Consider the following 56,152-nt stretch of genomic DNA (forward strand, 5'->3'; position numbering starts at 1 on the left):
ATCGGGACGAAGAGATCGGACAGCATGTCGCCGGCCACGAGTACGCCGCGGTCCTCGACGTACAGCGCCGCATGGCCGGGAGAGTGCGCCGGATGCTCGATGATCCGGACCTCGGGGCCGTCCCAGGGGAGGTGTGTGGTCCCCGCGGGCAGACCGGTGATCAGGCCGAACGGGTCGAGCGGTACGTCGTCGGCGATCTCCGGCGGTAGTCCCTCGGCGACGCGGGCCTTCCAGTCCGCGTCCGACCGCAGCTCCTCCATGAACTCCGCGCACCGGGCGGTGCCGTACCGCGGCACGTCGCCGAAGTCGGGGTGCCAGAGCACGTGATCCCAGTCAGGATGCGTCGCGAAGCCTGCCACGACGGGCAGGCCCAGCTCGCGAAGGTCGTTCGCGAGGCAGGTCATCTCGGCGTTCGTCAACCCGGGGTCGACGAGCAGCACCCCGTCCCGGCCCTGGACGACACCGGCGTTGTTCTGGAGTACTTCGCTCTGGTGGAACAGCACACCCTCTGCGACCTGCGTGAGCACGGACCCTCCCCGGTGGTCTGCCATCGTTGGTCGAGACGGTAGGACCTGCGGTGACGGGTGGCAAGCAGTCTGTGCTGTCCACGAGCGGCCAAAGGCCGGAATTGACATGTTCGAACAGGTGTTCGAACATGGATTCATGACGGGGACGACAGCAGCAGACCGAGCAGAACCAGGTGCCACCGCCCTGGACCAGGCCCGCATGCTCCTGGCCCGGGCCAAAGCCCAGAAGGCCTCTCGGCTGCCCGCCTCTGCCCACCCTCTTGTCCCGTCTCGTTCCACCGACGGTGCGGTGGTGCCGCCTCATCTCACCCTCGCCGGGTCGGAGGAGGGTGGGGTCGGGATGCGGCGGGTGGTGCCGGCGCCGCGGACGACCGAGGCCCGGGTGCAGCAGGCGTTGGACACCGCCGGCGTGGACCGGATGCTGCCGACCCACCCGGCGATCTCCGAGCTGCTGGCCGGCGCCGGTCTGCGCAGCGGCTCGGCGTACTCCGTGCGCGGTTCGTCGGCGTTGGTGATGGCCATGATGGCCGGCCCGTCCGCCGAGGGCGCGTGGTGCGGAGTGGTCGGCCTGCCGTCCTTCGGCGCGGAGGCCGCCCGCGGGCTCGGCGTGGATCTCGACCGCCTGGTCCTCGTGCCGGAGCCGGACCACGACTGGCTCAACGTCGTCGCCGCCCTGGTCGACGCCCTGACCGTGGTGGTCGTCCGCCCGCCGGGCGAGGTGACACCCGGTGAGGCGTCCCGACTCGCGGCCCGGTTACGCACCCGAGGTGCAGTCCTGATCGCGGTCGGCTCCTGGCCGGGCAGCGAGGCGCGCCTGGAGGTGGAAAGCAGCAGCTGGACAGGCCTGGGGTCCGGCGAAGGCCTCCTCACCGCCAGACAGGCAACGGTCACGGTCACCGGCCGCCGAGCCGCGGTACACCAACGCCGCCACCACCTCTGGCTCCCCGGCCCCGACGGCAGTATCCGCTCGGTCGACCCCACCTCGACCAGCAATCTCACTCACTGGCAGGAAGAGGCGGTGGGGTGATGGGCGAGCGTGGGTTGACCCGGACGATGGTGGTCTGGGTGCCGGATTGGCCGGTGACGGCCGCTGCGGGAGCGGCCGGGTTGTCGGCGGACGAGCCGATCGCCGTGCTGGAGAAGGGCAAGGTGCTCGCCACCTCTGCGGCCGCCCGCGCCGGCGGAGTGCGCCGGGGATTGCGGGCCCGGGACGCGCAGTCGCGGTGTCCGGAGCTCGTCGTGCTCAAGTACGACCCGGTGATCGACGCCCGCGCGTTCGACCCGGTGATCGGCTGCCTGGAGGCGCTCATCCCGGGCGTCCAGGTGATCCGGCCGGGGATGTGTGCGTTGAAGGCGCGCGGCCCGACCAGGTTCTACGGCAGCGAGTCCGCGGCGGCGGAGAAGCTGCTCGACCGGCTCGAGACGTTCGACGTCCCCGGTGGCCGGGTCGGGATCGCCGACGGGCCGTTCGCGGCCGAGCAGGCGGCCCGGTCCAGCGCGGCGGAGACCCGGGTCCTGATGGTTCCGCCGGGGGAGTCCGCGGAGTTCCTGGCGCCGTTCAGCGTCGACACGCTCGAGCAGCCGGCGCTCACCGACCTGCTCCGCCGGCTCGGGCTGCGGTCGCTGGGTGCGTTCGCGCGGTTGTCTCCCACCGAGGTGCTGACCCGGTTCGGTCCGGACGGCGCCTTCGCCCACCGGTTGGCCCGCGGGTACGACGATCGCCCGGTGGTCGGCCGCGACGTACCGCCGGAGCTCGTCCGCGTCCTCGACTTCGAGCCGGCGGTGGACCGGGTCGACCAGGTCGCGTTCGCGGTCCGGTCGGTCGCCGACGAACTGATCGCCCGGCTGACCGAGCTCGGCCTGGTGTGTACGACGCTGCGGGTCGAAGCCGGCACCGAGTCCGGCCGGATTCACGAGCGCGAGTGGTTGCATCCCCGCTGGTTCACCGCGGCGGACGTGGTGGACCGGGTCCGCTGGCAGTTGCAGGGGAGCGGTACGGCGACGAGCGAGCTGACGTCACCCGTCGTACGGCTCCGGCTCGTGCCCGAGCAGGTCGACCCGGTCGGTGCCCACGTCGACGGGCTGTGGGGCGGCGGGCCGGACGAGCGGATCCACCGGGCGCTGTCGCGGGTCCAGAGCATGCTCGGTCACGGGGCGGTCGCGTCGGTGGTGATCGGTGGCGGGCGCGGGTTCGCCGAGCGGCAGACCCTGGTCCCGTGGGGCGACCGTCAGGTGCCGAAACATCCGGCCGATCAGCCGTGGCCGGGCGCGATCGCCGCCGCCGGTCCCGGGCGGTGGCCGACGCTCGCGCCGACCACGCTCTTCCCGCAGCCGATCCCCGCCCACGTCCTCGCCGAGGACGGCACCGAGGTGTCCGTCAGCGCCCGCGGCGCCCTCTCCGGCACGCCCACCGCCTTCCGTCTCGACCCCGGTCCACGAGTTGCCGACAGCAACAAGCTGCACCCGATCACCGCCTGGGCCGGCCCCTGGCTGGTCGACGAGCGCTGGTGGGACCCCAGGAACGAGTCCCGCCAGGCCCGGTTCCAGTTCACCACCGCGGACACCCGCGCCTGGCTCTTCACCCTCCACCAGGCCACCTGGCAAGCCGAAGCCACCTACGACTGAGGAAAATGTCGGTGGGTGGGATGAGAATGGGCGCCGTGGACGAACCGGCGCAGTACGGACCGCACCGATGGTCGGCGGGATATCACGGTGCGGACGAGAGATTTCGTGGGGCAACGTTCACGGTCGCGGATCTGCGGGACACGCGGTTCGTCGACTGTGATCTGACCGGGGCGAGGATCGTGGACGGCTGCCTGGTCGACGTCGACATCTCCGGCTGGGTCAGCAACCTGGTCGTGAACGGCGTCGACGTCACCGAGTACGTCGAGTCCGAGCTCGACCGCCGGCATCCCGAGCGGGTGCAGTTGCGCACCATCCGGAACGCCGACGACTTCCGCGCGATGTGGACGACGATCGAGCGGCTCTGGTCCGAGCTGACCGAGCGCGCCGAGCGGTTGCCCGAGCCCGTCCGGCACGAGCGGGTCGCGGACGAGTGGTCGTACGTCGAGACGCTGCGCCACCTCGTCTTCATCACCGACTCGTGGGTGAGCCGCACGATCCTCGACCAGGAGCGCCCGTTCCACCCGCTCGCGCTACCGCAGACCGCCTACAACCCGGCCGACGCGGCCGCGCTGGGCATGAAGCTCGACGCCACCCCGACGTACGCCGAGGTCCTCGAGGCCCGCGCGGACCGGATGGCCGTGGTGCGCCGCGTCCTCGAAGACCTCACCGACGCCGACCTCGGCCGCCCCTGCTCCCGTCCACCCGCCCCCGGCTACCCCGAGGAGGACCGAGCCGTCGCCGACTGCCTAGGCGTCCTCATGGAAGAAGAATGCAACCACCACCGCTTCGCCGCCCGCGACCTCACCGTCCTGGAGTCCAGAAGTAGCTAGCTCAGGGAGCGGCGACGGTCAGCGTGACTGTCGCGCCCGGTGCGAGCATCGTGCCGGGCGCGGGGGAGACGCCCATCAGATCACCTGGGATGTACTGCGGTGCCTTCCTGGTCTGGATCTTCGGGGACAGCCCGAGCTCGGTGAGCTTGTCGGCATACAACTGGCCGGCACGGCCGGGGTCGGTTCCCGTGATCACCCGCAGGCTCGGCACACCGATGCGGTCGGACACGATCCGGATCCGCTCGAGGATGCGGTCGACCTCCGCGGCGCCTGTGGACGACTCCGCCCAGAACCACGTGTCCAGTGACGGAATCATGACCACGCCGGAGCACGTCATGACTTTGCCCTCGGTTTCGTCGGTGCACGTCGTGTGTTGACGTTCGGCGCTGACCCCGTCGATCTCGATCGTCTCGTCGGCGGTGAACTCGAACATCGTCGGACGGCCGAGCCCCAGTTCCACGCTCTCGACCCGCCATGGCCGAGGGATCGAACACAGTAGTCCGTCCCGAGAGAGGATGACGGTGTCCTCCTGCGCAGTCAGGCAGCGCGTCCGGTTCGTGCCCCATGTCTTGGGTACTGCGATCGCCGCACGGCCGACGCCAACCAGGCGCATGTCCGAAGGTACGGCCACGCCGGGACTGGTGGATGCGACCGGCGGAGGAACGTCCACAGCACCCGGGCCTGGTCGCAACGCCAGTGCTGTCCCGCCGGCCGCGGCCAGCACGGCGACGGCGGCGGCCAGGGACACGACCATCGTGCGGCGGCGCCGGATGCGGGCGACGCGTGCCTGCATCGTCTCGATCGGCGGGGGGTGGACGTCGGTGCGTTGGGCGGCGCGGTCCAGGAGAGTGGTCAGGTCGGTGTCGGTCATCGGGTTCCTCGCAGTTCGGCCAGAGTGGGGTCTTGGGCGAGGGCCTTGACGGCTCTGGAGAGGCGGCTCTTCACGGTGCCGGTGGCGACGTCGAGCACGGTGGCCATTTGCTGTTCGCTCAGGTGGACGTAGTACCGCAGGACGACCGCGGTGCGTTGGTCGCTGGGCAGTCGATCGAGGGCTCGCATGATCGCGTCCGTGTCGTCGACCCCGGCGGTCTGGTCGGTGCCGGCGTACTCGGGGAGGACTCCTGTCGGCTTCTCGCCGGTCCAGCGGCGGCGTCGTCCGGAGAGGAAGGTGTTGATCAGCACGCGGTGCACGTACGCGTCCCGGTCGTCGGCCGCGCGGACCTTGTTCCACTTCAGCAGGCAACGCTCCAGCGCGGTCTGGACGAGGTCCTCGGCCTCGGCGTGCGTGCACCCCAGCAGTACGGCGGACCGCACCAGCCGCGGCCAGCGCGCCGCGACGTACTCGCTGAAGTCGTCCATCCTCACCCCTAGGAGACAACCCAGGCCCCGCCCGAGGTTCCCTCGGTCAGAAGTCGATACGCATGACGGTACGACGCACGGTCGGCCGGGTGATCTCCCGGAAGCCGGCCTCCTCGAACGCCTGGCGGGGACCGACGTGGAGCTCGCCCCAGGTGATCTGCTTGCCGGGCTGCGTGACCATCGGATAAGCCTCGAGCGCACGGGCGCCCCGGGTCCGGGCGTGGTCGATGGTGGCACGCGCGAGCAGGTAGGTGAGGCCGCGACCGCGGTAGCCCTTCCGCACGACCATGCAGGTGACCGCCCAGACGCCCTCGTCGTCCTTGTCCTCGTTCCGGTCGGTCCACGGGACGCGGGAGGTGCGCAGCTTCGGGTACGCCGTCCGCGGCTCGACCGCGACCCAGCCGGCCGGTGTGCCGTCGACGTACCCGACCAGGCCGCTCGTCGACGGCGCGGTCGGGTCGCCGCAGGCGGTCTGGTCCTGGAGCATCGCGGTGCGTTCGTCCTGAGTGGAGTCGCGCCAGATCCAGCCGCGGATCTTGAACCGCTGGCACTGGCAGTGGCCCGCGTCCGCGGTCCCGAAGACGGCCTGCAGGTCGTCCCAGGACGCCTCGTTCGCGGGGACGACGGTCAATTGCTCCGCCTCGATCGGAGTCACCATGCCGGGAGGCTAGCCCTCGTTCCGGACGTTCTGCGTCCGGAAGAGCTGGGCCAGCCGATCGGCGAAGTCCGCCGGGACCTCGTGCCCCACGCCCGGCAGCCACTCGATCCGCACGCCGAACCCGGCCAGCTGCTCACGCGCCTCCTCGACCACCTCACGGAGGTCGTCGTCCGACCCCATCAGTACGACGGCCGGTTCGAGTGCGCCGTACGCCTCGGTGGGCAGTCGCCGGAGTGCCGGCGCGAGTACGATGACGCCGTCCACCGGCCGGGGTTGGCCGGTCAGCGCCCAGTCGAGGGCGACCCGGCCGCCGGCGGAGAAGCCGGCTGCGATCAACGGTAGGGACTGCAGCTTCTCAGGAAGCTGTGTGAGCCCCTGGGCAACATCGTCGAGGGAACGCGCCGGGTCGGGCCAGGTGCGGTACATCGGCGACATCAGCTGGGACGACTCGACCGAGAGCAACGCGTACCCGAGCGGGATCACGCTCGCCCAGTCGCGAGCCGCATGCGTGGCCCGCTGGCCGGCGCCGTGCAGGGCGACCACGATGCCTCGCACCTCGCCCGTCGGCAGCTCGAGGACCGGCGTCGCCGTCTCCGGGTTGGCCTCGGCACGGTTCGCCTCCGACAGCTCGAGAAGAGCTGTCAGACCGGGCAGCGTCTGCAGGCTTGCGAGATCGTCGTCCTCGGTCAGCAGCGACTGATCCCACCAGAACCCTGCGCTTGCCGCTGACTGGAGCGCGGCCAGCGCGGCCTCCGGCTCACCGAGTACGCCGAGGAAGCAAGCCCGCAGGTGGGTCAGCTCGGCCAGCCACGGGCGGAGGGAGTCATCCGCCCGATCCAGCAGCTCGAGAGCCGCCTGGTAGTCACCTTGCTCATAGAGAGCAGCCACACGGTCGGTCAGCTGGTCGTACGTGGTCTCGGGAGTCTGCACCGGATGATTCTGCCTGGTCAGCCGGTCACAACGCCTCGGCACGGGACAGGAGGTAGCGCTGCTCGGGCAACGACTCGGTACGGCGGGCGGCCTCCTGGTAGGCCTCGCGGGCCGCGGTGACGTCGCCGGACAGCTCGAGGAGATGCGCGCGTACGGCGGCCAGCCGGTGATGGTCCGTGAGCGCGGGATCGACGTCGTCGAGGAGCGCGAGACCGCGAGCCGGGCCGTGGACCATGGCGACGGCGACGATGCGGTTCAGGGTGAGCATCGGTCCCGGCGCGGCCGTCTCGAGGAGCTCGTACAGCATCAGGATCTGCCGCCAGTCGGTGTCCTCGGCCCGGGCAGCCTCGGCGTGGACAGCGGCGATCGCGGCCTGCAACTGGTACGGCCCGACCGGTGCCGTCCGCAACGTCGAGGCGATCAGCTCGGTGCCCTCGGCAATCGCCGACGCGTCCCACAACGACCGGTCCTGCTCCGGCAGCGGCACGAGTGCACCGTCGGCCGTGGTCCGCGCCGGCCGGCGTGCGTCCGTCAGCAGCATCAGCGCCAGCAAGCCCGCGACCTCGCCGTCGGCCGGCAGCTCCGCGCGCAGTTGCCGGGTCAACCGGATCGCCTCCGCACTCAGCTCGACCCGGTGCAGCGACGTACCGGACGACGCGGTGTAGCCCTCGTTGAAGATCAGGTAGAGCACGTGCAGTACGGCGGCCAGTCGCGAAGGCTGCTCGTGGACCGGCGGCAAGGCGAACCGGGCGCCGTGCAGCTTCGCCTTCGCGCGGCTGATCCGCTGCCCGATCGTTGCCTCCGGCACCAGGAACGCCCGGGCGATCTCGCCGGTGGTCAGCCCGCCGACCGCGCGCAGCGTCAGCGCGACCTGCGACTGCGGCGTCAGCGCCGGATGGCAGCACAGCATCAGCAACGTCAGCGAGTCGTCGACCGACGGCGCCGGCTCCGGCAGCGGCTCCGCGGCCACCGACTCCTCCCGTCGTACCCGGGCCGCCTCACTACGCAGTACCTCGATCCGCCGCCGGGAAGCGACCGTGATCAGCCAGCTCCGCGGGTTGCCGGGTACGCCGTCCACCGGCCACTGCTGGGACGCGGCCAGCAACGCCTCCTGGACGGCGTCCTCGCACGCGTCGAAGTCGCCGTACCGCCGGACCAGCGGCCCGAGCACCTGCGGAGCGAGCTCACGCAGCAACTCCTCGACGATCACATCAGTGCGCCGAGGTCCCGCACCGGGCGGATCTCGACGATGCTGAACGGCGCCTCGGGGATCTGCGGGACGATCTCGACCGCGCGCTCCATGCTCTCGCAGTCGAGCAGGTAGAACCCGGCCAACTGCTCCTTCACCTCGGCGAACGGGCCGTCGGTCGTCAGCACCCGGCTCTCCGAGATCCGCACCTGCTTGGTGGCGTCGGGGTCGTCCAGCGACTCAGACGCGAGCAGCTCGCCGCGGGCCGAGAGGGCCTCGTGCAACGCGGTGTAGCCGGCCATCCCCTCCCGCTTCTGCTCGTCGGTCAGCGAGTCCCAGACCTTGCGGGACTCGGGATTGCCGTAGATCAGCACCAGGAACTTCACCTGCACTCCTCCCGTTCAGCACAGCGTAGGCAAGGCAAGCATCACCCTTGGGTATCGATCGGGTCACCGGTTCGTCGCAGGCGTAGCGGGAACCGGGCAGGGGCGTTCTGGTATCAGGGGAGAGCCAGGGCATGCCCCGGTGTGGCCGGGCGTAAACCTGTCGACGTGCCCAAGTACAGTTACGACGGGTGTCCAGGGTGGAGAGAGGGAGGGGTCGCGTGCCGGACTTGGAAGTGTCCGACCGGGTGCTCACGATCCCGAACGCGCTCAGCTTCCTCCGGTTGCTGGGGGTGCCGCTGTTCCTGTGGCTGATCCTCGGCCCCGAGGAGGACGGCTGGGCCCTGCTCGTCCTCGCCGTCTCCGGCTTCACCGACTGGGCCGACGGCCAGATCGCCCGGCGGATGAACCAGACCACCCGGCTCGGCCAGATGCTCGACCCGGTCGCGGACCGGCTGTACATCTTCGCCACCGTGCTCGGGCTCGCGCTGCGCGACATCATCCCGTGGTGGCTGGCGATCGCGCTGCCGCTGCGCGACCTGCTGCTGACCCTCACCCTGCCCGCCCTGCACCGTCGCGGCTTCAACGCGCTGCCGGTGCACTTCCTCGGCAAGTCCGCGACCTTCTGCCTGCTGTACGCGTTCCCGCTGCTCCTGCTCGGCGACGGCGACAGCACCCTCAACCTGCTCGCACGGGTGTTCGGCTGGGCGTTCGCGATCTGGGGGACCGGGCTCTACTACTGGGCCGGTGCCCTGTACTTCGCTCAGCTGCGCCACCTCGTCCAGACGGTGAAACCGATCAACGACCCGGCTGGGTAGTCCCGTGAACCAGTCTGCGCCACCGAAGGAAGGTCCACCCAAGCCGCGACGTGTCGACGCGTCGATGTCGCTGCTCAACAACCTGATGGACCACCCCCTCGACGAGGGGTACGCCGTCGCCGCCCGCTCCCGCCCGAAGCAGAACGGCAAACCGGCCCGCACCCGGCACCGGGTGATGCTGGTCGCGGCGGCCGTGGTCCTCGGCTTCCTGCTCGCGGTCGCGGCCTCGCAGAACTACCGCAGCGCACCTGAGGCGGAGAAGCAGCGCAAGGAGCTGATCACCCGGATCGACCAGGCCGACAGCCAGCTGACCACGATGCGCACGCGGCAGACGCAGCTCGCCGACGAGGTACGCCGCCTGCAGGCCGCCGGACTGAGCAACACCAGCGCGGGCACCGCCCTGCAGCAGCAGCTCGACGCCCTCGAGCTGCAGACCGGCGCGATCGCGGTCACCGGCCCCGGGATCAAGGCCGTGGTCGACGACGCGAAGGACGCCGACAAGGAAGGGCGCCTGCTGGACGTCGACCTGCAGCAGCTGGTCAACGGCCTGTGGACGGCGGGTGCGGAGGCGATCTCGGTGAACGGTCACCGGCTCACCTCGATGACCGCGATCCGCGGCGCCGGCAGTGCGATCACCGTCGACTACAGTTCGCTGACCCCGCCGTACACGGTGCTCGCGATCGGGGACACCGCGACCATGCCGGCCCGGTTCGCGCAGAGCTCGGGCGGTCAGTGGGTGCAGTACCTGGTCAGCAACTTCGATGTCCGGATGACGATCACGACGGAGGAATCCTTGCTGGTGCCGGCCGATGCGACCATCGCGTTGCGCTACGCGAAGGTGAGTGGACCGAGATGATCGCCGTCCTCGGACTCGTGATCGGCGTCGTGATCGGCCTGCTGGTCGCGCCCGACGTCCCGGAGTGGGCGCAGCCGTACCTGCCGATCGCGGTGGTGGCCGCGCTCGACGCCGTCTTCGGCGCGCTGCGGGCGTTCCTGGACGGGATCTTCGACGACAAGGTGTTCGTCGTCTCGTTCGTCTCCAACGTGCTGATCGCCGCGCTGATCGTCTACCTGGGCGACCAGCTCGGGGTCGGCTCGCAGCTGTCCACCGGCGTGGTCGTCGTCCTGGGCATCCGGATCTTCACCAACATGGCCGCCATCCGGCGGCACATCTTCAGGGCCTGACATGACCGACGAACCGGACCAGAACGCCCGCCCGCCCGAGCCGGGCAACCAGCCCGAGCCGGGCAAGGCCCCCGAGTCGAACAAGCCCGCCGACGCAAGCAAGCCGGCCGACGCGAGCAGGCCCACCGAAGCCAGCACGCCGGCCGAGGCGAGCAAGGCCGACGTGAGCAAGCCGGGTGGTGGGGAGGCGCCGTTGCCGGCGGAGCCGACGCCGATGCCGACGCCGAAGAAGCCCCGCACGCCGAACCTGGCGCTCCGCCGGCTCCAGGCCGGCTTCAAACCGTCCCGCGGCCAGGCGATCGTGGCGGTCGTCCTCGCGCTGGTCGCCTGCATGGCGGTCGTCCAGGTCCGGGTGAACCGGGCCGACGACGGCTATCAGAACGCCCGCCGCGAGGACCTGATCGCGATCCTGGACGGCCTCGGCCAGAACACCCGCCGGCTGGAGAGCGAGATCGCCGAGCTCGAGGAGCGGAAGAACTCGCTGTCGTCCAGCGCCGACAAGGCGCAGACCGCGCGCGAGCAGGCCGAGGCGCAGGTCCGGGTGCTCGGCATCCTGGCCGGCACGCTGCCGGCCCAGGGCCCGGGCGTCCGGATCACGCTGAACGACCCCGACGGCAAGATGACGTCGAGCAACCTGCTGGACGCGATCGAGGAGCTGCGCGACGCCGGCGCCGAGGCGATCCAGATCAACGGCTCGGCCCGCGTGGTCGCGAGTACGGACTTCGTCGACGAGTCGCCGGGGATCCGGATCGACGGTCAGAAGGTCAACTCGCCGTACGTGATCGAGGCGATCGGGGAGTCGCACAACCTGGCCGAGGCGGCCAACTTCCCCGGCGGCCTGGTCAGCGAGGTGACCGGTCCGCAGGTCGGCGGGACGGCCGAGGTGACCGAGCTCCCGCAGGTCCAGATCACCGCCTTGCACGCGCCGGAGGAGCATCGTTACGCTCGCCCGGCGCCCAGCCCGACCAAGTAGCTGTCACGCGGCTGCCCAGTAGCTGTCCTTGAGTGAAAGAGGAACGAAGGTGTACCCCGAAGACCTGAAGTACACGGCCGAGCACGAGTGGGTGAAGGCCGACGGCGACGGCCCCGTCCGGGTCGGCATCACCGACTTCGCGCAGGACGCCCTCGGCGACATCGTCTACGTGCAGCTGCCCGAGGTGGGGAGCAAGGTGCGGGCCGGAGACGCCTGCGGCGAGCTCGAGTCGACCAAGAGCGTCAGCGACCTGTTCGCCCCGGTGAACGGCACCGTGACCGCGGTCAACGAGGCGCTCGCGGACCAGCCGGATCTGGTCAACACCGACCCGTACGGCGAGGGCTGGCTGCTCGACATCGAGGTCGAGGACGCCGAGGAGGTCGCGGCGTTGATGGACGCCGACGCCTACCAGGGCCAGCTCGACCAGAGCTGATCCGGCCGGCCGATCCGGGGCCGGTGGCACCGGTCGGCACCGACCGTCACCGGCTCGGCCGCAACTGATAGGTTGGCCGGACCTCAACCGCTGGTAGAGGGTTGAGGTCCGGCTTTCCGGGTCCACACTTGTTCATACGGGGTCTATCGAAAACGTCGCCGGACCGCCGGCGATCGGGAGGATCACAGCATGCCGTTCTGCAACCAGTGCGGGCACGAGAACTCCGAGGGCAGCCGCTTCTGCTCGCAGTGCGGAGCGATGCTCCCTGGCGCGGACCGACCGGCGGCGACCCCGGCAGCCTCCGGTGTCACGCCCGGTGTCACCGACACCGCGATGCTCACCCCGATCGGCGCCGAGCCGGAGCCGGAGCGCACCGGTGAGCCGTTGTCGCCCGACGACGAGGCCGCGGTCGGCGCGCTGCCGGCCGGTTCTGCCCTGCTGATCGTCCAGCGCGGGCCGAACGCGGGCAGCCGGTTCCTGCTCGACGTCGACGTGGTCACCGCCGGCCGGCACCCGGACAGCGACATCTTCCTCGACGACGTGACCGTGTCCCGCCGGCACGCGGAGTTCCGCCGGGACGCGTACGGCGTGAAGGTGCGCGACGTCGGCAGCCTGAACGGCACCTACGTGAACCGCGACCGGATCGACGAGGTCCAGCTGAGCAACGGCGACGAGGTGCAGATCGGCAAGTACCGGCTCGTGTACTACGCCAGTGGCCAGGCCTGAGCCGTCCGCCGTCGAAGGCCCCGCCGCAGGGCGGGGCATCGGTGAGGTGCTGCAGGTCCTGCAGGCCGAGTTCGCCGACGTCACCATCTCCAAGATCCGCTTCCTCGAGGCCGAGGGGCTGGTGACGCCGGCCCGGACCGCCTCCGGCTACCGCAAGTTCAGTCCCGCCGACGTGGATCGGCTGCGGTACGTGCTGACCGCGCAGCGTGACCGGTACCTGCCGCTGAAGGTCATCAAGGAACACCTGGCCGCGATCGACCGCGGCCTCCGCCCGGCGCCGGCCGGCCCGCCGGTCGCGCCGGACTCGTTGCCCGAGCCACCCGGACTGCCTGTCGCCGAGGACTTCAGTGCCGACGGCACCGAGTTGAGACTCACCCGGGAGGAGCTGCGGGCGGCTGCGGACGTCCCGGCCGAGTTGCTCGACCAGGTGGAGGGCCACGGGCTGGTGGTGGCCCGCGGCAACCACTACGACGGCGAGGCGCTGCTGGTGGCGAAGCTGGTCGGCGAGTTCGCCCGCTACGGCATCGAGCCGCGGCACCTGCGTCCGTTCCGTACGGCGGCCGACCGCGAGGCCGGCCTGATCGAGCAGGTCACCGGCCCCCGTCGTACCGAACAGACCGAGGAGCTGGCCGCCCTCGCGGTCCGCTTGCACGCGGCCCTCGTCCGCTCCCGCCTCCCTCGCTGAGCCGGGCGGTTGCAGCTGGTTGTCCACCGGGGCACCCGTGGGCCTGCCCGGGGCTGGCCTGCGGAGTAGGCTGAAGGTGTGCGCGAAGTCGACGTAATCGGAGTCCGGGTCGAGATGCCCTCGAGTCAGCCGATCGTGCTGCTCCGGGAGGTCGGCGGAGAGCGGTACCTGCCGATCTGGATCGGCGCAGCCGAGGCGAGTGCGATCGCGTTCGCCCAGCAGGGCATGGAGCCACCCCGGCCGCTGACGCACGACCTGTTCGCCGAGACGATCCGGGTGCTCGGGCACACCCTCAACCAGGTCCGGATCGTGAACCTGACCGACGGTGTGTTCGAGGCGATCCTGGTCTTCGACGACAAGACCGAGATCTCCGCGCGGCCGTCGGACTCGATCGCCCTGGCGCTGCGCACCGGGACGCCGGTGTTCTGCACCGAGGAGATCCTGGCCGAGGCCGGGATCCCGGTTCCGGAGAGTGAGGCGACCGGCGCGGACGAGGTGGAGGAGGAAGAGGAGGTCGAGCGGTTCCGGGAGTTCCTCGACCAGGTGACCCCGGAAGACTTCGACAAGAGCTAGCCGGGACTGTGAGCCCGGGACAGAGTTGAGCGGTCTGGTACAAGGCACGGCAGGTAACGATTGAGGTCATGGTTGCGACACGCTCCCGACCAGGGGCGATGATCGTTGACCCTCCCTGATCGGCGGCTTACCTTGAAGGAGTTGTGGGGTGGCGTCACTCCACGAATGTGACCCGTTCCAGTCGGTACCCAGGGAGGCTCAGGCGTGACACGCACCGGCGACACGGATCTGACGGCGCAGTCGACGTCCGAAGCACACGCCCAGGCGGCCGCGACCGCCGGCGTGCAGGGTCTGCTCTTCGACGACGACCTGCGGCCGATGCCGGAGGACGTCGGGTTCCGCGGGCCGACGGCCTGCGCCGCGGCCGGGATCACGTACCGCCAGCTCGACTACTGGGCCCGCACCGGCCTGGTTTCGCCGTCCGTGCGTCCGGCGACGGGTTCCGGCACGCAGCGGCTGTACGGCTTCCGTGACGTCCTGTTGCTGAAAGTGATCAAGCGGCTGCTGGACGCCGGGATCTCGCTGCAGCAGATCCGGACCGCGATCGCCCACCTGAGCAAGCGCGGCATCGACGACCTGACCCAGATCACGCTGATGAGCGACGGCGCGTCGGTCTACATGTGTACGTCGCCCGACGAGGTGATCGACCTGCTGGCCGGCGGCCAGGGCGTGTTCGGTATCGCCCTCGGTGGCGTCTGGCGCGAGGTCGAGGGCTCCCTGTCCGAGCTGCCGACCGAGCGTGCCGACGGTCACGGCGAGGACGGCGATTCGCACGCGAACGACGAGCTCGCCGCCCGCCGCCGCGCCCGCATGACCGGCTGACCTCCACTTCTTCTCCTGTGCGCCCACTCACCGCTGGATCGCTGCGCGGTGTGTGGGCGACTTTGTTGCTGCCGCTGAACGCGGACGACTCGATCGACTTCCGGCGGCTGGAGACGCAGGCGGCGACACTCGCCGCGACCGAGCTGGACGGCCTCTATGCCCACGGCACGGCGGGGGAGTTCCAGACCCTGACCGAGGACGAGTTCGACCGGATCAACGACCTGCTGGCGGCGACCGGGAAACCGTTTCAGCTGGGCGCCAGCCATCCGTCCGCCCAGGTCCAACTCGAGCGGGTACGGCGCGCCGCGGCGCTCGAGCCCGGTGCGATCCAGGTGATCGTGCCCGACTGGTTGCCCTTGAACGACCGCGAGGTGCTCGCCTTCCTCCGGCGTACGGCGGACGTGGCCGGTGAGGTCCCGCTCGTCCTGTACAACCCGCCGCACGCGAAGACCCGCGTCGATCCTCAGCTGCTCCGGAGCCTGGCCGACGCGGTGCCGACGCTGATCGGGTTGAAGACCGCGGGCGGCGACAAGGCGTGGTTCGACCAGGCAACGAAGTCCGGCTTGTCGATCTTCGTGCCCGGTCACTTCCTGGCGAGCATGTCGCTACTCGGTGCGCACGGCAGCTACTCCAACGTCGCCGCGCTCTCGCCCAACGGAGCGGTGCGGCAGGCCGGGTCGCTGGATGTGGAGCGCCGGATCGCGGAGTTCTTCGCGCAGCACGTCGTACCCCTGCAGAAGGCAGGGTTGTCGAACCCGGCGCTGGACAAGTTCCTGGCCGCGGTCGGTGACTGGGCCGACGTCGGCACCCGGGTGCGCTGGCCGATGGCGTCGGCCACCCGCGAGCAGGTCGAGGCCGCCCGGCCGGCCGCGCGAAGCCTGCTGCCCGAACTGTTCGCGGATTCCTGGTAGCCTCGGACACGCCGTACACAGCATTCGGGAGAGACCCGTTGACCCGGGCGCCGAAGGGGCAATTCCTCCCCGGAACCTCTCAGGCCCATGGACCGAGTGCCACAGGCGACTCTGGAGCGCGCAGCGCGTGACAGAGGGGGAGGCGACCGGAAGCACGTCAGCAACGGAGCCTCTAGATGAACAACTCACCCCAGATCTCGGCCGCGTTCGCCGACCGGCACATCGGGCCCCGGCCGGACGAGGTCTCGCGGATGGTCCAGCTGCTCGGGTACGACGACGTCGACGCGCTCGTGGACGCCGCCGTCCCGGCGTCGATCCGGTCCGCCGAGGCGCTCCGGCTGCCCGACCCGGCCTCCGAGGTGGACGCGCTGCACGAGCTCCGGCAGCTCGCGGCGCGCAACACGGTCGCCACCTCGATGATCGGCCAGGGGTACTACAGCACCTTCACCCCGTCCGTGATCGTCCGCCGCCTGGTCGAGAACCCGGCCTGGTACACGGCCTACACGCCGTACCAGCCGGAGATCTCCCAGGGCCGGCTCGAGGCGCTGCTGAACTTCCAGACCGTGGTCTCCGACCTCACCGGCCTGCCGACGGCGAACGCGTCGCTGCTCGACGAGGGCACCGCGGCCGCCGAGGCGATGACGCTGGCGCACCGGTCGAACAAGAAGAGCAAGTCCGACCGCTTCCTGGTCGACGCCGACTGCTTCGCCCAGACCATCGCGGTCGTCCGGACCCGGGCCGAGGCGCTCGGGATCGAGGTCGTCGTCGCGGACACCACCGAGGGCCTGCCCGACGGCGACTTCTTCGGCTTCCTGGTGCAGTATCCGGGCTCCGGCGGCGTCGTCCGCGACCTGAAGCCGCTGATCGCCGCCGCGCACGAGCGGGACACGCTAGTCGCGGTCGCGTCCGACCTGCTCGCACTGACGTTGCTCGAGGCACCGGGTGAGGCCGGCGCCGACATCGTGATCGGGTCCTCGCAGCGCTTCGGCGTACCGCTGTTCTACGGCGGTCCGCACGCCGGCTTCATGTCGGTGCGGACCGGTCTGGAGCGGTCGTTGCCGGGTCGCCTCGTCGGGGTCTCGGTGGACGCCGACGGCGCCCCGGCGTACCGGCTGGCGCTGCAGACCCGCGAGCAGCACATCCGCCGCGAGAAGGCGACCTCCAACATCTGTACGGCGCAGGTCCTGCTGGCCGTGGTCGCGTCGATGTACGCCGTCTACCACGGTCCCGACGGCCTGAAGGCGATCGCCGAGCGCGTGCACGACCACGCCGCCAAGCTGGCCGGCTCGCTGCGCGCCGGTGGGGTGGAGGTTGTCCACGACACCTTCTTTGACACGGTGCTCGCCCGGGTCCCCGGTCGCGCCGCGGACGTGGTGGACGCCGCCCGGCAGAACGGGGTCTGGCTCCGGCTGGTCGACGCCGACCACGTCGGCATCTCCTGTGACGAGAAGACCGACGCGCATGCGCTCCGCTCGGTCTGCGACGCCTTCGACCTGCGGTACGACGGTTCGCTCGGCACGACCGCGTTGCCCGAGGCGGTGCGTCGTACGACGGACTACCTGACCCACCCGGTGTTCAACACGCACCGGTCCGAGACCGCCATGCTGCGGTACCTGCGGAAGCTGTCCGACTACGACTACGCGCTGGACCGCGGGATGATCCCGCTCGGCTCCTGCACGATGAAGCTGAACGCGACCACCGAGATGGAGCCGGTCACCTGGCCGGAGTTCGCGGACCTGCATCCGTTCGCGCCGATCGAGGACGCGGCCGGGTACGTGAAGCTGATCGGGCAACTGGAGCGCTGGCTGGCCGAGGTGACCGGCTACGCGAAGGTGTCCATCCAGCCGAACGCGGGCTCCCAGGGTGAGCTGGCCGGCCTGCTCGCGATCCGCGGCTACCACCACGCGCGCGGCGACCTCGAGCGGAACGTCTGCCTGATCCCGGCCAGCGCGCACGGCACGAACGCCGCCTCAGCGGTGATGGCCGGCATGAAGGTGGTCGTTGTCAAGGGCAACGACGACGGCACGATCGACCTTGACGACCTGCGGGCGAAGGCCGCCGAGCACGCCGACAAGCTGGCCGCGATCATGATCACCTACCCGTCCACGCACGGCGTGTACGAGGAGAGCGTCACCGAGGTCTGCCGGATCGTCCACGACCACGGCGGCCAGGTGTACGTCGACGGCGCGAACCTGAACGCCCTGCTCGGGCTGGCCAGGCCCGGTGAGTTCGGCGGCGACGTCAGCCACCTGAACCTGCACAAGACGTTCTGCATCCCGCATGGGGGCGGTGGCCCGGGCGTCGGTCCGGTGGCGGTCGCGGCGCACCTGGCGCCGTACCTGCCGAACCACCCGCTGCTGGACCAGGCCGGTCCGGACTCCGGGGTCGGCCCGATCAGCGCGGCGCCGTTCGGGTCGGCCGGCGTGCTGGCGATCTCGTGGGCGTACATCCGGATGATGGGCGCGTCCGGCCTGACCGCGGCGACCAAGGCCGCCGTCCTGACGGCGAACTACGTGGCGAAGCGGCTGGAGGGCGTCTTCCCGGTGCTGTACACCGGTGAGAACGGCCTGGTCGCGCACGAGTGCATCCTCGACCTGCGGCCGATGACGAAGGAGACCGGCATCAGCGTCGACGACGTCGCGAAGCGGCTGATCGACTACGGCTTCCACGCGCCGACGATGTCGTTCCCGGTGGCCGGCACGCTGATGGTCGAGCCGACGGAATCCGAAGATCTAGGCGAACTCGACCGCTTCTGCGACGCGATGATCGCGATCCGGCACGAGATCGACCGGGTCGCGGCGGGGGAGTGGCCGGCCGCCGACAACCCGTTGGTGAACGCGCCGCACACCGCCGCGTCGGTGATCAACGACAAGTGGGAGCACGCGTACACCCGCGAGGAGGCCGCGTTCCCGCGCTCGGTCGACCGCACGTCGAAGTACTGGCCGCCGGTCCGCCGCATCGACGGCGCCTACGGCGACCGCAACCTCATCTGCTCCTGCCCGTCCCCGGAGGCCTTCGAGTAATGACCCTGCGCCCTGACACCGCCGCTGCTCTGTTCGCCGAGATTGCGGCGGCGCAGAGCGAGTGGAAGTTGCCGACGGTCAACGCCGGGGTGGTCCGCGACGGGTCGCTGGTGTGGACCGGGTCGCGGGGGCGGTTCGCGACCGCGGACCGCGGTGCGCCCGGTCCGGACGTGCAGTACCGGATCGGGTCGATCACCAAGACGATGACGGCGATCCTGGTGATGCAGTGCCGCGACGACGGGCTGCTCGCGCTGAACGATGCCGTCGGCAAGCACCTGCCCGGGATCGCGTTCGGGGACAGGACGATCCGGCAGTTGCTCGCGCACTCCGGCGGGATGAACGCCGAGCCCGAGGGCGACTGGTGGGAACGCAACCCCGGGGTCTCGTTCGAGCAGCTGACCGCGGCGATGGACGAGTCGCAGGCCGCGGGTCCGGCCGACCGGCGGCACCACTACTCGAACCTGGGGTACGGGTTGCTCGGTGAGATCGTCGCCCGGTTGCGCGGCTCGTCCTGGCTCGAGTTGGTGCGGGAGCGCATTCTCGATCCGCTGGAGATGCGGCGTACGTCGTATTTCCCGTCGGAGCCGGCCGCGCAGGGGTTCTCCGTGCATCCGTTCAGCGGTCGGTTGCTGGAGGAGCCGGCGTACGACGCCGGTGCGATGGCGCCGGCCGGGCAGTTGTGGAGCACGATCGAGGACCTGGCCCGCTACGCGATGTTCTGGATCGATCCGGTCTACGAGGTGCTCAGCCGCGATTCGGTGGAGGAGATGGCGGCGCCGGCGGCCGCCGATCCACGGGAAGGGCTGACCGCGTCGTACGGGCTGGGGCTGCGACTGATCGCCGACGACCCGTACCTGCTGATCGGTCACACCGGCTCGATGCCCGGCTTCCTCGCCGGCCTGTTCGTCGACCGCGTCCGCCGGATCGGCGCGGTGACGCTCGGCAACGCGACGTACGGCCGGGTCGCGTCCCTCCCGCCCGATCTGCTGGAGATCCTGGTCGCGCACGAGCCGGTGCTGCCGCAGGAGTGGGTCCCCGAACCACCTCTCGACCAGGGCACCGACCTGCTCGGCCACTGGTACTGGGGCAATTCCCCGGTCACCATGTCCGTCAGCGGCGGCATCCTCCAGCTCACCGGCGCCCTCACCTCCCGCTTCTCGCCCCTCGGCCCCGACCTCTACCGAGGCCGCGACGGTTACCTCGCCGGCGAGAAACTCCGCGTCGTCCGCCACGGCGACCGCACCCACCTGAACGTCGCGACGTTCGTCCTCACCCGCACCCCGTACGACGCCTGACCTCCCTGGGGAGTCGTCGGCCACGTGAAGCTCGACACATCGTGTCGTGGTTTCGCTTGGTGCGTGGCGTTTCAGGGGGTGGGCCGACACGGACCGGAGTTGACACGGTACTGCGCGGGCGGACTAAGTTAGGTGCGCCTTACTAAGGTTTACCTAACAACTTCTTCGGGAGATCTGGATGCCGCAACCCGCGCGTCTGACTGCGCTGCCCGCCCCGGTACGCAGCCCGTTCACCTCGTGGCCGCTGGCCACGACCGTCTCCGATCCGGGCCGTGGGCCGCTGCCGGCCGGATCGCCTGCCGAGGTACTGCGGCGGACCGCCGACGTGCTGGGGGAGCCGCGCGTCCCCTCGACCGGTGTCGGCGAATCGGCGGCACTCGACCTGATCGCGGGTCTGCTGTCCGACCACGGGATCGACCTGAGCCACCCGCACGCCGCCGCCCACCTGCAGCCGCCGGTGTTGCAGGTCGCGGTCGACGCGGACGCGCTGGCGTCCGCGAGCAACGCCTCGATGGACACCTACGACTCCGGTCCGGCCACGCTGGCGATCGAGAAGTGGGTGGTCAAGGCGCTGGCCGGCCTGGCCGGATTCGGTCCGGACGCGGACGGCGTACTCACTCCCGGCGGCTCGATCTCGAACCTGCTGGCCGTCCTGATCGCGCGCGACAGCGCCGCCGCGGCTCTCGGCGTCGACGTCCGGCGCAACGGGCTGCAGGGGCTCGACCATCCGGTCGTGTTCTGCTCCGAGTTGGCGCACTTCTCGGTGCAGCGGGCCTGCGCCGCGCTCGGGCTCGGGGAGGACGCCGCGATCACGATCGCCGCCGACGAGAACTTCCGGATGCGCACCGACGTGCTGGCCGACGAGCTCGCCAAGCCGGGCCGGACGCCGGTCGCGGTGGTCGCCACGGCGGGTACGACGGACTACGGGACGGTCGACCCGATCGCGCCGATCGCCGCGCTGGCCCGGCAGTACGGCGCCTGGGTGCACGTCGACGCGGCGTACGGGTTCGGGGCGTTGTTCTCCGACCAGCTCGCGCCGCTGCTGGCCGACCTGGCGCACGCCGACTCGGTGACGCTGGACCTGCACAAGATCGGCTGGCAGCCGGCCGCGACCAGCGTGCTGCTGGTGGCCGACAGGAACCGGTTCGCGTCGTTCGGCCGGTCGGTCGACTACCTGAACCCGGCCGACGACATCGACTCCGGGCTGGACGGGCTCCTCGGCCGGAGCCTGCAGACCACCCGGCGCCCGGACGCGGTCAAAGTCGCCACCACCTTGACGGCATACGGCCGGGCCGGACTGGGCAGGATGCTCGACACCTGTCACGAGCTCGCGCACGCCGCCGCGGCCCGGGTCGTTGCCGACAGCAACCTCGAGTTGCTGGCGCCGGTGACCCTGACCACGGTGTTGTTCCGGGTCGCCGGGCAGGGGCTGGAGGCGGCCGCCGTGGACGCTCTCCAGGGTGAGGTCCGGCGCCGGTTGCTGACGTCGGGGCGGGTGCTGATCGGCCGGACGAAGCTGCCGGCCCGGGGCGGCCGTCCGGCGGCGGTCGCGTTGAAGCTGACGCTGCTGAACCCGAACGCCACCGCGTCGGACATCGAGGACCTGCTCGACCAGGTCGTGGCCACCGGCCTCGACGTCCGGGCAGGAAGTGGCGAAGGAGCGGCGTGACCTTACCGGCTGACACAGCAGTAGCTGCCCACCTGAACGCGATCCTGCGGTGCTACACCCGCGAGTCGGCCGTGCCGGTCGCGGTAGGACCGCTGACGTTCGAGGCCGGCGGGTCGACCGTGACCGCCCGGGTCGAGCACGCGTCCAGGACCGGCTTGCACCAGTTCACCGACGTACTCGTGGACGGGGTGCCGCCGGCGCCCGAGGAACTGGTCCGGGTGCTGTCCGCGGGCGCGGACGCGGGTGAGATCGAGGATCTCGCGGCCCGGACGGCGGAGTCGGTCCGCAACGTCGAGCTGTTCGTCGCGAAGGCGGACGGTGAACGCGGACCGGGTCGCTTCCTGGAGCTCGAGCAGGCACTGCTGTTCGGTCATCTGAACCACCCGGCACCGAAGAGCCGGGACGGGCTGAGCGGTGACGAGCTGGCGGCGTACTCGCCCGAGCTCGGCGGCCGCTTCGCGGTGCACTGGTTCGAAGCCGACGCCGAGCTGGTGTCGTCGGACCAGGTGGCCGGCGCGCCCTCGCTGCAGGGACTGGACGCCTTGCAGTTGATGGGCGCGCTGGCCGGCATTACGCCGTCCGCCGGCCGGGTGCTGATCCCGGCGCACCCCTGGCAGGCCGCAGCGGTCGCGCAGCGCCCGCGCGTGGCCGAGCTGATCTCCGCGGGACGCGTGAAGGCGCTCGGCCCGCAGGGTGCGCAGTGGTATCCGACCTCGAGCCTGCGGACCGTCTACCACCCCGACCTGCCGGTGATGCTCAAGCTCTCGCTCGGCCTGCGAATCACGAACTCCCGGCGCGAGTCCACGCCGACCGAGCTGCGCCGCGGCCTGGAGATCAACCGGTTGCTGGACGCGGCGTACAACGCCGGTACGGCGACCGCGCACCCGCGGTTCACCATCGTCCGGGATCCGGCGTGGGTGGCCCTCGACGAGGGCGGCCCGACGCTGACCGGGCTGGACGTCGCCGTCCGCGAGGTGCCCGCCGACGTCGACAGCTACGCGTGCCTGGCCGGTCTGGTCGCGCCGCGGCCGGGTGGGATCAGCCGCTTGAGCGAGTACGCCGCGGACGACCCGGCCGGCTGGGTCGCGACGTACATCGGCAGTGTGCTGATCCCGATGCTGCACCTGTACGCCGAGACCGGCATCGGACTCGAGGCACACCAGCAGAACACGCTGGTCCGGCTGGACGGGGCCGGCCGGATCAAGGGCGGGGCGTACCGCGACAACCAGGGGTACTACCTGGCGTCGTCGTACCTGCGGGGTCTGCTCGCGGTGACCGGCTTGCGGGACTCGACGCTCGCAGTTGTCGATGATCCGATTGTCGACGATCGACTGACGTACTACCTGCTGCACAACCAGGCGCTCGCGGTGGTCGGCTGTCTCGCGTACGACGGCGTCGGTGACGAGTCCGAGTTGCTGAGCGTGGTGCGGGATCGGCTGACCCTGGCCCTGCCGCTGTTGAAGTCCGCCGGACCTGATGGCGATCGGCTGGCGCGGCGGTGGCTGGAGTCGGAGACGCTGCCCTGCAAGGCGAACATGCTGACGCGGCTGCGCGGCATCGACGAGGTGGTCGCGCCGCTCGACGCCCAGTCGGTCTATCTCGACATCCCGAACCCGCTGCGATGAGGTGCGACGTCGGCCCGATGCTGCACCTGGACAACGGCTTCGACCTCCGGCCCGCGGGCGCTGAGGACGCTGCCAGAATCGCGTTCTGGATGGCGCAGCCCCACATTCGCCGCTGGTGGCACCAGGACTGGTCGGTCGAGCGATGGGCGGAGGAGCTCAGCGAGCAGTCGGCGGGGGAGCACTCGACTCCGTGCGTGGTCTCGGTCGACTCCGTGGAAGTCGGGTACGTCGAGCTCTACCGGGTCAGGCACGACCGGCTGGCCGACTACTACGCCTGCGACGACCACGACTGGGGAGTCCACGTCGCCATCGGTGACGTGACCCGGGTCGGCCGTGGGCTGGGGCGTCAACTGCTGAGCGCACTCGCCGACGCCCTGCTCGCGTCCGACCCGGACTGCCGTCGGGTCGTCGCCGAGCCCGACATCGACAACACGCCGTCCGTCCGCGCGTTCGCCGCGGCCGGGTTCGTCAGGCAGGGAGAGCTACAGCTCCCCGAGAAGACCGCACTACTGATGGTCCGCACCCGGACCGTGGAGGCATGACATGAGCACCGCCCCTTACGACGTGATCGCGATCGGCTGCGGGCCGTTCAACCTCGGACTGGCCGCGCTGGCCGACGGCGTGGACGACGTACGCCTCGCGGTGCTGGACAGCCGCCCGGAGTTCACCTGGCACCGCGGGCTGATGTTCGACGACGCGATGCTGCAGGTCTCGTTCCTGGCCGACCTGGTCAGCCTGGTCGAGCCGGCGCATCCGCTGTCGTTCCTGTCGTACCTGCGCGACAACGACCGGTTGTACCAGTTCTACGTGCGGGAGAAGTTCCACCCGACCCGGCGTGAGTACGAGGCCTACCTGCGCTGGTGCGCCGCGCAGTTGGACTCGTTGCACTTCGGTCACCACGTCGCCGAGGTCTCCTGGGACGGTTCGCTGTTCCAGCTGACCGTGGAGCGCGGTGACTCGACGGAGACGTTCACGGCTCGGCACCTGGTCGTCGGGGTGGGCACCGAGCCCGCCGTACCGGCTGCACTCGCCGGACTGCCGGAGGAGCGCTTCCTGCACTCCGCGGACTACCTGTTCCGTCGCGACGACCTCCTGCGTGCCGGTCGGGTCACCGTCGTCGGGTCGGGTCAGTCGGGTGCTGAGTGCGCGCTCGACCTGCTGCGCGCGAACGCCGCCGGTGGCCCTGCCGTCTCCTGGCTGACTCGTACGCCGTCCTTCGCACCGCTGGACTACTCGAAGCTGGTGCTGGAGATGACGACGCCGTCGTACGTCGACTACTTCCACGCACTGGAGGAGCCGACGCGCGACAAGCTGGTCAAGGAGCAGTGGCGGCACTACAAGGGCATCTCGTCGGACACCCTGGACGACATCCACGACGTGCTCTACCGGCGCGACCTCGGCGCCGAACCGGTCGCACCGGTCGAGCTGCAATGCGGTGTGGCCGTCACGTCCGCCGTGGCTCGCGCGGACGGGATCGAGATGACCTTGCTGCACACGGACAGCGGCAAGACCTTCCAGCACCTGACCGACGCCGTGGTCGCCGCCACCGGGTACCGCAACCGCCCGCTGCCCTTCCTGGCATCACTCGACGACCAGATCCGACGTGACGCGTCCGGGCGCTGGCTGATCAGTCGCAACCACAGCGTCGAGACCACCGACGAGCTGACCGGGCGCTTGTTCGTCTCCAACGCAGACCTGCACAGCCACGGTGTCGCCGCACCGGACCTCGGGATCGGGGCCATCCGCAACGCCACCATCCTGAACGCGGTCGCCGGCCGCGAGGTGTTCCGGCTGCCGAAGTCCACCGCCTTCACGAGCTTCAGCATCCCCGGATGAGTGTCTGGACCCAGTGTTCGTCGGAGCTGCTGGCGAAGCTGATCTCCCAGTTCTGCACGGAGAACCTGCTGCAGCCGGTCGACAATCGACTGGATCTCGGTGCGGTGTCCTACACGTTCACCGCGACCCGGGGCGCCTTCGGGAGCTGGCGGGTCGTCCCCGGCACCGTACGACGTACCACGGCCGGGATCCTGGGCAACGACGAGAGCGAGGTCGCTGTCGACCCGGTGCAGTTCCTCGTCGACGCGTCCGACGTACTGGGGTTGGACGGGTCGACGGTCGCTGGGTACGTCGCCGAACTGGCGAGCACGTTGGCGGCCGACGTACGGATGGCGTCCACGGCCGTGGACCGCGCTGAGCTGCTTGGGATGCATCACAGTCGGCTGGAAGGGCATCTGATCGGGCATCCGTTGCTGGTGGCCAACAAGGGGCGGCTCGGGTTCTCCGCTTCGGACAGCGAGCGCTACGCACCTGAGGCCCGGACCCCGGTCCGGCTGGTGTGGCTCGCCGTACGGCGTGGGCTCGCGGAGTTCCGTGGAACGCCTGATCTCTCCGAGCATTCGGTCATCCACCGCTCGCTTGATCCTGCTGACGTGGAGGCCTTTCGCGCCCGTCTGGACGACCCGGACACGTACGTCTGGCTCCCGTGCCACCCCTGGCAACTGGACCACGTCATCCGCACGCAGTGGGCCCGCGAACTCGCGACCGGCGAGATCGTCGTCCTCGGCGAAGGCTCGGACGACTACCTTCCAACCCAATCGATCCGGACCATGGTGAACGTCACCCGCTCCGATCGTTACCAGGTGAAGTTGCCGCTCAAGATCCTGAACACCTCGGTCTACCGCGGCATCCCGGAACACTGCACGCTGGCCGCCCCGATGATCACCCAGTGGCTGCGCGGCCTGTGGGACCGCGACGAGGTGCTCGGCCGGCTCGGCGCCGAACTCCTCGGCGAGGTCGCGTCCGTCACCGTGCGGCATCCGCAACTGTCGAGCGCGCCCGGCATCCCGTACCAGTGGACCGAGACGCTCGGCTGCATCTGGCGCGACCCACTCGACCCACGGCTGCACCCGAACGAGTCCGCTTGGGCGCTGGCCGCCGTACTGCACACCACGCCTGAAGGTCCGCTCGTCCAGGCGTTCATCGAGAAGTCCGGCGCGTCACCTCGCGAGTGGGTGTCGCACCTCCTGTCCGCGGTGTTGCGCCCGCTTCTCCACCTCATGCACCACTACGGCATCACCGTGAACCCGCACGGCGAGAACCTGGCCGTTATCTGCGGCCCGGAAGGCCTCCCCGCCCGCGTCGTCGTCAAAGACCTCGTGGACGACATCAACGTCTCCACCGATCCTGTCGATGCCCGGGGCATCGAACCCGACTCCCACACCCGGGTCCTGCCCCGGAAGCCCTGGCACATCCTCCGCCAGTACCTCGTCGACGCCCTCCTCCTCGGCGTCCTCAACCCCCTCGCCAACCTCCTCGAAGAAGCCGACCTCCTCCAGCCCACCGACTTCTGGGGCCTGGTCCGCGGCGAGATCGAGCTCTACACCGAGACCTTCCCCCAGCACGCCGCCCGCCTCGAAGCCACCGCCCTCCTCGCCGAAACCTTCGCCCGCTACCCCCTCAACGGCTACCGCCTAACCCTCGGCTACGCGGACCTGGATACCAGACCACCCATCCCGAGTACTGGCAAACTTTCCAATCCGATATCAACCGTGACCCCGTTGATGCCAGCGCGTTCTTGGTAGCAATAGTGTTCGCCTACCGAGCAGTCGGCTCGGGGCGGGGGACTCCAGGCACGAGATCGGCATGCGAGGTAGCCCATGCTCGCCATGCGAGATGGAGCGGGGAATGGCTCATGGCCAGGGCGTGTTGTCGGCGCCTCAAACGTTCGTTGCGGCTCAGATCGACGCCTGCGTTGCCGCCATCAAACAACAGGTCATCAAAGAAGCTGACAAAATAGGCATCTCCGCAAAGGAACTGGAGCGACAGTTACGCCTACACCTCCCCGCGGTCGAACCTGCGCTTCTCCATCCGTCGCGCCACCAGGATGCCTACGACAAGGTCCTTCCGATCGCCTTGGCCCGCGCGATGGCAATCCAGCGCGAGCAAGGGTTGATCGCAGACTCCGCGCAACTGCGACTGCTTCAAGGTGCCGACTACTGGTGCCGACGGGGTTTTTGGCTGGAGGCTGCAGATGCCCCACCGTTGCTGCTGAGATTCGAGCGGCTCAAGCCAAGTATCGGATTTCATTACCAGGCAGAGATGCACTACCTCAGAGCTCTGCGGGGCGATACGCACCTCCATTTTGGCCTCTTTCTGCCTGGTGCGGAGTCACCGATCGCGTACATCGCTCTCTCGCGATGTGACCGGCCGTACATGATCGACGGACTCCCGTTGAGCGGCTATGAAGCCGACGAGGTCGTCGTTCTGACTCGCATGTACGGGCTGCCTGGTCTGCCTGCCAACGTGATGAGTTTGATGACCAAGCATGTGATTCGTGCGGTGCGCGAGGCCAGTCGTGCTCGTGTCATGCTCACGGCATACAACCCGTTGCTCGGATTCACCGGCAGTGTCTATCGTGCGTCCGGGTTTCGCGAGTTCGCCGCCGCGCCCGTCTGCTACGGGTACGACGACCGCGGTCACTACACAACCCGTCGGCTGGCTACAAGCACGCGACTCTCCGATGTCGAGACACCGCCGAACATGTTGATGGCACGGGGTTTGGACCGGGTGACACAGGCAGAGTTGACCGCAGGGAGCGCCGTCGTTCGGATCTCCGACCATGACTACTGGTGCAACGTCCTCGTCGCCGGCCGAACAGACCATTTGGAGGCAACGCTCGAGCGGCTCATACGTTCGCTGAAGTCCGCATGGTCAGACGAACGCAATGAATGCTGGTCGGAGCGGTGCAACGGACAGTGTGACGTGAGTTCGGTGTGGATCGTGCGTGAACTCAAACGTCTGCATCAGATCCAGGCGATGTTTTGTTATGGCACTGTGTTCTGGTCCGAACCGGAGGTGGAGTATCAGCACTGTCATTCCTGGGTAGAAATCATGACAGGTGAAGACACCCGACTGGTGATCGACGTAGCTCGCCAGTTTCACCATGCGTCCGGAGGTCAGCCTGGCATGTGCAAGGACCATCGGTTGCTGGCGAACTGGGGAATCCAGTACGAGGCGGTCGAGCGACTGACGATCGACCAACTGCCTACGCACCAAAAGGTTTGGTCCCGATTTGAGGTCCTGGATGATGCGCTGCACCGACGGCAAGGAGTGACCCACGATTCTGTGAGCTGAGGCTGCGGCCGACCTCGGCGCACCGGGGAGGGGGACCAGTGAAAAGTCTCATGCTGCTCTCATCTGATGACCGTCAGCGCTACGCCGAGGATATCCAGACCGTACTGGCTGCGCCGGAAGGAACGATCGTTCAATTCCGGTATCGCGAGCGGTGGGTGGAACCGGCGCTCCAGCGTGCCGTGCCTAGCCGCAAGGCCGAGCGTCTGCCGGCTGTACTGGGCTTCGTGGCCAGCGGGAGCGACCCTTTCATCCTGCCGGTCCGGTACGCGACGGTCGCGAGGGCCGAGTGCATCGCCGATATGTTCATTTTCAAACTGCGCCTCGGCGGCTATGTGAATCTTCAACACGAATATCCGCTGTCGTTGCAGGACATCGTCGCCAAGAGCAGGACAACCGTCAGCCAGCTGATGATGAACGAGAACTCGCGGTTCTACCCCGCCACCTCGTCCTTTCCGCAGATGCCGGAAGAGGTCACTGACGATGGTCCTGAGCGGTGGCTCGCCACCGCGCGGCGGCTCGCTCTCCATCCGACGTTCGAGAACTCGTACTTTCTCAGGGTCGCACCGTTCGAGACCAAGCAGAACAAGAAGCTGCGGTTCGACGACGAGGGCCGGATCAGGACGGTCGATGGTCAGTCCCTGCGGATCGATACGAACATCTTCGGGGAGAAGTACGCGCCGAAGGCCGAATTCAAGCTGACCTGCACGACAGGCGGCACCAACATTCGGGTGGCCTCCGACGACGTCTACCGGGTCGCGCTCAGGTACGACTCGGTCGAGTTCTGGCTGCATCCAGCCGCGCAGAACTTCGACACGCTCTCGGGGGTCAAGATCAGTCTGGCGAGCGAAAGGAACGGCGCCACCACGATCCCGGCGCACGTTCGCCTTCCACTCGTCGTGAACCGGTCGAAGTCGCGCACCCTGCGGCGGTGGTCCGCGGCCAGCGCGGGCGCAGTTCTGGTGGCGTTGCCGGCGATCCTTGGGGAGGACTCTCCGCTGTCGCTCCGGATCGCGGCAGCTCTCGTTGGGGCTGGGTTGTTGGCTTTGAGTGGGGCTGTGCTCAGTTCACCGAGGTAGTTGTCGGGGGACCGTGGCGCCATAGTTGGAGGTCTTCGTCTATGCGGATGGCGAGGCTGAGGAGGTTGGTTTCGCGTTCGGGGAGGGTGGCGAGGGAGAGGCCTACGGGGAGGGAGCGGGCGTCGAGGCCGGCGGGGACGCTGAGGGCGGGGAAGTCGGCGATGGACCAGGGGACCGAGAGGCGGATGCGGGGGCCTTTGGGCGGGCGGGAGTGGTCGATCAGCGGGGGAGCGGCGTCGATGGTGGGATGGGCGAGCGCGTCGAGGCGGTGGGACTCCATCAGCCGGCGCCAGTCGCGGGTCCACTGGGCGCGGAGGCGGAGGGCTTCGTCGTAGCGCTGGCGGCTGATGCGTTCGCCTTTGCGGACGCGTTCGCGGACCTGCGGGGTGTAGAGGTGGCTGTGGGGGACCAGCGCGTCGTGGATCTGGTGGGCCTCGGACTCGTTGATGGTGTCGAACACGCCGGTGGACTTTTCCAGCACGCGCTTGGCATTCGGCGGGTTCTCGATCTCGACGAGTTCGGCGCCCAGGGCGACCAGTAGGTCGAGGGCTTCTCGGCAGACGACCGCGATCCGCTCGTCGACGTTCTCCCAGGACATCTCGATCGGCAGACCGATGCGGGTGCCGGTGAGGTCGCGGGGTGGTTCCAGCGGGTACGGCGGCGCCGACTCATCCAGCGTGGCCGGGTCGCGGGGGTCGTGGCCGGCCAGGACGCGCATCAGGATCGAGATGTCGAGCATCCGGCGAGCCATCGGGCCGGCGACGTCGAACGACGGGCTCAACGGGATCACGCCGTACCGGGAGATGCGGCCGCGGGCGCTGCGGAGAGTGGAGACGCCGCACGCGGCGGCCGGGATGCGCAGTGAGCCGCCGGTGTCGGTGCCGGTCGCGATCGGGACCATCCGGCCTGCGAGCGCGGCCGCGGATCCGCCGGACGATCCACCCGGGGTACGACGGATGTCCCACGGGTTGGCCGTCGGAGTGGACGCCGTACCGTAGGCGAACTCGTGTGTGGTGGTCTTCCCGAGAAGGCCCGCACCGGCGGCCGCGAGACGTTCCCAGACGGCCGCGTCCTCGGCAGGCACGTAACTCGCGAACACCTGGCTGCCGGCCGTGGTGAGCACTCCCTTGGTGAGGAAGACGTCCTTCACCGCGACGGGTACGCCGGCCAGTGCGCCGACCGGCTCGCCCGCCGCACGAGCCTCGTCGGCGCGGTCCGCGGCCTCGAGAGCGAGGTCGGGGGTCCGGGTGACGAAGGCGCGGACCGCGGGCTCGGCCAGGTCGATCCGGCGCAGGCAGTCCTCGACGAGTTCGCGCGCGGAGAGGGTGCGTTGCTCCAGCAAAGGGAGCACCTCGGTCAGGCTGAGATCCGCGGCGGAGTCACTCACATCCGCGAGCCTACGAAAAAACACCCGCCCGGGGAGTCCCGGGCGGGTGTCGAGTAGTACGGGTGATGCGGTGGTGTTCAGCGTCCCATCGCGGTGGCGACGTTGTAGAGGCCGAAGCAGAAGACCATGACCACTCCGAAGAGCAGAATGAACAGAATCTGTTTCCAGAAGGAGATCAGGAGTATCGCACTGGCCAGCACGACGATGGTCGCGACGAATTCGTTGGGAGGCATGGCGTTTCCTCTTTTCCTTCGGTTCACTTCCCTTGGGTGCTTGTCTTTCGCCGCTCCTGGGTTAGAGTGAGTCGGCGGTCCGGCGTTACTGGTTACGCTTTCAGTGAACGTCACGACAATCGGTTGTCAATCCAGAAAAATTGGCATCGCCCTCTTTGTCCGGACATGATTTTGGCAGCGCGGTCCGGAGCCCTGGCAGCCGCTTTGGCGGCCGTGGCGATACGCTGGCAGGCGTCGGCGTACCCTTTTCTGCCAGTTGGCAGTTCCGGCGTGCCAACTGGCAGCAGTTGGCAGTTCCGGACGCAACACGCCGCCAAAACACGTCATGCCGGGAAGTTGCGAGGACTCGGCAACCGTCCGCTAGCATTCTTCGCGTGGTGATCAGCGCCGTCGAGCCGACGGTTCCAGCGGTCGTCCCGCCGCTCCCAGTCCCCGTAGAACCAGCAGTTCCCGTGACGCCCGTGGTGGCCCGACTTTCGCTGGATGATTGCCGAAGGCACGCACCGGACTTCGCCGGCCTGCTGGCCGGAGCCGCGGGCCGGTACGACGTTCCCGGCCGCGCCCTGAGTGTCCGGACGCTGCTTCACCTGCCGCGGACGACCCGGCCGAACGGGACCGTCAGCCGGAATGCCGTCATCGGCGAGCTGAAACGCAATGCGATCCGGTTGCGCGCCGACCAGAAGGCGATCGACAGCCTGATTCCGAAAGACGAGTTCCCGCTGTCCGACCTGCGTTTCGTGCGCCTGGGGAACAGTCAGGCCGATCAGATCTTCAGCCGGCTGCATTACCTGCGAAGTGCGCGCGAAGGCTCGGTGAACTTCGCGCTGGTGGACCCGGTGAACAGGCTTCCGGTGACGTTGTGCAGTGTCACCCCGCTGGAATGGATGCGGGTCGGACGGCAGTTGCAGTCGCAGTTCGGCGTACCACTCGGAGCGGCCTGGGACGTATCCCGGGTCTATTCCTTCGACGTGGCGCCGCCGAATGCGATCTCCTTTCTGCTGGCAAAGGTGCGGCAGGTGATCCGGCGCGAGATTCCGTCGGTCCAGTTGCTCACCACCGCGGTCGACCCGAACCTGGGCTTCGTCGGGGCGAGCTACCGGGCGGCCAACTGGCAGCAATGGATGTCGATCGAGGCGCGGCCCTACCTGTACGTCGACGGAATCTACGCGAGCCCGCGGCAGTTGCGGACCCGCTTCGGCGGGGCGAACCTGGTCGAGCTGCGGGCGGCCAATCCGCGCGGGCGCTTCGAGCAGAGCCGGGCGAAGCTGCTCGACTCGGTGATCTACTGCTGCCGCCTGCGCGGCGAGACCGAGGTCGTCCCCGAGGAGAACCAGCGCCGCCTCCGCCGCTGACCCTGTGGGAGGTTGGCAGACGCCGGCGCGAGGCTCAGACCAGGCCCCCGCCGTTCACCGTGAACGGCGAGCGGGCGAGCAGTGCGTCGATGCGCTGGCGGTCGGGCATCGAGTTGGACAGCGGGAAGTCGGCCGTCGCGCAGGACATCGCCGCGGCGGCCCACAGCGCCACCTGCCCGGAGAACTTGCGGTCGTTGTCGATCAGCTTCGCCGCGAGCGCCGCGCAGAACGCGTCCCGGGCAGCCGACGCCTCCTTGTAGATCGACGGGATCGTCGGCACGCTGATGACGTCGTGCGCCGGGCCGGAGTACACGGTGCAGCCGCCGTTGACCAGCAGGCAGAGCGTCTCGACGCCGAAGGCGAGCAGGTTCCGCGCGACTGGGTCGGGGTCGAACGGGCCGTACCCCTGGGACGCGAAGCTTCCCAGCTCCCAGGGATGCGCGACCAGGTAGTCGATTAGTCCGAACGTGTCCCGGGAGATGCGCTCGTCGACGTACGGCTGACCTGGCGTCACGATGCTGAGCGGCCTTTTCGACGGATCGCGATGGGCGACCGCGAGGGTCCGTTGCATGGCCTCCCGCGGGACCTCGAAGGTGAGCAGCAGCGCGTCGCAGCCGGCCAACTGCTCGGCTCGTTCGTCGATGTCCTCGGGCGCGAGGTACACCTCGTTCTGGTTCCGCCAGTTGACCGCGATGCTGTCGCCGAGCTCCTTCTCGAACACTCCGGTGAACGGCGTACGGCGCCCGCGCACCCGCTTCACCAGGGACGTGTCGACGCCCTCGTCGCGCAGGTGCTGGAGGATCTCCTCGCCGAAGCGGTCGTCGGTGATCGCGGCGACGAGTGACGTGTGGAAGCCGAGGCGCGCCGCCGCGACCGCCTGGTTCAGCCCCTTGCCACCGGGGGAGAGGTCGAAGCTGTAGGCCTCGCTCGACGTCTCCGGGGCGGGCAGCGTCTTGGTCCGGAAGGTCGCGTCCATGACTGCTCCGCCGACCACGATCACCCGGCCGGCCGGGGTCACGTCGGGCGGCGGAACCGCGTCGAGCATCACCACCGTCTTCGAGCCGACGGAATAGATGTCGCGGCGGATGAGCTGGTTGGCGAGCTCCCGCAGTACGGCGGGCTCCGTCGTACCCCGGAGGGCGCGGTCGCTCGGCGCCTCGGGCGGCTGGTGCCCGATGACCTCGTGCAGCCGGTGCCAGTGGTTGAGCAGAGTCTCGCGCCGGCGGCCGAGCGAGGTGCTGTAGAGCGAACGGGTGATGCGCTCGTCGAGCCCGGCGTGCGTGTGCGTATCGGTGTGCAGGCCGAGCGCCAGGATCGCGTCCGCGACGATCTGCTGGGTGCCGTGCAGATCGTCGCGGACGCAGTTGGCGACCAGGTCGAACGCGGCCGAGGCGACGTCGAGCTCGTGCACGGTGGCGAACCGGCGGGTCGCGGCCAGCTCCATCAGCGGCGCCGCGATCCCGGTCCGGTTCGCGTGCAGCCGGGCGACGGTCAGGCCGTCATGGGTCCGCAGCTTCTCGAGCACACTGGCGAGCAGCAGCACGTCCGCCGTCTGCTTGTCGCTGCGGTTGGTCATCCGGCCCCCGGGTCGCGTTTCTCCTCGAACCAAGTATGCGGATCGTAGGGCCACGGAGGAAACCGGCTGCGCGCGTCATCGCAGTGCCGACAACCAGCGCGCCGCTTGTTTGGCCTGGGCCAGCCGGCGTTCGTACGTCGCTCCGACGGCGAGCAGCACCGCGCCCGCGGCACCGAGGGTGATCCACCGCGGGATCAGCGGGGCCACCTCGAGGAACTGCCAGACGCCGACCTTGGCGAGGACGGCGGCGCCGACGACGAACGGCGCCTGGAGACCGAGCTGGGCGCCGAGCACGATCACGGCCACGGCCACGACCACCACGCAGGTGACCCGGATCCAGCCATCGTTGCCGTTGGCAATCAATGCCGACGGCACCAGGCCGATCAGCAGGCCCGGCCCGAGATAGATCCAGCTCGGCTGGTCGCGCCAGGCCAGCACGCCGATCGCGAGCATGACGACGGCCGGCGGCACGGTGAACCACTCGATCGTCGTTCCGCCGGCCGCCAGCACGAACGCGGTGTTCGCGACGATCAGCAGCAGCCCCGCGACCAGCAGGGCGACCCGGCGGGCCGGATTCATCCCGTAGGCGATCAGCGGCGCGGCGGCGATGGTCAGCACGGTTCCGGTGCCGGCGTCCGCGGACACCAGCACGGCGATGGTCTCGGCGATCAGGACGGCGACCGCCGACGAGCCGATCAGCACCCGCTCCAGCGGCCGCCCGACGTACCGGGTGGCCAGGCCGATGCCGCAGGCGCCGATCACGGCGAGGCTGATCGCGCCGGCCCACAGGCCGATGAACCCGTCGATGGTGAACAGGACGACGGCGAACTGCGCGCTCAGACTCGCGACCCCCGCGGCCGGTACTGCGTCGACCACCGCGCGGACGGCGGCGAGGACAGCCAGTACGGCGACGATCCCGGCGATGAACCCGAGCTGCCGGACGTCGGCGAGCCACAGGCAGAAGAACAGGTTGACCGAGGCAACGGTCGTGGTCGCGGCGAGCAGCACCAACGAGACCATGCCGGTACGGCGGCCGCGCAGGATCACCGCGATCGCGAGGGCGGTGGCCACGCCGGTCGTCAACCACCGGCCCGGTCCGGGCACCTGCGGGAGGCACGTCGCGACCGCGAAGCCGGCCGCCACCGCGCAGGCCGCCTCGCCGATGCCCGGCGGGTCCAGCAGCGGTCGCTTGCGGAGAATCAGGATGCCGGTGATCGCGGCGACGCAGACGACGGCGGTGGTGGCGATCACTGTGGTGAGCTCCGTCGACGTGAACGACGTACCGGCGAAGTCGCGGTAGTCGGCGGAGTACTTGGTCAACAGGCCGAGCAACGTGCGCACCATGCCGGTGACGAGGATGCCGGTGAACACGACGGTCGAGGTGAGGGCGCCGGTACGACGGACGAGCGCCGTACCTCGCGCGGACAGGACGAGCGTGGCGACGACCTGGGCGAGCAGGGCCGCGAGCAGCCACGGGAGGCTGACGCGGTCGATCAGGATCAGTGGCAAGGGCAACTGTCCCGCGACCACGGTGGTGACGCCGTACGTGACCACCTTAGGCGCCAGGCGCGTCATCAGGAGGTTGACCAGGGCAACGGCACCGAACACGATCGCGCTGTAGGTGAGGCCGTCGACGGAGTCCGCCGGGATCAGTCCGAGAGCGCGGGCGCCGTACAGGTCGACGGTGAGCAGGCCGCAGCCGAGGATGGCGAGTGCTTCGGCCGAGGCGGCGAGGGAGTGCCGGGTCGCCGGGACGGAGCCGGCGAAGGCCAAGGCGGCGAGGGTGCCGATGATGCCGGCCTGCAAGGCGACGGGGAGGCTGTCCCAGTTGACCGCGAGGAAGGTGACACCCGCCGCGAGCAGCAGGAGTACGCCGAGGCTGAGCAGGGTGGCCTGTGGGCTGAGCCGCCGGCGCGGTGGGGCTGGACGGCGCTCGGGCTCGGGCGGTGCGGGCATCGGCTGGAAGGTCGCAGCCGGCTGGCGAACTGGCCGCGGTCGCGGCGCGGGCGGCGGTGACGGAGGTGGGGCGATGCCTCGTGCGGGCGGAGCCGGGTAGACCGGCGCAGGAGGCAACAGCGGCGGCGGCGCCGGGCGGGACTGCGGCGGCCGGGATGCCGGGTGGGACTGTGGAGGCGGGGCTGCCCGGTGGGGCTGTGGAGGCGGGGGTGCCGGGTAGGACTGTGGTGGCGTCGGGTAGGGCTGGGGCGGCGGCGCCGGTCTGGGGGCGGGTTCGACGGTGAGGTGTAGCAGCGTGTGACAGGACGGGCACGGGAACGGGGCGGCAACAGGTGCGTTCATGACATTCCTCCTGAGTCTCACCTCACTCTCGCGTCGAGGAACGGGCGCCCGCGTGAGTACGTCTACTCAATTCGTGACGTAGGCTGCTGCGGTCTGCCGGTCGTCCAGACCGGCGTGACGAACACGGGGAGCACCATGAACACTGGACATGTCGAGCTCGCGAGGGCTCAGCAGGAACGTTGGCAGACGGCGTACGCACGGCATCCGCACCTGCACGGGACCGAGCCGTCGGCGGCGGCGCGGTGGGCGGCCGGGGCGTTCGGTGCCGCAGGCATCGATGACGTCCTCGAGCTGGGCGCCGGCCAGGGCCGCGACGCGTTCTTCCTGGCCCAGCAGGGTTTCAGCGTGCACGCCACCGACTTCAGCGAGTCCGCGCTGGACCAGCTACGGCGGGACGCGCAACGGGAAGGGCTCGACGATCGGGTCACCGCCGCGTTGCACGACGTCCGCGATCCGCTGCCGCCGGCCGACGCGACCGTGAACGCGGTGTTCGCGAACATCCTGCTGAACATGGCCTTCTCCCGCGCCGAGCTCCGGTCGCTGGTCGCCGAGATCCACCGCGTACTGCGCCCCGGCGGGTTGTTCGTGTACGCCGTGTGGTCGGCGGAGGATCCGTGCGCCGGGCACTGGCGGGAGCTCGAGGACGGGCTGTCCGAGCACGACGGTTTCGCCGGCCGGTTCTTCGACGACGCCCTGGTCGAGGAGCTCGCCGACCGCTGGCGGCTCGACGACACCACGTCGTACGCCGAAGGACGGCGCCGGATGCGCCGGGTCGCGCTCGCGAAACCCAACCCTGCAAGCTGAAACACCGGCGACCTGGAGCCGGGTCTAGCACCGGCCCGGTTCCGAAAAGGTGAAGTTGGCTCTAGCTGCGGCGCGGCAGATTGCGGTGTGGTCACCAAAGCGAAAAGTTGCATTGACGAACCCGACCGGTTCCGACAGGCTCAGTCCGCGTCTCACCTTCGACCATCGGAGAAACAGCAATGCAGTGGTACATCGACGTCCTCAAGAAGTACGCCGTGTTCTCAGGGCGGGCCCGGCGCAAAGAGTACTGGATGTTCGTACTCTTCAACGTGATCGTGTCGATCATCCTGAGCATCCTGGACCGGGCCCTCGGCCTGACCTACGGCTCGGGCGCCAGCCAGTCCGGCTGGCTGTCGACGATCTACAGCCTGGCCGTGCTGATTCCGTCGATCGCGGTCGGCGTCCGGCGTATGCACGACACGAACCGTTCCGGCTGGTGGATCCTGATCAACCTGATCCCGTGTGTCGGTTTCATCTGGTTCATCGTGCTGGCCGCCCAGGAGGGCACCGCCGGTGACAACCAGTACGGTCCGGACCCGAAGGCCGCCGAGCGCTTCGGCCAGCCGGGTGCGGGTCCCGCCGAGCCGGGCTACCCGACGGTCTGAGCTACCGAACGCCCCGCGCCCCCGGCGAGAAATCGCCGGGGCGCGGGGCGTTTCGCTGTCCTGTGGAAATTCCCGGAACTGTGGATTTCCCTGTGGACGAAGGTCAGCTGGCCTGGCTGACGCTCGACATGTTGAAGTCCGGGACGAGCAACGGCGGGGTCGCCGTCCGGGAGAAGCCGTCCCCCCATTCCCGCGAGAACGACGGCACCGTCGCGCCCGCCGCGGTGAAGCGGGCGAGCAGGTCGACCGGGCTCTCGTTGAACCGGAAGTTGTTCACGGCACCGGTCACCTCGCCGTTCTCGACCAGGTAGACGCCGTCCCGGGTGAGACCGGTGAGCAGCAGCGTCTGCGGGTCGACCATCCGGATGTACCACAGGCACGTCAGCAGCAGACCGTGCTCCAGCCCGGCGACCAGGTCGTCGGTGCTGCCGCTCGCGCCGTCGACGGTCAGGACGTAGTTGTCGATGTCCGGCGTGGCCGCGGGTGCGCCGATGAGCTCGGCGGTGTGCCGGCTCGTCGTCAGCGACTCGAGCCGGCCGCCGCGGATCCAGTCGGTCGCCGCCAGCGTGAGACCGTTGTCGAACACGCTGGACGAACCGCCCGACGACCGGGCGACCGCGAACGGAAACGTCTCCAAGCCGGGCAGCAGGGGGTCCGACCGCAGGTTGACCGGCTGCGAGGACAGCACGTCGCCCACCCGCGTTCCACCTGACGGCTTGGCGAAGACGCTGCGGCCCTCGAACGCCTCCCGGCCGTCGAGACACCAGTACAGGTACGTCGTCAGGTCGGCGACCGCGGCCGGGGGCAGCACCGTGGCGTGCCGGCCCGCGTCGACGGACACCGTCCGGGCCGCCCAGCCGAGCCGGCGGGTGAGCTCGGCGTCGATCGCGTGCGCGTCGATGTCGCTGAAGTCGCGGGTGGCGGCGCCGACCCACGCGGACTGGCTCAGGTCACCCGACTTGCCGGTCGCGGTGACCAGACCGCGGGGGAGGGCGTGCCGCACCCGCAGTCCGGTCGAGGAGCCGACGTACAGGGTGACGACCTCGTGCTCGGCGAAGCCGTAGAGCCAGCGGTTCTCGCTTCCGGCCCGCTGGAACGTCTCGCCGAGGGCCGGCGCGAACTTCTCGTAGACGCTGACCGTGGTCTCCTCGGGCTCCTCGTCCCAGCCGGCGCCGGCGTCGCCCGCGACCAGCGGACGCGCGTCCTCGGCCGGGCTCGACGCCTTCGCGGTCGCCACGGCGGCGGAGACGATCTCGCGCAACGACGCGTCGGTGACCGACGACCGGCCGACGACGCCGGCCGCCGTACCCTCGCCGGCTCCGACGGTCGCGATCACGGTCACGCTTGAGCCACGCATCGCGCCGTTCGTGGTCAGGGTGTTGTTCGCCCAGCGCAGGTTGGTGCTGGAGGTCTCGGCGACGATGACGACACAGCCGTCGGCGCCCTCGGCCGCGGCCAGCGCCAGACCCTGCTCGACGGTGTCCTGCGGGATGAGCTGAATGGCGGTCGTCACCGGCCGGCCTCCTGCGTGGTGTTGAGAATGCGGACGCCGCGGAACAGCGCGGACGGGCAGCCGTGGCTGACGGCTCCGGACTGCGCCGGCTGGGCCTTGCCGCAGTTGAGCGCGCCGCCGAGAACGTACGTCTGCGGGCCGCCGACCGCCTCCATCGAGCCCCAGAAGTCGGTGGTGGTCGCCTGGTAGGCGACGTCGCGGACCTGGCCGTCCAGCCGGCCGTCGGTGATCTTGTAGAACCGCTGGCCGGTGAACTGGAAGTTGTACCGCTGCATGTCGATCGACCACGACTTGTCGCCGACGATGTAGATGCCGTTCTTCACCCGGGCGATCAGCTCGTCCGTGGACGGGCCGTCGGGGGCGGGCTGGAGCGACACGTTCGCCATCCGCTGGATCGGGATGTGGCCGGACGAGTCGGCGTACGCGCAGCCGTTCGAGCGCGGCGTACCGAGCACGTCCTCGTTGACCTTGGCCATCCGGCGGTCGACCTGGTAGCCGACCAGGATGCCGTCCTTGACCAGGTCCCACTGCTGGCCGGCCACGCCCTCGTCGTCGTACCCGACGGTGGACAGGCCGTGCTCGGCGGTCCGGTCGCCGGTCACGTGCATGATCGGCGAGCCGTACTGCAGCGTGCCGTGCTGGTCGAGGGTCGCGAAGCTGGTGCCGGCGTAGTTGGCCTCGTAGCCGAGGGCGCGGTCGAGCTCGGTCGCGTGGCCGATCGACTCGTGGATCGTCAGCCACAGGTTCGTCGGGTCGACGACGACGTCGTACGTGCCGGCCTCGACGCTCGGGGCGGCCATCTTCTCGGCCAGCCAACCGGGGATGTTCGCCAGCTCGTCGTCCCAGTCCCAGCCGGTGCCGGTCAGGTACTCCCAGCCGCGGCCGGCCGGCGGTGCGCAGGTGCTCATCGAGTCGAAACGGCCGGACTCGGGGTCGACGGCGAACGCGGTCAGCTTCGGGCCGATGCGGACCCGTTGCTGCGTGTACGACGTACCCGCGGAGTTCGCGTAGAACTTGCACTCGTGCACCGAGGCGACGTGGACGCTGACGTGGGCGACACCGTCGGCGGTGAGCAGGCGGTCGCTGTAGTCGGTCAGCAGCGCGAGCTTCTCCGCCCGGGGCAGGCGGAACGGGTCGATCTCGTACGCCGACACCCAGGTGACGTCGGCGTACACCGGCTCGTCCGCGAGCTCGATCGTCTCCGCGTTGATCGGGCGGGACACCTGCGCCATGTTCACCGCCTGCTCGGCGACCTGCACGGCCTCGTCCTTCGTCAGCGCGACCCCGGCGGCGAACCCCCAGGTGCCGTCGTGGATCACGCGGACGGCGAGACCGAGGTCCTCGTCGTCCTTGGCGTTCTCCAGCCGGCTGTCACGCAGGGCGATCGACTCCGAGCGGATCCGCTCGAGGCGGAACTCGGCGAAGGTGGCACCGAGGTCCTTGGCCCGCTGCAGGGCGGCCTCGGCAAGCTCATGACGGGGAAGGGCGAGAAAACTCGCGTCGACTTCAGGCACGCCACGACCTTATACAGGGAACCCGGGGAGACCCGGCGGTGTAGACACAATGACAAGAAACCGCCTCGCTGCGCTCGGCGGGCTGTTGTTCGGGGCCGCCTCGCCGGGCTGGGTGGGGCGGGCGGCGCGAACGAGCGGCCGGCGCGGGCGGCGGGTGGGCTGCTCGGGCGGGCGGTCGGTGATGGGTGATGGGAGGCGTGATCGGCGGGGTTGACGAGGCGGAGGTTCTGGCTCGGGTGCGGGGTGGGGAGTCGGCCGCGTACGGCGAGCTGGTGGTGCTGCACGCCCAGGTGGCGAAGCGTACGGCGGTGTTCCTCGGCGCCGGCGCGGACGCGGACGACGTCGTCCAGGAGTCGTTCGTCAAGGCGTACCGGGCACTCGACAGCTTCCGCACCGGCGCGGCCTTCCGCCCCTGGCTGCTGCGGATCGTCGCCAACGAGACGCGCAACCTCCTCCGGTCCCGCAGCCGCCGCTTCCACCGCGAGGAGCTGGCCGCACCGCTCGACGTCGTACTGGACCCCGCCGAGGAGGCCGTCACGCTCGAGCGGCGCCAGGAGCTGCTGGCGGCAGTCAGGTCGCTGCCGGAGCCGTTCCGGCTCGTGGTGACCTGCCGCTACCTGCTGGACCTGGACGAGCAGGAGACCGCGGTGGTGCTCGGCTGGCCGCGCGGGACGGTCAAGTCCCGCCTCCACCGCGCCCTGGGCCGGCTACGGGACGAGCTACCGGACAAGGAGGTGCAGCGATGAGTCTGGACGACGAACTCCGCGCTCTCGGCCGCTCTGCCGTCGTACCTCCGGTGGACGACGCCCTGACCGCCGCAGTGCTCACTCGCGTGGCCGACCTGCCTGTACGACGCTCGCTCAGGGACCGCTGGCGCACCTTCCTCGCCCTGTTCCTGGTGCTCGTTGCCGGTGCGGTAGCGACCCCACCGGTCCGTGCGACCGTCGCCGAGTGGCTCAACATTGGAGGAGTCCGCGCACATCCTGTAGCGAGCGCTCCGACGAGTACGCCGACCGCGCCGCCGCCCGTGACCGGGCAGCTGTCCCTGGAGGAAGCGCAGCGGGTCGCCGGGTTCAAACCCGCCGTCCCGAGGGGCCTCGGGACGCCCAAGGGAGTCGAGGCCTCGGCGGCCTTCGTGGCGCTCGGCTGGGACGGCGTACGGCTGGAGCAGTTCCATGCCGAGGTGTCGCCGCTCTACTACAAGAAGTACTACCAAAGTGTCGATCGCGTGCCGGAGCTCAACGGTTACTGGTTCGACGCCCCGCACGAGCTCGTGCTCGTCGACCCGGCCGGGGTGGAGCGCCGCGTCCGCGTGGCCGGACCGACGCTGGTGTGGGTGTCCGCCGGAGTCACCTACCGGCTCGAAGGCGTCCCCGACAAGGCCCAGGCCGTGGAGCTGGCCTTCGGAACCTCCTAGGCGTCGGCGGTGTAGCAGGGGTGTGAGTCCTCGTTCCCAGGGAGAGCTGCCATGGTCCGCCGTACTGTTGCCCTGTTCGTCGCCCTGTTCGCTGTAGCCGCCCTCGGCGCCGCGCCCGCCCAGGCGGGCGGCCCGACCAGCGTCCTGCTCAGTAGTCCACCCACTGTGGTTGCCGTCGGCTACGAAGACCAGCGGTACGACGAGCTGCAGCGGCTGACCGCGATGACCGGATCACGGGACAGCAAGGAGAATCATGAGGTCGGCCGGTTCGTCCGGGCCACGTGGCTGATCCACGACCTGTCGGTCTGGCGGGTCGACATCATCTACCCCGACGCACCCGGCGGCCCGTGGATCGCGACCCGCTCCTCGACGGACGGCAGCACCTTGCCGCACAGCCCGGTCTGGCACCAGGCCACCGATCGGGCCGGGCTGCTCAAGCTGCTCGGCTCCATGAACCTGCTCTCGAAGGACTCCACCTGGGGCGGCCCGACGTACATCGGTCAGGTTCCGGAAGCCCCCGCGGAGGAGCCGGCCGCCGCCGCCGAGCAGCCCGCGGCAACCGCCCAGGCCACGTCCGACACCGTGTTCACCGGGTGGCGGTGGACGATCCCGGGCTTCCTGCTCGGCGCGGTCGTCGCCGTGATCGCCGTACGCCTGCTGCCCAAGCGCCGCGATTGGCAACTGGTCGACGCCGAGTGAGCAGCCATACCGGCTGAGCCGGTCACTCCGGCTGGGCCCGCAGCTCGAAGCCGGCGAACAGCCGCCCGCCGAACTGGTCGAGGATCCCGTCCACCTCCTCGACCAGTCGCTCGGTGTCGAGTACGCCGGCCGGCAGCGCCCGTCCGTGGTCCGTGCCGTGCGCCTCGTCGTACCGGTGGAGCTCACGCAGCAGTCCCTTGCCCGTGCCTGACCAGAGCCGCGACCCGGTGAGCAGCAGCCGGGCCGCGTCCTGCCACAGGATCGATGCGATGGCCGTGCGTACGTCGACGGTCGTCGCGTCGGCCAGGTCGTCCAGCAGGCAGGTGATCCCGTAGCGCAACTGGTCGAGCTCGTCCGTGGTCAACGGTGTGGGTCCGGCGGCGATCTCGTCCAGACCGGCTTGCCGCAGGCGGGCGCCGGACCCGTCCTTGTCCACGAGTACGACGGTCTCGCCGACGAGTCGCATCATGCTCGGCTGACGACGTACCTGGTCCTTGTCGCAGAAGTGGCGGAGCGACTTCTCCGTGTGCACGAACAGCTCGACCGGCCATCCGCCGTACTCCAGCGACCGCCGAAACGGCGCCGGCGGGCCGGTCAGGAGGACGGTGATGTCCAGGTCCGAGGTCGAACCCGCGTCACCGCGGACGACACTGCCGCCGAGCCAGGCCGCGCGTGCGTCCGGGTACTCCTCCGCGATCAGTTGCCGGGCGACCTCCACCGCGTCGTTCACCATCACCCCAGTGTCCGGCGTGTAGCCGGCGCGCAGCCACCGAGTTTCGGATCTGGGTGGTGGGCGCGGCATGCTACTGGGCGTGCGGAAGAACTGGCGGACGCGGCGGCTGACGCTCGAGTCCGCGACGACGGCGGAGCTCGGCGACCTCCTCGCCGTACTCGACGAGGCAGCGGCGTGGCTGAGGGCGGCCGGCATCGACCAGTGGCCGGACCGCTTCAAGCCGGAGTGGGTCGAACCGGCCGTGGAGCGCGGTGAGACCTGGCTCGCCCGGCTCGACGGAGTCGTCGCCGGCACCATCACCCTCGACTGGGACGACGAGCTCTGGACCGACCACGAGGGAACGGCCGGCTACGTCCACCGCATGGCCGTCAGCCGCACCGCCCCCGGCCTCGGCGCAACCCTCCTCGACTGGGCCGCCGCCACCGCCCGAGCCCTCGGCTGCACCTACCTCCGCCTCGACTGCGTCACCACGAACACCCGCCTCCGCACCTACTACGAATCCCACGACTTCCACCACCAAGCCGACACCACGGTCGCAGGCCCCCCCGGCCAACGCACAACCGACACCCCCACCACCCAGGTAAGCCTCTACCAGCTAACGCTGTGACGGCCGCCCGCCCAGCCAGCCGAGGAGTGCGCGGTAGGCGGGAGCGGGCTGGATGTGGCCGCCGTCGTAGGGAACGACCTCGGCGTGGGGAATCTCGAGCGCGAGCAACCTGGCGTGCTTCTGGGCGCGCTCGTCGGCGGAGCCGTGCCAGATGCTGGTCCGAACCCGGACGTCGCCGAGCCTGAACCCCCAGTCCGCCGCGAAGGCGACATTGTCGTCGACCCACCCGTCGAGACCGGTGACGAACGTCGCGGTGAGCCGTGCCATCGCGGCCGGATCATCACGAGCCGGGGGTGCGGGAGGGCCGGGGGAGTGCGGGTCAGGTGGAATCTCGGGACCGCCGGCCTCGGCAGCCGTCATGATCCTGCGGCCCGCCTCCCGGAACAGAGGACGGATGTTCTCCTCGCCGCGGGCAGCCAGCCAGAAGGTCCGGTTCCGCCGGGGATCGTCCTCGTCGTCGCCTGGTTCCGGACCGTCCACGAGCGGTGGTGCGATGCCGGCGGACACCGCACAGCTGGTCACCCGGTCCGGGAGGAGCGCAGCGCAGGCCAGGGCGTGCGGCCCGCCGCCGGAGCCGCCGGTCACCGCGAACCGGTCCACGTGGTGGGCATCGGCAATGACCTGTACGTCGGTCGCGACGTCGGCGACCGTGCGACCGGGTTGTCTGGTCGAACCGCCGTACCTGGGACGATCGGGGACGAACAGGTGGAGTCCGGAGTCCTCGATGGCGCGAATCGCGTCCGGGCGCTTCCATCGGGTGCTCGGGGAGCCGCCGAGGGAAACCACTGGAGGCCCGGCCGGGTCGCCGTACGTGCAGTAGTGCAGGACTCGGTCGCCGATGCGCAGTTCGTGCTCCACGGGCGGAGCGTACTCACTAGCTGAGTCTTCAGCCGCCGGATCAGGTTTTTCAGGATTCGGGATGGGGGTGGGGTAGTGGAAGGATGCGGCCTAGCGTGTGTCGGCTGGTGTGTGCGGGAGTCGGGAGTGCTTGTGAGTTCGTCGGTTGCCGGGGCCGTTTCGCCGACCCGGCAGGCGTTGCGCCGGTTGCGGCGGGACCGGAGTGCGCGTGCGGGTGTGGTGATCGTGGCCGTGCTGATCGTGGTCGCGGCCGCGGCGCCGTTGATCGTGAGGCTGGCGGGGCAGGACGCGTACACGTACCACATCGATCTGCTCGATCCGGCCCGCGGCAACGCGCCCAAGGGTGCGCTGGGTGGGGTGAGCGGTGACCACTGGTTCGGCGTGGAGCCGTTGACCGGGCGTGACCTGTTCTCGATCGTCGTACTCGGGCTGCGGACGTCGTTGTTCATCGCGGTCGTAGCCACCGTCGTGACCACGGTCGTCGGCACGCTCATCGGTATCAGCGCGGCGTACTTCGGCGGCTGGTACGACGCGGTCGTGTCCCGGCTGGTCGACTTCCTGTTCGGCTTCCCGCAACTGGTCTTCATGATTGCCCTCGGCATCATCGTGCCGGCCGGGTTCCCGCGCTGGCTGCTGCTGATCCTGGTGCTCAGTGTGTTCGGCTGGGCGACGCTGGCCCGGCTGATCCGCAACCAGGCCAAGTCGCTGGTCGCCCGCGAGTTCGTCGAGGCGGCCCGCAGCGTCGGCTCGTCCGGCTGGCACATCATCACCCGCGAGCTCCTGCCGAACCTGCTCGGACCGGTGCTCGTCGTCGCCACCCTGGCGATCCCCGGCTACATCACCGCCGAGGCGGCGCTGTCGTTCCTCGGGGTCGGCGTACCGCCCCCGACACCGAGCCTGGGCCGATCGATCTCCGATTCGATCGTCTGGGTGTACACCGGCGCCGACCCGTGGTTCCTGGCGTTCCCCGGGGCCGCGTTGTTCCTCGCGGTCCTCGGGTTCACCCTCCTCGGCGACGGCGTCCGGGACGCGTTCGACGTCCGCATGCGGAGGGCCGGCTGATGCCCGATCTCGCGTGGTTCGTCGTACGCCGGCTGGCCGCCGCCGTCCTGGTGATGCTCGCCCTGAGCCTTGCCGTCTACCTGATCTTCTACGCGCTGCCCGCGGACCCGGCCCACCTGGCCTGCGGCAAGCCGTGTACGCCGGACCGGCTCGAGCAGGCCCGGCACTTCATGCAACTGGATCAGAGCACGCTCCAGCAGTACCTGAACTTCCTCAAGGGCATCTTCGCCGGCCGCACCTTCGGCGAGGGTACGGCGGCCGTGCAGTGCAACGCACCGTGCTTCGGCTACTCCTTCCCGCTGGCCCGGCCGGTCACCACGCTGATCATCGAGCGGCTGCCGGTGACCGCGTCGATCGCGCTCGGCGCCGCCGTACTGTGGCTGCTGATCGGCGTGACCCTGGGCGTCGTGGCCGCGCTGAAGCGGGGCAAGCTGCTCGACCGGCTGGCGGTCGGCTTCGCGCTGGTCGGGGTCGCGTCGCCGTCGTTCCTGGTCGGTCTGCTGGCGATCCTGGTCTTTGGCTTCTGGCTGAACATGGTCCCGGTCAACGGCTACGTGCCGCTCACAGAGAGCCCGATCGACTGGGCCTGGCACCTGATCACGCCGTGGCTGGTGCTGGCGCTGATCCAGGCGGCGTCGTACATCCGCCTCACCCGCGCCCAGATGCTCGAGGAGCTGAACCTCGACCACATCACCACCGCCCGGGCGAAGGGTGCCGGTGAGTCGCGGGTGGTGCTCCGGCACGGGCTGCGCGGCGCGCTCGTGCCGATCGTGACGCTGTTCGGCCTCGACCTCGGCGGTCTGCTCGGCGGTGCGATCCTGACCGAGAAGGTGTTCAGCATGCAGGGCCTCGGCGAGTTGCTGCTCAGCGCGGTCGGCCAGCTCGACGTCGCCGTGGTCGTCGGTACGACGCTCTTCTCGGCGTTCCTGATCATCCTCGCGAACCTGGTGGTGGACATCGTGCACGGAGCGCTCGACCCGAGGGTGAGTCATGGCTGACCGGCCCGTGCTCGAGGTCCACGACCTGCACGTCACCTTCGGGACCGAGAACGGCCTGGTCCCGGCCGTCGACGGCATCGACTTCGCGGTCGCGCCGGGCAGGACGCTCGCGATCGTCGGCGAGTCCGGCTCGGGCAAGAGCGTCAGTTCCGCCGCGGTGATGGGCCTGCTGCCGGCGAACGCCGACGTCAAGGGCGAGGTGCTGCTCGACGGCCGCGAGCTCGTCGGCCTGTCCAACGAGGAGCTCCGCAGTGTCCGCGGCAACGACATCGCGCTGGTCTTCCAGGACGCGCTGTCCGCGCTCAATCCGTACTACACCGTCGGCTGGCAGGTCGCCGAGGCGTACCGCCTGCACCACGACGCCTCGAAGAAGGAGGCCCGCCGGCGGGCGGTCGAGCTGCTCGACCGGGTCGGCATCCCGGACGCGGCCCGCCGGGCGAACAACTACCCGCACGAGTTCTCCGGGGGAATGCGGCAGCGGGTCGTGATTGCTATGGCTCTGGTGAACAACCCGAAGGTGCTGATCGCGGACGAGCCGACGACCGCGCTCGACGTCACCGTGCAGGCGCAGATCATGCGGCTGCTGGCGGACGTTCAAGCGGAGTTCGGGACGGCGCTCGTGCTGATCTCACACGACCTCGGGGTGGTCGCCGAGACCGCGGACGACGTCCTGGTGATGTACGCCGGGCGCGCGGCCGAGCGGGGGACGGTCCGCGACCTGTTCCACCGGGCGGCGCATCCGTACAGTCTCGGGCTCCTCGGTGCGATGCCGCGGGTCGACGTACCCCCGAGGCCGCGGCTGGCCACGATCCCGGGGTCGCCGCCGTCGCCGGGGTCGATCACCACCGGTTGCCCGTTCCAGCCGCGGTGCGCGTACGCCGAACGCGTCGGTGAACGCTGTGTCACCGAGCGTCCCGAGTTGACGCCGCGGCCGGGCGAAGGCGATCACGAGGCGGCCTGCCACCTGGGGCGGAGGCCGTCCGATGTCTGAGGAGCTGCTCCGCCTGGACGGGGTGCGGAAGTACTTCGGGGTCCGCGGCGCGCCGTGGCGCGAGGGCAGGTCGGTCCGGGCGGTCGACGGCGTGGACTTCGTCGTCCGCAAGGGCGAAACGGTCGGGCTCGTGGGCGAGTCCGGCTCCGGCAAGTCGACGCTGGCCCGGGTCGCCACCCGGTTGCTCGATCCGACCGCCGGCAAGGTCGCGATCGGTGGTGCGGACGTCACCAAGGTCCGCGGGCGGAAGCTGCGGCCGGTCCGGCGGAAGATCCAGATGGTCTTCCAGGACCCGCAGGCCTCGCTGAACCCGCGGCAGTCCGTCGGGACCATCCTGACCACGCCGTTCCGGGCCCAGGGCGTGCGTCCGACCCGGGCACAACTCGTCGAGCTGCTGCAGCAGGTCGGGCTGTCCGAGGAGCACCTGGAGCGCTATCCGCACGAGTTCTCCGGCGGTCAGCGGCAGCGGATCGGGATCGCCCGGGCCCTGTCGGTGAAGCCCGAGCTGCTGGTCTGTGACGAGCCGGTGTCCGCGCTCGACGTGTCCGTGCAGGCACAGGTGCTGAACCTGCTCGCCGACCTGCGCGACGAGCTCGGTCTGTCGTACGTGCTGGTCGCTCACGACCTGGCCGTCGTCCGCCAGGTCGCCAGCCGGGTGGCCGTGATGTACCTCGGCACGATCGTCGAGGAAGGGCCGGCGGCCGAGGTGTACGCGGCGCCGGCTCACCCGTACACGAAGGCGCTGCTGTCCGCCGTACCGGTGCCCGAGCCCGGCGCCGAGCGGGACCGGATCGTGCTGTCCGGCGACGTGCCGACGCCGATCGATCCGCCGTCCGGGTGTCCGTTCCGGACCCGCTGCTACAAGGCCGAGGACGTCTGTGCGACCAAGCGTCCGGTGCTCGAGCCCGTCGGGGGCGGCACCGGCCAAGGCAGTGAACACCGGGCGGCCTGCTACTTCCCTGAGCCCCCCACCTCCTGAGAGGAACTCATGAAACGCATAACCCGAGCGGTCGCGGTCGCGGCCGCGTTGGCGTTGGCGGTGGCCGCCTGCAACGCCAACAACCAGTCCACCCCTGGTGGCGGCGACACCGCGGCCGCCGAGGCCGGTGGCACGTTCCACGTCCTCAGCACCAGCAAGGAGATCAGCCTCGACCCGGCCAAGAGCCAGAACCTGGGCACCAGCACGATCCACCTGGTGCTGCGCGGCCTGACGTCGTGGAAGACCTCGCCGGACAAGGCCGCCGAGCTCGTCCCCGACCTGGCCACCGACACCGGTCAGGTCACCGACGGCGGCAAGACCTGGACGTACAAGCTCAAGTCCGGGCTGAAGTACGCCGACGGGTCGCCGATCGTTGCCGCCGACATCAAGTACGGCATCGAGCGGTCGTTCGCGCCGGAGCTGTCCGGCGGCCTCGGCTACCACAAGTCGCTGCTGGTCGGCGGGGACAAGTACACCGGCCCGTACAAGGGTGCGCAGCTGGCGTCGATCGAGACGCCGGACGACACCACGATCGTGTTCAAGCTGAACAAGCCGTTCGGCGACTGGCCGTGGGTGGTCAGCATGCCGGCGTTCTCACCGGTGCCGAAGGCGGCCGACAAGGACCCGGCGCACTACGGCGAGGACCCGGTCGCGAGCGGCCCGTACCAGGTGAAGTCGTATGCCCCCGGCTCGAAGCTCGAGCTCGAGCGGAACCCGAACTGGGACAAGGCGACCGACGAGGCGCGGACCGGCCTGCCGGACGCGATCGTGATCGACATGGGCCTGCAGCCGGACGTGGTCAACCAGCGGCTGATCGCGGACGCCGGTGACGACAAGTTCGCCGCGTCCACCGGTGTCTCGGTGCCGGCCGCGCTGATCCCGACGGTCACCGGCAACCCGGCGGTGAAGTCACGGGTGGCGACGTCACCGTCCGGCGCGCTGCAGTACCTGGCGATGAACACCAAGCGCCCGGCACTGGCGAACCCGGAGGTCCGCAAGGCGATCCAGTACGCCGTCGACAAGCAGGCGGTCCAGGTCGCCGAGGGCGGCCCGGAGTACGGCGGGGAGATCGCGACCACCCTGATCACGCCGGGGATCGAGGGCCAGGAGAAGTACGACCTGTACCAGGCGCCGCCGCAGGGCGACCCGGACAAGGCCAAGTCGATGCTCGCGGCCGCGGGCGTGTCGAACCTGAACCTGGTGATGGCGGCGGAGAACCTGCCGACCAACCTCGCCGTCGCCCAGGCGATCCAGCAGGGTCTCAAGCGGGCCGGGATCACGGTCACGATCAGGCCGTTGGACTACGAGCCGCTGACCGACCTGATCACCGGCAACAAGCCCGACTTCGACCTGACCGTGTCGAGCTGGCTGCCGGACTTCCCGAGCGCGCTCGGCAACATCCAGCCGCTGTTCGCGTCCTCGGAGGCCGGCAACGGTGGTTACAACATCTCGCGGTACTCCAACCCGGCGGTGGACACCGCGATCGCTGCCGCCACGGCCGAGTCGGACCGGACCAAGGCCGCGGGGCTGTGGACCGCGATCGACAAGCAGATCATGGCCGACGCCCCGGTCGTCCCGCTGATCTACGCGCGCAACGCGTTCCTGCACGGGTCCAAGGTGCAGAACTTCTACCTGCCGCCGTACCCGCCGTACCCGAACGTGCTGATCACGGGGCTGAGCAAGTAGTCACGTCCGGCCCTCTTCCTCCTGGGCCTCGAAGAGGGCCGGCTGGGTCTCGGCGTCGAGTCCCCAGTCGGCCCTCATCACCGGGTAGCCGGCCTTCTCGGCCGCCGCGCACACCTTCACGTCGTCGTCGACCAGGACGGCGACCGGCCGCTGCTCGGCCAGGCGCTTGAGCCGGCCGAGCTTCATGATCACCGACGGCCGCCGGTCGGTGTTGCCGCGCATGTACACCTTCCCGTCCGGGAAGCCGTTGTCCTTCAGCCACTTCAGCGTCTGCCGGCGCAGCCGTTCGGGGCGGCCGGTCAGGTAGACGATCTCGTGGTCTGCCGCCAGCGTGGTCGCGACCGCGAGCCCTTCGTCCAGGACCGCGTCCTCCTTGGCGTGCGCGAAGAACGACTCCCAGTCCTTCGGCCGCTTCTGCAGGAAGTGGATCCGCTCACTGGTGTCGGACAACGTCGCGTCGATGTCCAGGACGGCGTACGGGCGCCGGTCGTCGTCAGGCACGGCGTCCAGCCTCCCAGGTACGGCGGTCGACGGCGTACTCGACCTCGCCGAACTCGCTGCCCGGCAGCGGGTCGTCGAAGTGCTCGTGGAAGATCCGGACGAACCGCAGCCCGGACCGGCGCATCACCGCCCGGGACCGGTGGTTCACCGCCATCGTGTCCGCGACCACCTTGTCCAGCCCGAGCTCGCCGAACGCCTTGTCGATCAGTGCCTTCGTCCCCTCGGTCGCGTACCCCTTGCCCCAGGCGGTCCGGTTGAGCCGGTACCCGACGTCCACGGTGGCCGGCTCGCGCGTCGGCTGCAGCCCGAACCACCCGACGAACGCGCCGTCCACCTTCTGCTCGGCCGCGAACGTCCCGAGGCCGGGATGCTCGTCGTACATCCGCAGGATCCCCGGCAGGACGACCTTCTCCACCTCGTCGCGTGGTGTCGGCTGCCCGGTCAGGAACCGCATCACCTCCGGATCCGAGTCGAGGTCGGCCAGCAGGTCCAGGTCGTCGGCGCTGAACCGCCGCAGCGTCAGGCGTTCGGTTTCCAGGTAGCACTCCACCCGACCGATCCTCTCATCCCACTTTGTGCCCCCGGCACGCATCGCCGCGCTCGAAACGTGCGTGGACCGTGCACAAAGTGATCGGGTGGGCGTCCGGAGTGTGGGCGGAGTGGGGGTTGGGGTGTGTTGGGCTGGGCGGTTGTCGGTGGGTCGGGTTAGCGTTCTCAGCGCGATGGAAGAGTCGATCACGTTTCTGCACAGTTCGGACTGGCAGCTGGGGATGATGCGCCGGTTCCTGGGGCCGGACGGTCAGGCCCGGTGGGGTCAGGCCCGGCTGGATGCTGTCGCGCGGATCGGTGAGGTCGCCACCAGCACCGGCGCGGCCTTCGTGGTCGTCACCGGGGACGTGTTCGAGCACAACCAGGTCGAGCGGCAGACGATCCTGCGGGCGTGCGAAGCGCTCAAGCGGATCCCCGTCCCGGTCGTGCTCCTGCCCGGCAACCACGACGCCCTCGAGCCCGGCTCGCTGTGGACGTCGGCGCAGTGGCAGGCGCACGCGCCCGAGCACGTGACCGTCCTGACCGACACCACCCCGCTGGAGATCGTGCCCGGCGTCGAGATCGTCGGCGCGCCCTGGCGTTCGCGCCGCCCGCTCTCCGACCCGGCCGCGCCCGGGTACGCCGACCTGCAGCCCGCAGCCCCCGGGGTCACCCGGATCCTGCTCGCGCACGGCCAGCTGACCAGTCTCAGCGGCGGCATGTCCGACGTACCGACCATCGATCAGGCCGCGCTGGAAGCAGCCGTCGCGGACGGACGGGTGCAGTACGTCGGTCTCGGCGACCGGCACTCGACGACGCAGGTGACCGAGCGGATCTGGTTCTCGGGGACGCAGGAGGTCACGTCTCCCGAGGAGGACGCCCCGGGGAACGTGCTGAAGGTGACGATCGGCGCGGGCGAGATCGAGGTCGAGCCGGTGCGCGTCGGCGCCTGGCACATGGTCGACCACCGGGTCGAGCTGTTCGACGAGGAGTCGTTGCAGGCGCTGGAGGACTGGTTCGCCGAGCTGCCGGACAAGGAGCGGACGTACGTCCGGCTCGCCGGTGACGGGTCGCTGCCGCTGCCGTTGCACAGCCGGCTGGACATGATCATCGACGCGCAGGGCGAGGTGTTCGCCAGCGTCGAGCGGTGGGCGAAGTTCTGGACCGTCCGGCCGGCCCCGGACGCGGCCGACCTGGACGCGCTGCAGCTGAGCGGGCCGGCGCGCGCCGCGATGGAGGAGCTGCGCCAAGCGCTCGCGGCCGGCGACGAGGGCGCGGGCGCGGCGCTCTCCCTGATGCACCGACTGGCCCGGGACGCGGGATGAGGCTGCACTCTCTGACGCTGCGGAACTTCCGCGGCGTCCAGGACCGTACCGTTCGGCTGCCCGCACTCGGCACGACCGTGGTGGTCGGCGACAACGAGGTCGGCAAGTCCAGCCTGGTCGAGGCCTTCGGCCTGATCTTCGACCTGCCCGACGACTCGAAGTCGACCCGGATCCGCGACATCCAGCCGGTCGGCCAGGACGTCGGTCCCGAGGTGACCGCCGAGCTGACCCTCGGTGGCCGCGAGCTGACCTACACGAAGCGCTGGCTGAAGAACCGCTCGACCGAGCTGACCATCGTCGAGTCCGACGGCCGGCGTCAGTCGTGGACCGGCCGCGAGGCGCACAACGAGGCCGAGCGCCTGTTCCACGAGCACGTCGACCCGGTGCTCTGGCAGACGCTGATGGTCAGCCAGGGCCAGTCGCTGGTGCTGCCGACTCCGGCCGACGCCGAGCCGTTGATCACCGCGGTGACCGCCGAGTCGGGGACGCCGGTCGACGGCGCGTCGATGCCGCTCGTGACGGCTGTCGAGCACGAGTACCTGCGCTACTGGACACGGGGCGGCCGGGCCACCGGGGACTTCGCCAGGTCCGAGAAGGCAGTGGTCGCGGCCGAGCTGACCGCGGCGCAGGCGCTGAAGGCGATGGAGGAGGTCCAGCAGGACATCCGCCGCGCCGAGCGGCTGGCGCTCGACCTGGAGGACGTCACCGGCCGGCTGACCGAGCACCTCATCTCGGTCGAGGAGCTCCGCGAACGCAAGAAGGCGACCGACGAGATTCTCCTCCGCCGCGACTCCGTCCGGCACCGGGCCGAGACCGCGCGGGCCCGGTTGGAGAACCACACCCGCACCCGGATCGAGCGGGAGCGACTGCTCGACGACGTCGAACGGTTCACCCGGGCCGACGCCGAGCTTTCCGAACGCCGTACGGACGCGGAGATGGTCGCCAAGACCGCCGCCGAGACCGTGCACGCGGCCGAGGCGGCCCTGGCGGATGTGGTGGAGCTGAAGGACGCCCGCCGTACGGACGTCCAGGAAGCGGAACGCCGGGTCTCGGAGCTGATGGATCGCGCCGAGCTGGACCGGCTGCTCGGGCAGCAGGCCGAGCTGGTCGACGTCCGCGCGCGGATTGCCGCGGCCGGCACGATTCTGGACCGGATCAAGGTCGACGACGCGCTCGTCGCCGCGCTGGAGGACGCCCACGCCGCGGTGGTCGAGGCCCGTGCGGCGCTGGCGGCCGGTGTACCTGAGGTCTCGGTACGGCGACTTGGCGCCGAGCCGGTCGAGTTGTCCGGGACCGGGCTGGACTGTCCGTCGGGCAGCGTGCCGGGGGAGTTGGGCTTCGACGAGGCGGCCGAGGTGCTCGTCTCCGGTGAGCTCGTCGTCGGCGTACCGGGGCAGGTCGAGGTGACCGTTCGGGCCGGCGGGGAAGCGGCGACGCTGCGCTCGCGGGTGGACGACGCGGTCCGGCGCGAGCAGGATCTGCTGAAGAAGGCCGGGGTCAAGGACGTCGCCGCGGCGCGGGAGTTGTTGCGGAAGGCGGACACCGCCTCGGCGGAGCTGCACGAGGCCCGGCGGACCGAGCGGACGCTGACGGCCGGCGGGGATCCGGGGGAGCGGATCGCGGTGCTGACCGCGCGCCTCGGGGTCGGCGTGGACGATGAGGCGGAAGGCGAGGAGAGCGGCAAGCAGCCCGCGGTCGAGGGTGTGCCGGGGCAGATGTCGTTGTTCGAGGAGTTCGCCTCGCCGCACGACACGCTGTTCGACGACTTCGAGCCGCCGGTGGCCGAGCCCGACGACCTTGCCGGTGCGCAACGCGTGCTCGAAGAGGCGCGCGACGGGCTGGCCGAGGCCGAGCGGTTGCTGCGGGACGCGGAGTTCGCGGCCGCGCAGGCCCGGAAGGCCGCCGACGAGGACCGGTCGGAGGCGCAGAACGTGCGGGCGCGGTCGGAGATCGCGGCCGAACGCCTGGCCGCGGCCGTCGAGGCGCTGGAGACGGCTCGGGCCGTGCTCGACGACGATGCGGTCGCCGCGGCCGAGGTCGAGGCGACGGCGGAGGTGGAGGCGGTGCTCGAGGAGCTGACCGCCGTCCAGGAGCAGGCAGACGCAGCCGGGGCCGACCGGGTCGCCGGTGAGCTGGCGGACGCGTTGGCCGTCGCCGGGCGGTTGCAGAGCGAGCGGGACACCTTGCGGGATGCGCTGCGGACGACCGAGGGCCGGCTGGAGCAGTCCGGCCGGGACGGGCTGGCCACCCGGCGCGACCTGGCCGAGCTCGAGTTGGCCGCCGTACGGTCGGAGCACGAGAGTCTGCGGCGGCGGGCCGACGCCGCGCGGCGGGTGTACGAGACGTTGAGCCGGCATCGGGCCGAGGCGCAGACGAAGTACTCCGAGCCGCTGCAGAGCCGGATCGAGTCGCTGGGGCGGAGCGTGTACGGGCCGTCGTTCCGGGTGTGGCTGGACGACGACCTGGCCGTGTCCGAGCGCGAGCTGGACGGCGCGCGGTTGCCGGTCGAGGCGTTGTCGACGGGTGCTCAGGAGCAGCTGGCGATCATCACCCGGCTGGCGATCAGCCACCTGGTCAGCACCGGCCAGGGCAGTGTGCCGGTGATCTTCGACGACGCCCTCGGCTGGTCCGACAAGGCCCGCCTGCGCGACATGGGCGCGCTCCTCGGCCGGGCCGGCGACCACGGCCAGATCATCATCCTGACCTGCATGCCGGACCGCTACGAGTACGTCCCGAAGGCCACCTTCATCAAGCTGGACGGGTGATCCGCTCCGGCGCGCTGTAGACGACGCAACGGTCGCCGCGGGTGAAGCCGGCCACGGTGACGTCGAAGCGGCGGGCGAGGTCGACGGCGAGACTGGACGGGGCGCCGACCGCGACGATCATTCCGATCCCGGCGGCGACCGCTTTCTGGACGATCTCGTAGCCCGCCCGGCCGCTGACGGTCAGGACGAGCCCTTCGCGGCTGTGCTGGTTCAGCACGGTCCAGCCGACCACCTTGTCGACGGCGTTGTGCCGGCCGACGTCCTCCTTCACCA

54 protein-coding genes and 1 riboswitch (2 of these 55 running past the window's edge) are annotated in these 56,152 nt (G+C 70.0%); of the genes, 36 read left to right on the forward strand and 18 right to left on the reverse strand.

The genetic code is table 11. From position 1 onward, the window contains the following. Positions 1-527: the 5' portion of an MBL fold metallo-hydrolase gene (locus ACQPYZ_RS15435; RefSeq protein WP_433168702.1), read on the reverse strand. 283 nt of this gene lie to the left of the window's left edge; the window shows 527 of its 810 coding nt (coding positions 1-527); it begins with the start codon at positions 525-527; its stop codon lies beyond the left edge, outside the window. Positions 528-819: 292 nt separating this feature from the next. Between ACQPYZ_RS15435 and ACQPYZ_RS15440 the strand changes: the two genes are divergently transcribed. The 3 genes from ACQPYZ_RS15440 to ACQPYZ_RS15450 are packed head-to-tail and all read left to right on the forward strand — an operon-like array spanning position 820 to position 3,982. Next, complete coding sequence (locus tag ACQPYZ_RS15440) at positions 820-1,554, forward strand: hypothetical protein (RefSeq protein ID WP_433168704.1); 735 nt, start codon at positions 820-822, stop codon at positions 1,552-1,554. Further along, entirely contained in the window at positions 1,554-3,152 is a 1,599-nt protein-coding gene (locus tag ACQPYZ_RS15445; RefSeq protein ID WP_433168706.1) for a DNA polymerase Y family protein, read from the forward strand. The genes ACQPYZ_RS15440 and ACQPYZ_RS15445 overlap by 1 nt, the downstream gene beginning before the upstream one ends. 35 nt (positions 3,153-3,187) lie before the next feature. After that, positions 3,188-3,982, forward strand: a complete 795-nt coding sequence (locus tag ACQPYZ_RS15450; RefSeq protein WP_433168708.1) for a DinB family protein — start codon at positions 3,188-3,190, stop codon at positions 3,980-3,982. A gap of 1 nt (position 3,983) precedes the next feature. Here the strand turns inward: ACQPYZ_RS15450 and ACQPYZ_RS15455 are convergent, their stop codons facing one another. Genes ACQPYZ_RS15455 through ACQPYZ_RS15480 form a run of 6 tightly spaced genes read right to left on the reverse strand, consistent with a single transcriptional unit; the run spans position 3,984 to position 8,504 of the window. Continuing rightward, positions 3,984-4,853, reverse strand: coding sequence for a PASTA domain-containing protein (locus tag ACQPYZ_RS15455; RefSeq protein ID WP_433168710.1), 870 nt, complete (start codon positions 4,851-4,853; stop codon positions 3,984-3,986). Continuing rightward, the gene (locus ACQPYZ_RS15460) at positions 4,850-5,341 is read right to left on the reverse strand and encodes a SigE family RNA polymerase sigma factor (RefSeq protein WP_433168712.1); all 492 of its coding nucleotides are present in this window, start codon (positions 5,339-5,341) and stop codon (positions 4,850-4,852) included. Before ACQPYZ_RS15460 ends, ACQPYZ_RS15455 begins: the two co-directional genes overlap by 4 nt. A 46-nt stretch (positions 5,342-5,387) precedes the next feature. Next, positions 5,388-5,999, reverse strand: coding sequence for a GNAT family N-acetyltransferase (locus ACQPYZ_RS15465; protein WP_433168714.1), 612 nt, complete (start codon positions 5,997-5,999; stop codon positions 5,388-5,390). Between the two features lie 9 nt (positions 6,000-6,008). Further along, on the reverse strand, positions 6,009-6,929 hold the full coding sequence (locus tag ACQPYZ_RS15470) for an alpha/beta hydrolase (RefSeq protein WP_433168716.1): 921 nt from the start codon (positions 6,927-6,929) through the stop codon (positions 6,009-6,011). 25 nt (positions 6,930-6,954) lie between these two features. Then, complete coding sequence (locus ACQPYZ_RS15475) at positions 6,955-8,139, reverse strand: RNA polymerase sigma factor (RefSeq protein ID WP_433168718.1); 1,185 nt, start codon at positions 8,137-8,139, stop codon at positions 6,955-6,957. Continuing rightward, positions 8,136-8,504, reverse strand: coding sequence for a YciI family protein (locus ACQPYZ_RS15480; protein WP_433168720.1), 369 nt, complete (start codon positions 8,502-8,504; stop codon positions 8,136-8,138). Before ACQPYZ_RS15480 ends, ACQPYZ_RS15475 begins: the two co-directional genes overlap by 4 nt. A 218-nt stretch (positions 8,505-8,722) precedes the next feature. On the opposite strand from ACQPYZ_RS15480, the gene ACQPYZ_RS15485 reads away from it, so the two are divergent. From ACQPYZ_RS15485 to ACQPYZ_RS15575, 19 genes are all read left to right on the forward strand, one after another. Beyond that, positions 8,723-9,319 carry a CDP-alcohol phosphatidyltransferase family protein gene (locus tag ACQPYZ_RS15485; protein ID WP_433168722.1) on the forward strand — a complete coding sequence of 199 codons (597 nt, stop codon included), beginning with the start codon at positions 8,723-8,725 and terminating at the stop codon, positions 9,317-9,319. Between the two features lie 4 nt (positions 9,320-9,323). Further along, positions 9,324-10,175, forward strand: a complete 852-nt coding sequence (locus ACQPYZ_RS15490) for a DUF881 domain-containing protein (protein WP_433168724.1) — start codon at positions 9,324-9,326, stop codon at positions 10,173-10,175. Next, positions 10,172-10,504, forward strand: coding sequence for a small basic family protein (locus tag ACQPYZ_RS15495; RefSeq protein ID WP_131352136.1), 333 nt, complete (start codon positions 10,172-10,174; stop codon positions 10,502-10,504). Before ACQPYZ_RS15490 ends, ACQPYZ_RS15495 begins: the two co-directional genes overlap by 4 nt. Before the next feature lies 1 nt (position 10,505). Beyond that, positions 10,506-11,477 carry a DUF881 domain-containing protein gene (locus ACQPYZ_RS15500; RefSeq protein ID WP_433168726.1) on the forward strand — a complete coding sequence of 324 codons (972 nt, stop codon included), beginning with the start codon at positions 10,506-10,508 and terminating at the stop codon, positions 11,475-11,477. A gap of 49 nt (positions 11,478-11,526) precedes the next feature. Further along, positions 11,527-11,910, forward strand: a complete 384-nt coding sequence (gene gcvH, locus ACQPYZ_RS15505; protein WP_433168728.1) for a glycine cleavage system protein GcvH — start codon at positions 11,527-11,529, stop codon at positions 11,908-11,910. A 189-nt stretch (positions 11,911-12,099) separates the two neighbouring features. Continuing rightward, complete coding sequence (locus ACQPYZ_RS15510; RefSeq protein WP_433168730.1) at positions 12,100-12,636, forward strand: FHA domain-containing protein; 537 nt, start codon at positions 12,100-12,102, stop codon at positions 12,634-12,636. After that, complete coding sequence (gene ftsR, locus ACQPYZ_RS15515) at positions 12,623-13,321, forward strand: transcriptional regulator FtsR (RefSeq protein WP_433168732.1); 699 nt, start codon at positions 12,623-12,625, stop codon at positions 13,319-13,321. The genes ACQPYZ_RS15510 and ftsR overlap by 14 nt, the downstream gene beginning before the upstream one ends. Before the next feature lie 78 nt (positions 13,322-13,399). After that, positions 13,400-13,894, forward strand: coding sequence for a bifunctional nuclease family protein (locus tag ACQPYZ_RS15520; RefSeq protein WP_433168734.1), 495 nt, complete (start codon positions 13,400-13,402; stop codon positions 13,892-13,894). 318 nt (positions 13,895-14,212) lie between these two features. Next, positions 14,213-14,716, forward strand: coding sequence for a MerR family transcriptional regulator (locus ACQPYZ_RS15525; protein WP_433169692.1), 504 nt, complete (start codon positions 14,213-14,215; stop codon positions 14,714-14,716). A gap of 50 nt (positions 14,717-14,766) precedes the next feature. After that, positions 14,767-15,627, forward strand: coding sequence for a dihydrodipicolinate synthase family protein (locus tag ACQPYZ_RS15530; protein ID WP_433168736.1), 861 nt, complete (start codon positions 14,767-14,769; stop codon positions 15,625-15,627). A 15-nt stretch (positions 15,628-15,642) separates the two neighbouring features. Next, positions 15,643-15,732: riboswitch (glycine riboswitch) on the forward strand. 71 nt (positions 15,733-15,803) lie between these two features. After that, the gene (gcvP, locus tag ACQPYZ_RS15535) at positions 15,804-18,650 is read left to right on the forward strand and encodes an aminomethyl-transferring glycine dehydrogenase (RefSeq protein ID WP_433168738.1); all 2,847 of its coding nucleotides are present in this window, start codon (positions 15,804-15,806) and stop codon (positions 18,648-18,650) included. After that, the gene (locus ACQPYZ_RS15540; RefSeq protein ID WP_433168740.1) at positions 18,650-19,945 is read left to right on the forward strand and encodes a serine hydrolase domain-containing protein; all 1,296 of its coding nucleotides are present in this window, start codon (positions 18,650-18,652) and stop codon (positions 19,943-19,945) included. The genes gcvP and ACQPYZ_RS15540 overlap by 1 nt, the downstream gene beginning before the upstream one ends. Positions 19,946-20,123: 178 nt before the next feature. Beyond that, complete coding sequence (locus tag ACQPYZ_RS15545) at positions 20,124-21,614, forward strand: pyridoxal phosphate-dependent decarboxylase family protein (protein ID WP_433168742.1); 1,491 nt, start codon at positions 20,124-20,126, stop codon at positions 21,612-21,614. Beyond that, positions 21,611-23,239, forward strand: coding sequence for an IucA/IucC family protein (locus ACQPYZ_RS15550; RefSeq protein ID WP_433168744.1), 1,629 nt, complete (start codon positions 21,611-21,613; stop codon positions 23,237-23,239). Before ACQPYZ_RS15545 ends, ACQPYZ_RS15550 begins: the two co-directional genes overlap by 4 nt. Then, positions 23,236-23,781 (forward strand): GNAT family N-acetyltransferase, encoded by a 546-nt coding sequence (locus ACQPYZ_RS15555; RefSeq protein WP_433168746.1) that lies wholly within the window; start codon positions 23,236-23,238, stop codon positions 23,779-23,781. Before ACQPYZ_RS15550 ends, ACQPYZ_RS15555 begins: the two co-directional genes overlap by 4 nt. Position 23,782: 1 nt before the next feature. Continuing rightward, positions 23,783-25,075, forward strand: coding sequence for a lysine N(6)-hydroxylase/L-ornithine N(5)-oxygenase family protein (locus tag ACQPYZ_RS15560; protein WP_433168748.1), 1,293 nt, complete (start codon positions 23,783-23,785; stop codon positions 25,073-25,075). Then, the gene (locus tag ACQPYZ_RS15565; RefSeq protein WP_433168750.1) at positions 25,072-26,820 is read left to right on the forward strand and encodes an IucA/IucC family protein; all 1,749 of its coding nucleotides are present in this window, start codon (positions 25,072-25,074) and stop codon (positions 26,818-26,820) included. The genes ACQPYZ_RS15560 and ACQPYZ_RS15565 overlap by 4 nt, the downstream gene beginning before the upstream one ends. A 103-nt stretch (positions 26,821-26,923) precedes the next feature. Next, positions 26,924-28,372, forward strand: a complete 1,449-nt coding sequence (locus tag ACQPYZ_RS15570; protein WP_433168751.1) for a hypothetical protein — start codon at positions 26,924-26,926, stop codon at positions 28,370-28,372. A 38-nt stretch (positions 28,373-28,410) separates the two neighbouring features. Beyond that, complete coding sequence (locus ACQPYZ_RS15575) at positions 28,411-29,448, forward strand: hypothetical protein (RefSeq protein WP_433168753.1); 1,038 nt, start codon at positions 28,411-28,413, stop codon at positions 29,446-29,448. Here the strand turns inward: ACQPYZ_RS15575 and ACQPYZ_RS15580 are convergent. Both ACQPYZ_RS15580 and ACQPYZ_RS15585 read right to left on the reverse strand, forming a co-directional pair. After that, positions 29,432-30,835 (reverse strand): amidase, encoded by a 1,404-nt coding sequence (locus ACQPYZ_RS15580; protein ID WP_433168755.1) that lies wholly within the window; start codon positions 30,833-30,835, stop codon positions 29,432-29,434. The genes ACQPYZ_RS15575 and ACQPYZ_RS15580 overlap by 17 nt on opposite strands. Positions 30,836-30,912: 77 nt before the next feature. Next, a complete protein-coding gene (locus tag ACQPYZ_RS15585; protein WP_158290890.1) occupies positions 30,913-31,068 on the reverse strand; it encodes a hypothetical protein in 156 nt (51 codons plus the stop codon). Between the two features lie 461 nt (positions 31,069-31,529). Here ACQPYZ_RS15585 and ACQPYZ_RS15590 point away from each other — a divergent pair, with 461 nt between their 5' ends. Continuing rightward, a complete protein-coding gene (locus ACQPYZ_RS15590) occupies positions 31,530-32,420 on the forward strand; it encodes a hypothetical protein (RefSeq protein WP_433168757.1) in 891 nt (296 codons plus the stop codon). Positions 32,421-32,454: 34 nt separating this feature from the next. Here ACQPYZ_RS15590 and ACQPYZ_RS15595 read toward each other — a convergent pair whose 3' ends face one another. Then, the gene (locus ACQPYZ_RS15595) at positions 32,455-33,996 is read right to left on the reverse strand and encodes a PfkB family carbohydrate kinase (RefSeq protein WP_433168759.1); all 1,542 of its coding nucleotides are present in this window, start codon (positions 33,994-33,996) and stop codon (positions 32,455-32,457) included. A 75-nt stretch (positions 33,997-34,071) separates the two neighbouring features. Beyond that, entirely contained in the window at positions 34,072-35,952 is a 1,881-nt protein-coding gene (locus tag ACQPYZ_RS15600; RefSeq protein WP_433168761.1) for an SCO7613 C-terminal domain-containing membrane protein, read from the reverse strand. Positions 35,953-36,429: 477 nt separating this feature from the next. Here ACQPYZ_RS15600 and ACQPYZ_RS15605 point away from each other — a divergent pair, with 477 nt between their 5' ends. Next, a complete protein-coding gene (locus ACQPYZ_RS15605; RefSeq protein ID WP_433168763.1) occupies positions 36,430-37,098 on the forward strand; it encodes a class I SAM-dependent methyltransferase in 669 nt (222 codons plus the stop codon). 179 nt (positions 37,099-37,277) lie between these two features. Further along, on the forward strand, positions 37,278-37,703 hold the full coding sequence (locus ACQPYZ_RS15610; protein WP_433168765.1) for a DUF805 domain-containing protein: 426 nt from the start codon (positions 37,278-37,280) through the stop codon (positions 37,701-37,703). A 103-nt stretch (positions 37,704-37,806) separates the two neighbouring features. Here ACQPYZ_RS15610 and ACQPYZ_RS15615 read toward each other — a convergent pair whose 3' ends face one another. Further along, complete coding sequence (locus tag ACQPYZ_RS15615; RefSeq protein WP_433168766.1) at positions 37,807-39,216, reverse strand: metallopeptidase TldD-related protein; 1,410 nt, start codon at positions 39,214-39,216, stop codon at positions 37,807-37,809. Then, a complete protein-coding gene (locus ACQPYZ_RS15620; RefSeq protein ID WP_433168768.1) occupies positions 39,213-40,730 on the reverse strand; it encodes a TldD/PmbA family protein in 1,518 nt (505 codons plus the stop codon). The genes ACQPYZ_RS15615 and ACQPYZ_RS15620 overlap by 4 nt, the downstream gene beginning before the upstream one ends. 197 nt (positions 40,731-40,927) lie before the next feature. Between ACQPYZ_RS15620 and ACQPYZ_RS15625 the strand changes: the two genes are divergently transcribed. The 3 genes from ACQPYZ_RS15625 to ACQPYZ_RS15635 are packed head-to-tail and all read left to right on the forward strand — an operon-like array spanning position 40,928 to position 42,846. Further along, complete coding sequence (locus tag ACQPYZ_RS15625) at positions 40,928-41,476, forward strand: RNA polymerase sigma factor (protein ID WP_433168770.1); 549 nt, start codon at positions 40,928-40,930, stop codon at positions 41,474-41,476. Then, positions 41,473-42,147: a hypothetical protein gene (locus ACQPYZ_RS15630; protein ID WP_433168772.1), complete on the forward strand. Its 675-nt coding sequence runs from the start codon at positions 41,473-41,475 to the stop codon at positions 42,145-42,147. Before ACQPYZ_RS15625 ends, ACQPYZ_RS15630 begins: the two co-directional genes overlap by 4 nt. Before the next feature lie 51 nt (positions 42,148-42,198). After that, positions 42,199-42,846 (forward strand): hypothetical protein, encoded by a 648-nt coding sequence (locus ACQPYZ_RS15635; RefSeq protein ID WP_433168774.1) that lies wholly within the window; start codon positions 42,199-42,201, stop codon positions 42,844-42,846. A gap of 22 nt (positions 42,847-42,868) precedes the next feature. Here ACQPYZ_RS15635 and ACQPYZ_RS15640 read toward each other — a convergent pair whose 3' ends face one another. Then, the gene (locus ACQPYZ_RS15640) at positions 42,869-43,579 is read right to left on the reverse strand and encodes a nucleotidyltransferase domain-containing protein (protein ID WP_433168776.1); all 711 of its coding nucleotides are present in this window, start codon (positions 43,577-43,579) and stop codon (positions 42,869-42,871) included. 79 nt (positions 43,580-43,658) lie between these two features. Between ACQPYZ_RS15640 and ACQPYZ_RS15645 the strand changes: the two genes are divergently transcribed. After that, the gene (locus ACQPYZ_RS15645) at positions 43,659-44,186 is read left to right on the forward strand and encodes a GNAT family N-acetyltransferase (protein ID WP_433168778.1); all 528 of its coding nucleotides are present in this window, start codon (positions 43,659-43,661) and stop codon (positions 44,184-44,186) included. Here ACQPYZ_RS15645 and ACQPYZ_RS15650 read toward each other — a convergent pair. Next, positions 44,175-45,044, reverse strand: a complete 870-nt coding sequence (locus ACQPYZ_RS15650; RefSeq protein ID WP_433168780.1) for an alpha/beta hydrolase — start codon at positions 45,042-45,044, stop codon at positions 44,175-44,177. The genes ACQPYZ_RS15645 and ACQPYZ_RS15650 overlap by 12 nt on opposite strands. Positions 45,045-45,176: 132 nt before the next feature. On the opposite strand from ACQPYZ_RS15650, the gene ACQPYZ_RS15655 reads away from it, so the two are divergent. The 5 genes from ACQPYZ_RS15655 to ACQPYZ_RS15675 are packed head-to-tail and all read left to right on the forward strand — an operon-like array spanning position 45,177 to position 50,760. After that, positions 45,177-46,106, forward strand: a complete 930-nt coding sequence (locus tag ACQPYZ_RS15655) for an ABC transporter permease (RefSeq protein WP_433168782.1) — start codon at positions 45,177-45,179, stop codon at positions 46,104-46,106. Beyond that, complete coding sequence (locus tag ACQPYZ_RS15660; protein ID WP_433168784.1) at positions 46,106-47,104, forward strand: ABC transporter permease; 999 nt, start codon at positions 46,106-46,108, stop codon at positions 47,102-47,104. Before ACQPYZ_RS15655 ends, ACQPYZ_RS15660 begins: the two co-directional genes overlap by 1 nt. Further along, on the forward strand, positions 47,097-48,095 hold the full coding sequence (locus ACQPYZ_RS15665) for an ABC transporter ATP-binding protein (RefSeq protein WP_433168786.1): 999 nt from the start codon (positions 47,097-47,099) through the stop codon (positions 48,093-48,095). Before ACQPYZ_RS15660 ends, ACQPYZ_RS15665 begins: the two co-directional genes overlap by 8 nt. Beyond that, positions 48,088-49,074 (forward strand): ABC transporter ATP-binding protein, encoded by a 987-nt coding sequence (locus ACQPYZ_RS15670; RefSeq protein ID WP_433168788.1) that lies wholly within the window; start codon positions 48,088-48,090, stop codon positions 49,072-49,074. Before ACQPYZ_RS15665 ends, ACQPYZ_RS15670 begins: the two co-directional genes overlap by 8 nt. A 9-nt stretch (positions 49,075-49,083) precedes the next feature. Continuing rightward, entirely contained in the window at positions 49,084-50,760 is a 1,677-nt protein-coding gene (locus ACQPYZ_RS15675) for an ABC transporter substrate-binding protein (RefSeq protein WP_433168790.1), read from the forward strand. Here ACQPYZ_RS15675 and ACQPYZ_RS15680 read toward each other — a convergent pair whose 3' ends face one another. Together ACQPYZ_RS15680 and ACQPYZ_RS15685 are read right to left on the reverse strand one after the other, a co-directional pair. After that, positions 50,761-51,261 carry an HAD family acid phosphatase gene (locus tag ACQPYZ_RS15680; RefSeq protein ID WP_433168791.1) on the reverse strand — a complete coding sequence of 167 codons (501 nt, stop codon included), beginning with the start codon at positions 51,259-51,261 and terminating at the stop codon, positions 50,761-50,763. Continuing rightward, positions 51,254-51,811 carry a GNAT family N-acetyltransferase gene (locus tag ACQPYZ_RS15685; protein WP_433168793.1) on the reverse strand — a complete coding sequence of 186 codons (558 nt, stop codon included), beginning with the start codon at positions 51,809-51,811 and terminating at the stop codon, positions 51,254-51,256. The genes ACQPYZ_RS15680 and ACQPYZ_RS15685 overlap by 8 nt, the downstream gene beginning before the upstream one ends. Before the next feature lie 172 nt (positions 51,812-51,983). On the opposite strand from ACQPYZ_RS15685, the gene ACQPYZ_RS15690 reads away from it, so the two are divergent. Both ACQPYZ_RS15690 and ACQPYZ_RS15695 read left to right on the forward strand, forming a co-directional pair. After that, a complete protein-coding gene (locus tag ACQPYZ_RS15690) occupies positions 51,984-53,114 on the forward strand; it encodes a metallophosphoesterase family protein (protein ID WP_433168795.1) in 1,131 nt (376 codons plus the stop codon). Then, entirely contained in the window at positions 53,111-55,879 is a 2,769-nt protein-coding gene (locus ACQPYZ_RS15695) for an AAA family ATPase (protein ID WP_433168797.1), read from the forward strand. Before ACQPYZ_RS15690 ends, ACQPYZ_RS15695 begins: the two co-directional genes overlap by 4 nt. Here ACQPYZ_RS15695 and fdhD read toward each other — a convergent pair. Then, a protein-coding gene (gene fdhD / locus ACQPYZ_RS15700) for a formate dehydrogenase accessory sulfurtransferase FdhD (RefSeq protein WP_433168799.1) crosses the window boundary here: on the reverse strand, positions 55,863-56,152 show its 3' end. The gene runs 544 nt beyond the window's last position; the window shows 290 of its 834 coding nt (coding positions 545-834); its start codon lies off the right edge, out of view; its stop codon occupies positions 55,863-55,865. The genes ACQPYZ_RS15695 and fdhD overlap by 17 nt on opposite strands.

It is taken from the genome of Kribbella sp. CA-247076 (assembly GCF_050942445.1).
GTDB lineage: Bacteria > Actinomycetota > Actinomycetes > Propionibacteriales > Kribbellaceae > Kribbella.

What these genes read in the sequence shown, in the direction of transcription:
- ACQPYZ_RS15635 (WP_433168774.1), top strand. Translation starts at nt 42,199, where the DNA reads ATGGTCCGCCGTACTGTTGCCCTGTTCGTCGCCCTGTTCGCTGTAGCC.
- ACQPYZ_RS15675 (WP_433168790.1), top strand. Translation starts at nt 49,084, where the DNA reads ATGAAACGCATAACCCGAGCGGTCGCGGTCGCGGCCGCGTTGGCGTTG.
- gcvP (WP_433168738.1), top strand. Translation starts at nt 15,804, where the DNA reads ATGAACAACTCACCCCAGATCTCGGCCGCGTTCGCCGACCGGCACATC.
- ACQPYZ_RS15495 (WP_131352136.1), top strand. Translation starts at nt 10,172, where the DNA reads ATGATCGCCGTCCTCGGACTCGTGATCGGCGTCGTGATCGGCCTGCTG.
- ACQPYZ_RS15510 (WP_433168730.1), top strand. Translation starts at nt 12,100, where the DNA reads ATGCCGTTCTGCAACCAGTGCGGGCACGAGAACTCCGAGGGCAGCCGC.
- ACQPYZ_RS15670 (WP_433168788.1), top strand. Translation starts at nt 48,088, where the DNA reads ATGTCTGAGGAGCTGCTCCGCCTGGACGGGGTGCGGAAGTACTTCGGG.
- ACQPYZ_RS15585 (WP_158290890.1), bottom strand. Translation starts at nt 31,068, where the DNA reads ATGCCTCCCAACGAATTCGTCGCGACCATCGTCGTGCTGGCCAGTGCG.
- ACQPYZ_RS15465 (WP_433168714.1), bottom strand. Translation starts at nt 5,999, where the DNA reads ATGGTGACTCCGATCGAGGCGGAGCAATTGACCGTCGTCCCCGCGAAC.
- ACQPYZ_RS15665 (WP_433168786.1), top strand. Translation starts at nt 47,097, where the DNA reads ATGGCTGACCGGCCCGTGCTCGAGGTCCACGACCTGCACGTCACCTTC.
- ACQPYZ_RS15540 (WP_433168740.1), top strand. Translation starts at nt 18,650, where the DNA reads ATGACCCTGCGCCCTGACACCGCCGCTGCTCTGTTCGCCGAGATTGCG.
- ACQPYZ_RS15525 (WP_433169692.1), top strand. Translation starts at nt 14,213, where the DNA reads ATGCCGGAGGACGTCGGGTTCCGCGGGCCGACGGCCTGCGCCGCGGCC.
- ACQPYZ_RS15640 (WP_433168776.1), bottom strand. Translation starts at nt 43,579, where the DNA reads ATGGTGAACGACGCGGTGGAGGTCGCCCGGCAACTGATCGCGGAGGAG.
- ACQPYZ_RS15555 (WP_433168746.1), top strand. Translation starts at nt 23,236, where the DNA reads ATGAGGTGCGACGTCGGCCCGATGCTGCACCTGGACAACGGCTTCGAC.
- ACQPYZ_RS15610 (WP_433168765.1), top strand. Translation starts at nt 37,278, where the DNA reads ATGCAGTGGTACATCGACGTCCTCAAGAAGTACGCCGTGTTCTCAGGG.
- ACQPYZ_RS15595 (WP_433168759.1), bottom strand. Translation starts at nt 33,996, where the DNA reads ATGACCAACCGCAGCGACAAGCAGACGGCGGACGTGCTGCTGCTCGCC.
- ACQPYZ_RS15560 (WP_433168748.1), top strand. Translation starts at nt 23,783, where the DNA reads ATGAGCACCGCCCCTTACGACGTGATCGCGATCGGCTGCGGGCCGTTC.
- ACQPYZ_RS15695 (WP_433168797.1), top strand. Translation starts at nt 53,111, where the DNA reads ATGAGGCTGCACTCTCTGACGCTGCGGAACTTCCGCGGCGTCCAGGAC.
- ACQPYZ_RS15545 (WP_433168742.1), top strand. Translation starts at nt 20,124, where the DNA reads ATGCCGCAACCCGCGCGTCTGACTGCGCTGCCCGCCCCGGTACGCAGC.
- ACQPYZ_RS15445 (WP_433168706.1), top strand. Translation starts at nt 1,554, where the DNA reads ATGGGCGAGCGTGGGTTGACCCGGACGATGGTGGTCTGGGTGCCGGAT.
- ACQPYZ_RS15605 (WP_433168763.1), top strand. Translation starts at nt 36,430, where the DNA reads ATGAACACTGGACATGTCGAGCTCGCGAGGGCTCAGCAGGAACGTTGG.
- ACQPYZ_RS15630 (WP_433168772.1), top strand. Translation starts at nt 41,473, where the DNA reads ATGAGTCTGGACGACGAACTCCGCGCTCTCGGCCGCTCTGCCGTCGTA.
- ACQPYZ_RS15690 (WP_433168795.1), top strand. Translation starts at nt 51,984, where the DNA reads ATGGAAGAGTCGATCACGTTTCTGCACAGTTCGGACTGGCAGCTGGGG.
- ACQPYZ_RS15600 (WP_433168761.1), bottom strand. Translation starts at nt 35,952, where the DNA reads ATGCCCGCACCGCCCGAGCCCGAGCGCCGTCCAGCCCCACCGCGCCGG.
- ACQPYZ_RS15570 (WP_433168751.1), top strand. Translation starts at nt 26,924, where the DNA reads ATGGCTCATGGCCAGGGCGTGTTGTCGGCGCCTCAAACGTTCGTTGCG.
- ACQPYZ_RS15460 (WP_433168712.1), bottom strand. Translation starts at nt 5,341, where the DNA reads ATGGACGACTTCAGCGAGTACGTCGCGGCGCGCTGGCCGCGGCTGGTG.
- ACQPYZ_RS15660 (WP_433168784.1), top strand. Translation starts at nt 46,106, where the DNA reads ATGCCCGATCTCGCGTGGTTCGTCGTACGCCGGCTGGCCGCCGCCGTC.
- ACQPYZ_RS15500 (WP_433168726.1), top strand. Translation starts at nt 10,506, where the DNA reads ATGACCGACGAACCGGACCAGAACGCCCGCCCGCCCGAGCCGGGCAAC.
- ACQPYZ_RS15455 (WP_433168710.1), bottom strand. Translation starts at nt 4,853, where the DNA reads ATGACCGACACCGACCTGACCACTCTCCTGGACCGCGCCGCCCAACGC.
- ACQPYZ_RS15565 (WP_433168750.1), top strand. Translation starts at nt 25,072, where the DNA reads ATGAGTGTCTGGACCCAGTGTTCGTCGGAGCTGCTGGCGAAGCTGATC.